Genomic DNA, 48,731 nt, shown 5'->3' on the forward strand with positions numbered 1-48,731 from the left:
CGACACAGGCGCCGCACTCCCCCCGTGAGAGCCCGGCGCCTGTGTCGTATCCGCTCCGCATCCGTGTCCGCGGCGCGGCTACCGGCCCGCGATGACCTCCGCCGCCGCCCGGCCGCACACGCGGGCCGCGCCGTGGGTGGCGATGTGCAGGGCGCCGCGGGGCGTGGCCTGCGGGACGCCCATCTCGACCACGACGGTGTCGGGCCGGGCCGCCAGCACGATGTCGAGGGCCGTCGCCATCCACGGGTGCCGGTGCTCGTCGCGGACGACGGCCACGATCCGCCGCTCCCCCGCCGACACCAGCGCCGCCCGCCCCGCGTCCTCGCCCGCGAAGCTGCCCGTCTCCGTGCCCGGCAGCAGACGGGCCAGCTCGGCCGCGACGCCCCAGGGGGTCTCGTCGCCGACGGCGATGTTCGCGACCGGGGTGAGGACGGCGACGTAGGGGGGTTCGGCGGGCGGCTCGTACGGGAGCGCGGTCGTCACCGTGAGTGCGCGCCGGGCGGCGACGAGCCCCACGTCGATACCGGCCGCAGGCGTCTCCCGCGTCTGCGTGGGAGCGGCCGTCGCCGTCCAGCGGGCCAGCGCGCGCACCCGTTCCGCCGCGTCGGCCAGCCGCTCCTCGGGCAGCTCGCCCGAGCGCACGGCCGTGACGAGGGCGTCGCGCAGGCGCCGTACGGTCTCGTCGTCGGCCAGACCGCCGCCCACGCAGATCGCGTCGGCGCCGGCCGCGACGGCGAGGACGCTGCCGCGTTCGATGCCGTAGGTGGCGGCGATGGCCCGCATCTCCATGCCGTCGGTGACGATCAGGCCGTCGTAGCCGAGTTCACCGCGCAGCAGGCCGGTGAGGATGCGCCGGGACAGCGTCGCGGGGTGGTCCGGGTCGAGGGCGGGGACCAGGATGTGCGCGCTCATGACCGCCCTGGTGCCGGCGGCGATCGCCGCGCGGAAGGGGGCCAGTTCGCGTTGCGCGAGCACCTCGGCGTCGACGTCGATGCGGGGCAGCGCGTGGTGGGAGTCCACGGCCGTGTCGCCGTGGCCCGGGAAGTGCTTGGTGCAGGCGGCGACGCCTGCCGACTGGAGCCCGGTGACGTAGGCGGCTGTGTGCCGGGCGGCCAGCGCGGTGTCGGCGCCGAAGGAGCGGACACCGATGACCGGGTTGGCGGCGTTGGAGTTGACGTCCGCTGAGGGCGCCCAGTTCAGGTTGACGCCGCACCCCGCGAGCCGTCGGCCGAGCTCGAAGGCGACCGCCCGGGTCAGCTCGACGTCGTCCACCGCGCCGAGCGCGTGGTTGCCGGGGAAGCTGGAGCCGGTGCGCACCTCCAGGCGCGTGACGTCGCCGCCTTCCTCGTCGATCGCGACCAGTACGTCGTCCCGCTCGGCGCGCAGTTGCGCGGTCAGGGCGGCCAGCTGCTCGGGCGAGGCGATGTTGCGGCCGAACAGTCCGACGGAGGCGAGGCCCTCACCGAGGCGGCGCAGCAGCCAGTCGGGGGCCGTGGTGCCCGGGAAGCCGGGCTGGAGGACTGTCAGGGCGTCGCGGGTGAGCGTGTCGGTGCCGCTGGCGAATGTCGTCATCGGATGGCGTTATCCCTTCACGGCGCCGGCGGTCAGGCCGCTGACGGCCCTGCGCTGGAGGAAGACGAAGAGGATCAGGATCGGGACGGCGAAGAGCGAGGACGCCGCCATGGTCGCGCCCCAGTCGTTGCCGAAGGCGGTCTGGAAGCTGGACAGCCACAGCGGGAGCGTCTGCGACTCGGCCTCCTTGTTGAGCACCAGGACGAGCGGGAACTCGTTCCAGGCGGTGATGAAGCCGAACAGCGAGGTGGACATCAGGCCCGGCGCGAGCAGCGGCAGGATGACCCGGCGGAAGGCCTGGGCGCGTGTGCAGCCGTCGACCAGCGCGGCCTCCTCCAGCTCCCTGGGCACCGAGGCGACGAAGCCGCGCAGCGTCAGGATGGTGAAGGGCAGGATCATCATCATGTAGAAGACGGTCAGCGGGACGAGGCTGTTGAGCAGCGAGGCGTCGCGCACGATCATGTACATCGCGATGACCATGACTTCCCAGGGCGCCATCTGGGCCAGCATGAAGCCGATGATGAAGCCGCGCCGGCCCCGGAACCGCATCCGTGCCAGCGCGAACGACCCGGCGAGCGCGATGACCAGCGCGAAGACGACCGCGAGGACCGTGACGACCAGCGAGTTGCCGACGTACGTCCAGAAGTGGTCGACGCCGGTCGCCGTCTTGAAGTGCTCGAAGGTGATGTCGGTCGGGAACCAGACCGGGTCGTCCGCGATGATGTCGCCGGTCGGCTTGAAGGCCGTGGCGAACATCCAGTACACGGGGAAGACGAAGCCGACGAACAGGACGGCGGCCGTGACGTTGGGCCATACGCGGCCAAAGAGCGAGCGCTTCACAGCCCGGCCTCCTCTTCATCGTCCTGCTTGAGCACGATCCACAGGTAGTAGGCGGTGACGCCGAGCAGGATCAGGATGGTCAGCACGGCGATCGCCGCGCCCATGCCGTAGTGCTGGTTGCCGACGCCCTCGATGTAGGCGTAGACGGGCAGCGTCTCGGTGAGGCGGTCGGGACCGCCACCGTTGATGGTGAAGACCTGCACGAACGACTTGAAGACCCAGATGATCTCCAGGAACGTGGTGGCGTAGAGGAAGGGCCGCAGGAACGGCAGCGTGACCGTGGTGAAGCTCTTCCAGACGCCGGCGCCGTCGAGGGCCGCCGCCTCGTACAGCTCGCCGGGGATGGTGGTGGTCGCCGCGTACAGATTGATCGCGACGAACGGGATCGACATCCAGACGATCAGCAGGGTGACGACGAAGAACGTCGACATCTGGCTGCTGGTCCAGCTGTAGTCGGCCATGGAGTGCCAGCCGAGCTTGTCCAGCACCCAGTTGACGACACCGAAGCGCTGGGCGAACAGCCACTGGTAGACGGTGGTGGCCGCGACCACGGGCATCGCCCAGGCCAGCACCAGACCGATCATCAGCGTCACCCGCATCCGCCGGCCGAGGCGGGCGAGCAGCAGGCCGACCAGGGTGCCGAGAACCATGATCAGGACGACGTTGACGGCCGTGAACAGCAGCGACCGCAGGGTGACGCGCCAGAAGTCCTCTCCGGTGAGGGCCTGTTCGTAGTTGTCGAAGCCGTTCCACTCGGTGACATGCTGGATCAGCTGTCCCATGTTGAGGTTCTGGAACGACAGCAGCAGGTCCTTCAGCAGCGGCCAGCCGAGCAGCAGCACGGTTGCCGCGCCGGCCGGCAGCAGCAGGAGGTACGGGGCGAGCGCGCCGGCGCGCGACGCGGCTCGCGGTTTGGGCCTGCCGGGTCCTCCGTCGTCCGACTTGCGGACGTCCGCCGGGCCGGAGGGCGGCCGTTCGGTCTGCACGGTCATGCTCGCCATCTCTTCTCTCGACCGGTTCGACGCCGTGGGGCCCCCCGCGGCCCGGGAGGGCGGCCTTGCGGACTGCACGTTCTCGCTCCCCAACCCTTCGCCCGACGGGTGCGCCGCGGGGGGGGGGGGCCGCCGGGCGGGCGGCCCCCGCCTCCTGCGGGCGCTACTGCTGCTGCGACAGGCGCTTGTTGAACTCGTCCTCGACCTGCTTGGCGGCCTCGGCCGGGGACTTGCCGTTCAGCACGGCGGTCATGTACGTCTTGATCGGGTTGGGCGCGTTCTCGACGGCGGCCCACTCCGGGATCAGCGGCGTGGTGCCACCGCCCGCGGCGGCCGGCGCGGCGGCCTCGGCGGCGGCGTTGCCCGTCAGGTTGGTCTGGAGCGACTCCTTGTTCGGGATGACGCCGTTGAGCTTGGCCAGCTCGCCCTCGTACTGGTCGGACAGGGCGATCTTCAGGAACTCGTCGGCGAGCGCCTGCTTCTTGCTGCCCGCGGCGACGGCGAGGTTGGAGCCGCCGAGGAAGACGCCCTCGGGCTTGTCGGCCGCGGCACCGGGAATGGTGAAGTAGCCGATCTCCTTCTCGATGGCCGGGTTGGCCTTGATGGCGATGCCCGCTTCCCAGCCCATGCCGATGATGGCGCCGACGTTGCCCTTGCCGAAGACCTCGCCCTGCTGCGGAGTGGCCTCGTCCTTGTCCTTCGGCGCCTTGGACAGCGCATGGAACTTCTTGTAGGTCTCCATGGCGGCGGCGACCTTCGGGTCGGCCAGGTTGGAGACGTACTTGTCGCCGTCCTTCTTGACCAGTTCGGCGCCCTCACCGACCGTCAGGCCGACGAAGTGGTACCAGTTCTGGCCCGGCAGGTAGATCGGCTCGTTCTTGGTCTTGGTGCCGATCTGCTTGAGGTCGGCGTAGAACTCGTCGCGCGTCTTGGGCAGGTCCTTGATGCCGGCGTCGGCCCAGACCTTCTTGTTGTAGATGACGACGCGGTTGGCGAAGTACCACGGCGCCGCGTACTGCTTGCCGTCGAAGACGGAGGAGTTGTTGAGGGACTCGGTCCAGTCGGCGCCGAGGGAGCCCTTCAGGGCGGCGAGGTCGGCCAGGCCACCGGTCTTGGCGTAGGCCGGGGTCTGGGTGTTGCCGATCTCGAAGACGTCCGGCGGGTTCTCCTCGGAGAGCGCGGTGGTCAGCTTCTGCTGGATGCCGTTCCACTGCTGGACCTCGAACTTGACCTTCGCCTGGGTCTTCTTCTCGAAGGCGGCGGTCACGTCCTTCTGCCACTGGTCCGGCGAAGAGCCGTCCATGACCCACACGGTGAGCGTCTGGCCCTTGTAGCCGTCCGCCCCGGCCTTGCTGTCGCCGCCGTCGTCGCCGCTGCCCCCGCACGCCGCGATGGAGACCATCATGCCCGCGATACCGATCGCGACTGTCAGCTTGCGCTTCACGCCACCCTCCTCAGGGATGCCACAAACCCCCCTGCCTCCCCGCGGTGACCGTCAAGCGCCATACCGCCCATGGGGCCGGGACTGGACCAATGGTGTAGACCAGTAGGGGGGAGCTTGGCCCAGACCAATAGGGCTGTCAAGGGTGTTCGAAGGGGGCCGAGTCGTCCGTTACGGGACCGCGATATGCAGGGACTTTTCATTTCCAAGCGACCAGAACGGGCGCCCCGGTTCACCTGTACCGCACTCACCGGTCCGGCGCGCTGGACTAGACCAAAGCGAGGGCCAACGGTATACAGAAGGGATCACGGAGCGTGTGAGGTCATCCGCGGGGGACACCCGCGCACGAAGCCGTGCCACGATGTGAGCCGCGGCCGACGGTACGTCGGTCGCTTCGGCACCCGGAGCCGGGAAGGCAGAGCATGAGCACCGACGTCAGCAGTGCGGAGAACGAGGGTGGGGCGACCGTCCGTACCGCGCGCGTGCCCAAGTACTACCGCCTGAAGAAGCACCTGCTGGAGATGACGGAGACGCAGGCGCCCGGCACTCCGGTCCCGCCCGAGCGGACGCTGGCCGCCGAGTTCGACACCTCGCGCACCACGGTCCGTCAGGCGCTCCAGGAGCTCGTCGTCGAGGGCCGCCTCGAACGTATCCAGGGCAAGGGCACGTTCGTCGCCAAGCCGAAGGTCTCCCAGGCGCTCCAACTCACCTCGTACACCGAGGACATGCGCGCCCAGGGACTCGAACCCACCTCGCAGCTCCTGGACATCGGCTACATCACGGCCGACGACACCCTCGCCGGCCTGCTCGACATCAGCTCCGGCGGGCGCGTGCTGCGCATCGAGCGGCTGCGCATGGCCAACGCCGAGCCGATGGCCATCGAGACCACCCACCTGTCGGCGAAGCGCTTCCCGGCGCTGCGCAGGTCGCTGGTGAAGTACACGTCCCTCTACACCGCCCTCGCCGAGGTCTACGACGTCCACCTCGCGGAGGCCGAGGAGACCATCGAGACCTCGCTGGCCACCCCGCGCGAGGCGGGCCTGCTCGGCACCGACGTCGGCCTGCCGATGCTGATGCTGTCCCGGCACTCGCTGGACAAGGACGGCCAGCCGGTGGAGTGGGTGCGGTCGGTGTACCGCGGCGACCGGTACAAGTTCGTGGCCAGGCTCAAGCGTCCCCAGGACTGAGCCCGCCTTCCGCGCACGCGGTAAGCCCGTCATGCGGACGAGGGGTTCCGTTCCTGCGACACCGTGACCTAGATTGCCTGCGCGTCAACGGTGATCAGCGAGGGGACGGAGCCGCCAGATGTCAAATGCCCCAGAAGTGAACAGAGGGCCGGTGGTGACGCCGGTGCGCGTCGTCATCGGCCTCTGTCTCGTCGCGCCCTTCGTGGCGATGCTGTGGGTCGGGTCGTACGCGAAGACGGATCCGGCGTTCATCGGCATCCCGTTCTTCTACTGGTACCAGATGCTGTGGGTGCTCGTCTCGACCGCGCTCACCGTGATCGCCTACCAGCTGTGGCGGCGTGACCAGCGCGCCCGCACCACCACGAAGGGCGGTGCCGACGCATGAACGACGGCGTGAACGGCGTGGCACTCGCCGTCTTCATCTTCTTCTTCGTGGCCGTCACGGTCATGGGCTTTCTCGCCGCGCGCTGGCGCAGGCCGGACAACGAGCACAGCCTGGACGAATGGGGCCTGGGCGGGCGCTCGTTCGGCACCTGGGTCACCTGGTTCCTGCTCGGCGGCGACCTCTACACGGCGTACACCTTCGTCGCCGTACCGGCGGCGATCTACGCGGCGGGCGCGGCCGGCTTCTTCGCCGTGCCGTACACGATCCTGGTCTACCCGCTGATCTTCACGTTCCTGCCCCGCCTGTGGTCGGTCTCCCACAAGCACGGATACGTGACGACGTCGGACTTCGTGCGCGGCCGCTTCGGCTCCAAGGGCCTGTCCCTCGCCGTGGCCGTCACCGGCATCCTCGCGACCATGCCGTACATCGCGCTCCAGCTGGTCGGCATCCAGGCCGTCCTGGACGTGATGGGCGTGGGCGGCGGCGAGAACACCAACTGGTTCGTCAAGGACCTCCCGCTGCTCATCGCCTTCGGCGTGCTGGCCGCGTACACCTACTCCTCGGGGCTGCGCGCTCCCGCCCTGATCGCGTTCGTGAAGGACACCCTGATCTACATCGTGATCGCGGTGGCCATCATCTACATCCCGATCAAGCTCGGCGGGTTCGACGAGATCTTCAAGGCGGCGGGCGACAAGTTCACCGCGGCCGGCGCGGGCGGGGTCGTCCCCGCCGAGGCGGGCCAGTGGACGTACGCCACCCTGGCCCTCGGCTCGGCGCTGGCCCTGTTCATGTACCCGCACTCGATCACGGCGACGCTGTCCAGCCGCAGCCGTGAGGTGATCCGGCGCAACACCACGATCCTGCCGCTGTACTCCCTGATGCTGGGCCTGCTCGCGCTGCTCGGCTTCATGGCGATCGCGGCCGGCGTCAAGGTCACCAACGGGCAGCTGGCCATCCCGCAGCTGTTCGAGAACATGTTCCCGGACTGGTTCGCGGGCGTGGCGTTCGCGGCGATCGGCATCGGGGCGCTCGTCCCGGCGGCGATCATGTCGATCGCGGCCGCGAATCTTTTCACCCGCAACATCTACAAGGACTTCATCAAGCCCGACGCGACACCGCAGCAGGAGACGAAGGTCTCCAAGCTGGTCTCGCTGCTGGTGAAGGTGGGGGCCCTGGTCTTCGTCCTCACGATGGACAAGACGGTCGCCATCAACTTCCAGCTCCTGGGCGGCATCTGGATCCTCCAGACCTTCCCGTCCCTGGTCGGCGGCCTGTTCACCCGCTGGTTCCACCGCTGGGCGCTGCTCGCGGGCTGGGCGGTCGGCATGCTCTACGGCACGCTCGCCGCGTACGGGGTCGCCTCGCCCACGCAGAAGCACTTCGGCGGCTCGGCGAAGGAGATCCCGGGGATCGGCGAGATCGGCTACATCGGCCTCACGGCGTTCGTGCTGAACGTGGTGGTGACCGTGTTCCTCACCTTCGTGCTGCGCGCCTTCAACGCCCCGGACGGCGTCGACGAGACCAGTCCGCAGGACTACACGGCGGACGCGGGCGATCCCGGCGTGCAGGTGGAGCTGCCGCCGGCGACGGCGGGTTCGGCGCACTAGGCGTCGCCCCGGCGGAAGAACACCGGAGGCGTCCGGGCAGAAATCCGGCTCCTCCGGTGTTGCGGACGTGAGGTCAAGCGGCTGGGCCGATCGGCCCGGCCGCCCTTCGCCGCGCCTGTCACCGGTCCGTGAGTTGACGCTCTGACACGCTCCGAAGCCGACACGACACAACATCTGGTGGTGCCACCGCAGCCCGGCACAAGATGTATGCTCATGCTCGCTGTCGCCGCAGGGGAATCCGGTGCGAATCCGGAACTGTCCCGCAACGGTGTACTTGTGTATGTCCGTCCCAGAACGGACACGCACTCGAGTCAGTCCGAGGACCTGCCGACAGCGCGCCCGGCCGTCCGGTCCGGGTGCCCTGACGTCCGGGCCTCGTGGAATGGGTCGGTGGACGCGACGCCCCCGTGCGCTCGTGTACTGCCCGCTGCCCTCCGCGAGGTCCCCGTGCCGAGCGAGGGAGAGCCCCCACGTGACCATCGCGCCAGCCGATCCGGCTTCAGCCACCCCGGCGAGGGAGATCGACGGTCCTGGTACCGCGCTGCTGCGGACCCTGACCGAGCTGACCGCCGACCTCCCCGACGCCGACCCCGGCCGGGTCGCCGCCGCCGCGCTGCGCGGCCGGTCCGCGCGCGCGGACGAGACGGAGTTGCGCGAGCTGGCCACGGAGGCGGCCGCGGGGCTCATCTCCGAGGACCCCGCCTACTCGCGGCTGGCAGCCCGGCTGTTGACCGTCGGCATCGCCGCCGAGGCCGCCTCGCAGGGTGTGACGACGTTCACCGAGTCCGTCACCGTCGGGCACCGGGAAGGGCTCATCGCCGACCGTACGGCGGAGTTCGCGCGCGTCCACGCCACCCGTCTCGACGCGCTCGTCGACCCGGACGGCGACGACCGGTTCGGCTACTTCGGCCTGCGCACCCTGCACAGCCGCTATCTGCTGCGGCACCCGATCACCCGCAGCGTGATCGAGACGCCCCAGCACTTCATGCTGCGCGTGGCGTGCGGCCTGGCCGAGGACGACACCGTCCACGCGCTGGACCAGGTGGCGGCGCTCTACCGGCTCATGAGCCGCCTCGACTACCTCCCGTCCTCGCCCACGCTCTTCAACTCCGGTACGCGCCACCCCCAGATGTCGTCCTGCTACCTCCTCGACTCGCCGCTGGACGAGCTGGACTCCATCTACGACCGCTACCACCAGGTCGCCCGGCTCTCGAAGCACGCCGGCGGCATCGGTCTGTCGTACTCCCGGATCCGCTCGCGGGGTTCGCTGATCCGCGGCACGAACGGGCACTCCAACGGCATCGTCCCGTTCCTGAAGACCCTCGACGCCTCGGTCGCCGCGGTGAACCAGGGCGGGCGGCGCAAGGGCGCGGCCGCGGTGTACCTGGAGACCTGGCACTCCGACATCGAGGAGTTCCTGGAGCTGCGCGACAACACGGGTGAGGACGCCCGCCGTACGCACAACCTCAACCTCGCGCACTGGATCCCGGACGAGTTCATGCGCCGGGTGAACGCCGACGCGCAGTGGTCCCTCTTCTCCCCCGCCGACGTACCCGGGCTGGTCGACCTGTGGGGCGAGGAGTTCGACGCGGTCTACCGCGAGGCGGAGGCGGCGGGCCTGGCGAAGAAGACGATCCCCGCCCGCGATCTGTACGGCCGGATGATGCGCACCCTCGCGCAGACCGGCAACGGCTGGATGACCTTCAAGGACGCCGCCAACCGCACCGCCAACCAGACGGCCGAGCCGGGCCACGTGGTCCACTCCTCCAACCTCTGCACGGAGATCCTGGAGGTGACGGACGACGGGGAGACGGCGGTCTGCAACCTGGGCTCGGTCAACGTGGGCGCGTTCGTCGTCGCCGGTGACATCGACTGGGAGCGGCTCGACGAGACCGTCCGCACCGCGGTCACCTTCCTCGACCGGGTGGTCGACATCAACTTCTACCCGACCGAGCAGGCGGGCCGCTCGAACGCGAAGTGGCGTCCCGTGGGCCTCGGCGCGATGGGGCTGCAGGACGTCTTCTTCAAGCTGCGGATGCCGTTCGACTCCCCGGAGGCCAAGCGCCTCTCCACCCGGATCGCCGAGCGCATCATGCTCGCCGCCTACGAGGCCTCCGCGGAGCTGGCCGAGCGCAACGGCCCGCTGCCGGCCTGGGAGAAGACCCGGACCGCCCGGGGCGTGCTGCACCCCGACCACTACGACGTCGAGCTCACCTGGCCGGAGCGCTGGGCGGCCCTGCGGGAACGTATCGCCGTCACGGGCATGCGCAACTCCCTGCTCCTGGCGATCGCGCCGACCGCCACCATCGCGTCCATCGCGGGCGTGTACGAGTGCATCGAGCCGCAGGTCTCCAACCTGTTCAAGCGCGAGACGCTGTCCGGCGAGTTCCTCCAGGTCAACTCGTACCTGGTCAAGGACCTGAAGACACTCGGCGTGTGGGACGCCCGCACCCGTGAGGCGCTGCGCGACTCCAACGGCTCGGTTCAGGACTTCGCGTGGATCCCGGACGAGGTACGGGCGCTGTACCGCACGGCGTGGGAGATCCCGCAGCGTGGTCTGATCGACATGGCCGCGGCCCGGACCCCGTTCCTGGACCAGGCCCAGTCCCTGAACCTGTTCCTGGAGACGCCGACCATCGGCAAGCTCTCCTCGATGTACGCGTACGCCTGGAAGTCGGGCCTGAAGACGACGTACTACCTGCGCTCGCGCCCGGCGACCCGCATCGCGCGGGCGGCACAGGCGCAGGCCACCATCCCCGTCCAGCAGGCGGTCGACCCCGACGCCGTCGCCTGCTCCCTTGAGAACCCCGAGTCCTGCGAGGCCTGCCAGTAATGAGCTCCACCCGTAACCAGAACCTCCTCGACCCGGGCTTCGAGCTGACGCTGCGCCCGATGCGCTACCCCGACTTCTACGAGCGCTACCGGGACGCCATCAAGAACACCTGGACCGTGGAGGAGGTCGACCTCCACTCGGACGTGGCCGACCTCGCGAAGATGACCCCGGCGGAACAGCACCTGATCGGCCGTCTGGTCGCGTTCTTCGCGACGGGTGACTCGATCGTGGCGAACAACCTGGTGCTGACCCTCTACAAGCACATCAACTCCCCGGAGGCGCGGCTGTACCTGTCGCGCCAGCTGTTCGAGGAGGCCGTCCACGTCCAGTTCTATCTGACGCTGCTGGACACCTACCTCCCCGACCCGGAGGACCGGACGGCCGCCTTCGACGCCGTGGAGAGCATCCCCTCCATCCGCGAGAAGGCCGAGTTCTGCTTCAGGTGGATCAACGAGGTCGAGAAGCTGGACCGCCTGGAGACCAAGGCCGACCGCCGCCGTTTCCTGCTCAACCTCATCTGCTTCGCCGCGTGTATCGAGGGCCTGTTCTTCTACGGCGCCTTCGCGTACGTCTACTGGTTCCGCAGCCGGGGCCTGCTGCACGGGCTGGCCACCGGCACCAACTGGGTCTTCCGCGACGAGACGATGCACATGAGCTTCGCGTTCGACGTGGTCGACACCGTCCGCAAGGAGGAGCCGGAGCTCTTCGACGACGAACTCCAGCAGCAGGTCACCGACATGCTCCGGGAGGCCGTCGAGGCCGAGCTCCAGTTCGCGCGCGACCTGTGCGGTGACGGCCTGCCGGGCATGAACACCGACTCGATGCGCCAGTACCTCGAGTGCGTCGCCGACCAGCGGCTGAGCCGCCTCGGCTTCGCCCCGGTCTACGGCTCCGAGAACCCCTTCTCCTTCATGGAGCTCCAGGGGGTTCAGGAACTGACCAACTTCTTCGAGCGGCGTCCGTCGGCGTACCAGGTCGCGGTGGAGGGCTCCGTCGACCTGGACGAGGACTTCTGAGTCCGTCCGCTCTCCCGGAGCTCCTGGGCCTCCCTGAGCTGTCGGTCGATGCGCAGCTCGCGCACGATGCCGACCAGTGAGGGGAGGACCAGGAGCGCCAGGATCCCGAGGACGGCGGCCATTGCGGTCAGGGCTTCTGTCTGCGTTGTCGTCATGACACCACTGTCATGCCGGACACTCCTTACAAACAGTGGCAGTACTGCCGCGCACCCTCGAATTACTGCCACTTCCGAGGCACACTTGGCGGCATGCTGAAGAACGTGGCGGCCGTCCTCCTCGACGGCGTACATCCCTTCGAACTCGGCGTCGTCTGCGAGGTGTTCGGCGTCGACCGCAGCGACGAGGGACTGCCGGTGTACGACTTCGCCGTGGTCTCCGCCGAGGGCCCGCGGCTCGACACCCATGTCGGCGGGCTCAGTGTCTCGACGCCGTACCGACTGGACCGGCTGGAAGAAGCCGACCTGATCGCGGTGCCGGCCGGCAGCGACTACGTCACCCGTACGTATCCCCCCGAGCTGCTCGACTCCCTGGTACGGGCCGTGGCCCGCGGCGCCCGGGTGCTGAGCGTGTGCTCGGGGGTGTTCGTGCTCGGTGCGGCCGGGCTGCTCGACGGACGGCGGTGCAGCGTCCACTGGCGACAGGCCGAGGACCTGGCCCGGCGCAATCCACGGGCGATCATCGAGCCGGACGTGCTCTACGTCGACGAGGACCCGGTGATCACCTCCGCCGGCACCGCGGCCGGGATCGACGCCTGTCTGCACATCGTGCGCAAGGAACAAGGTCCCGAGGTCGCCAACAGGATCGCCCGGCGGATGGTGGTGCCGCCGCACCGGGACGGCGGGCAGGCGCAGTACATCGAGCGGCCGTTGCCCAGGGCCGCGTGCGACACGGTCGGTGAGGTGCTGGTGTGGATGGAGAACCACCTCGACGAGGAGGTCACCGTCGAGCAGCTCGCCGACCGCGCGCACATGTCCCCGCGCACCTTCGCCCGCCGCTTCCAGCAGGAGACGGGGACGACTCCCTACCGCTGGATCCTGCGTCAACGCGTGCTGCTGGCCCAGCGGTTGCTGGAGGCGACGGACGAGACGGTGGACGCGATCGCCTGGCGTACCGGGTTCGGTACGGCGGCCGCGCTGCGCCATCAGTTCGTCCGGGCGCTGGGGACCACCCCGCAGGCCTACCGGCGGACGTTCAGGGGCCCGGAGGCCGCCTGAACGCCCGCGGCCGTCACCTCGCCACTGGCCTCAGCAGCAGCCTGTGCGGGCGCAGCGTGATGCCCACCCGGGTCGTGTCGTTCGAACCGGCCACCTGCTCGAAGCGGTACTTCGTCGCCACCGCCGCCGTGATCAGCGTCAGTTGAGCCATCGAGAAGTGGTCGCTTGGGCACTTGCGGTTGCCCACGCTGAACGGGCTCATGGCGTACTTCGGTACGTCCTTGACCCGCTCGGGCAGCCAGCGGTCGGGGTCGAACTCCAGGTTGTCCGCGTAGGAACGCGCGTCACGCTGGATGGCGTACGGGCTGTACACGATGTCCGCACCGGCTGGAATGCGGTACCCGCCGAGTTCGGTTTCGGTCACCGACCGCCGCGTCAATATCCATACGGCGGGGCGCAAACGCATGGCCTCGACGACGACATTGTTGGTGTGCGTGAGCTTGCGGACGTCCTCGAATCCGACGGGCCGGCCACCGGTCACGGATTCGACCTCCGCCCGTACCCTGTCGGCGTGTTCGGGATGTTCGGCGAGGACCTGGAGCAGCCACATGATCGTGGAAGCGACGGTTTCGCTGCCGGGCGTGAGTATCGCGACGACCTGGTCGTGGATCTCCTGTTCCCCGATGGGGTCGCCATTCTCGTCCTTCGCTTCCAGCAATGCCGTCAGCAAATCGTCCGGCTTTTGACCGGATGCCCGGCGCTCGGCCACGATCTCGTCGACCAGGAGATGCAAATCGGCCAGCGCGCGGTTGAATTCGCGGTTGGCCGGAAGCGGCAGCCGGTAGAGCGGTCCGAGCGGAACCACCATCCTGCGGTACATACCGCGGAAGACGGTGGCGAGCGCGACGCACAGCCGCTCGGCCCGCTCGTCCATGAAGTCGCCGCGCAGCAGACAGCGGGCGGCGATCCGCACGGCGACCCGGAAGGACTCGGAGGTGCAGTCGACGGTGTCGCCGGGCTGCCAGCGCTCGGTCAGCGCGTGCGCCTCCTCCTCCATGATCGACCCGTACGCGGGGATCGCGTCGAGCCGGAAGGCCGGCTGGATGGTGCGCCGCTGGCGCCGGTGTGTCGGGCCGTTCGCGGTGGCCACGCCCTCCTTGCCGAGCAGACCTTCCAGTGACTCCCACAGGGGGCCGTCGATCTTGTAGTCGGGGCTGAGCGCCAGCGCGCCGGTGAGCGCGGGGGCGGTGACGGCGTAGACCGTCTTGGGGCCCAGTTTGAGGCGTACGACGTCGCCGTGGTCGCGTAGTCGCGACATGAACGCCAGCGGGTCGCGGGCCAGCTTCCAGCCGTGGCCGAGGAGCGGGAGTCCGCCTCCGGCCAGGGGCGGCTCGGTCCGCTCCGGCACCTGGAGTCCCGCGGGTTTCACAGACTCGACGGTCATTTCTCACCTGCCGCTTCGTTGTTGACGTACGGGGGCGTGGACCGGTCGTCCCAGCTGTCGACCATGTACCGGCCGGACTCGTGGTGGAACCAGTAGACGGAACTGAACCAGTTCCGCATGTTTCCGAGGCAGGCGCGTACGGCGGCACTCAGTTCTTTTCCCCGCACCGTGCCGTCGGCGAGTCCGTCGGCGAACCGTAAGGCTTCCCGCTCGACGGTGAGGAATTCAGATATGCATTCCTCGACGCGCCCCCGCAGATCCTCGATCGCCTCTTCAAGGGTCATCCCCTCATGAGCGACCAGACTGATCCCGAGATTGTGCACCTCTTCTCCCGCGATTTCCTTCGGGAGGGAACAGAGGTCGTTGTACCAGGCGGCGAATTCCTGACTGAGCAGCGCCGCCCGCCGATATGCGGGGTTTTTCCGCACGAAGTCCGGAAGTTCGCATCCCGCGCTCGGCTCCAGCAGGTCCGTCCATATCCAGTGGGCGAAGGTCAGGCGCCGCAGAGCGAGATATTCCTCGACCGTCGGGATGATTCCCTGGGTGCGGTTGCGGAATTCACGGTCGTACGCCTCGATCACCTCGTGGAAGTGCCGGGCGAACCGCGCGTTCCAAGTGCCGGGCAGGAACGAGTACAACCGCCGCACACTGTCCGCGAAACCCGCGATCAGGGGGTCCCCGTGATGCAGATGGTGCTCGGGGGAGTCCAGGGCCGCATGCAACCGGAACCTCAGCCGCCGCCAGGCCGCCGTCCGGCTGTGGACGATGTCACGGTCGTGGCGGTCGTCCCAGACGAAGAACCACGCGCTGTAGTCGGCTATGGCCTGTAGTACCTCGTCGGGGGCGCCAATGTAGTACCCCGCCATGAGGTCCGTGTAGCACAGTCCGTCGGCATATTCCGCCACCTTGTCCGCGGGCATGAGCCGTTTTTCCAGCAACCAGGTGCGCGTCTCCTCCTGAAGCTTTGGCCAATACTTATGGAGTTGCCGGGGAAACGCGACCTCGATCACCGCGAGAGACAGCGAGGGCGGGACTGCGAACGCTGTCGATGTGGTGCCGTACGTGGTGCTGTATGGGAAAGCAGGCACGAACTACCCCTCTCAGCCGCCGTTGAGCGCGACACCCCTCCCGTCGTGCCGGGCGTGCGCCGTTGCGTATCCCCGCACTTCCTATTCAGCACCACGACTGACCGTTCTGGGAATGGATTTGCTTCATTCACTACCCCAACGTGCCGAGAATCCCCCCTAGCGTGACTGGTTACGGATCACTGCAGGTGTGTACGGGATCGGACGTACGAGGGACAGACGAACGACGCCTGGTCAGGAAGAACCTGACCAGGCGTCGCGGCGGTCGTCGTGTGGGCTCAGTCGTTGGCCACCACGGGGTAGCGGGGTTCGCTCTCGGCCATCTGCCGCAGCGCGTCCTTGCGGTCCCGCTTGGAGAGCCGGTCGATGTAGAGGTAGCCGTAGAGGTGGTCGGTCTCGTGCTGCAAACACCGGGCGAAGTAGCCCGTACCACGCACCCTGACGGGGTTGCCCTGCTCGTCCTGCCCGGTCACCTCGGCGTAGTCGGGGCGGGCGAGCGGCATGTACGCGGTCGGCACCGACAGGCAGCCTTCGTTGCTGTCGTCCAGCCGGCGCTGGTCCGCGGGCAGTTCGACGACCTTCGGGTTGCAGACGACGCCGACGTGGCGGACGCCCTCGTCGTCGGGACAGTCGTAGACGAAGACCTTCAGGTCGACGCCGATCTGGTTCGCGGCGAGGCCCACGCCCTCGGCGGTGCGCTGGCTGGCGAACATGTCGGCGACCAGCTGCTGGAGCTCCTCGCCGAAGTCGGTGACGTCCTTGCACTCCTTGTGCAGCACCGGGTTGCCGACGACCGTGATCGGCCGCGAGGTGCCGCGCTCGTGCCAGGCGGCCTCGCGCTGCTCCGCCTCCCCGGTGTCGATGACGAAGCCCTCGTCGTCCACGGGGAGCACGCCCGCGTGCTGCTGATCGGTGTCCTGCTGCGCCATGACCGACGTACGCCTTCCTGCAAGCCTGAGATTTCTGCGGGTACAGCCTAAGGGCTGTCCCGTAATCCCCGGCGGGCGCACGACGACAGCTACGGCACCTCGCCGTGTTGTCGGATCGCCCGCATACGCCCAGTATGCGGACGACCCTCCGCCTTGCGATGCACCGCATCTGACGCCGCGCGCTGATCCACCAGGGATTACGGGACAGCCCTTAGGGCCTGTCGTCGGGGGCGCCCGGCGCGAGCACGGCTCAGCAGACCTCTTCGAGGTCCCGCCAGTCCCGCGAGTCCGGGCTGTCCGCGACCCAGCCGTCCAGCAGCCCCCGCACCAGCGAGGCCGGCGCCGCCACCCCGCACTCCCGCTCGGGCATCCAGAGCTGCCCGTCGGTGCGGTGGCCGAGCGGGCCGGGGTGACCCGGCTCGCTGTGGTCGTGCGGATCGAGGTGCACGCCGTCGCCCTCGTCCGACGGCATGCGCGACTCCGAGCACATCCGGCACAGCAGCCGAACGGATGAGGACCAGTCCTCGGCGGCGAAACCCGCGTCGGCGGCGAGCCGCTCCAGCGCGTCCCGGTCGGCCTCGGTGGCGGCCTCCAGCAGGACCACCCAGGTGGGCACGGGCGACGGCGCCCACAGCTCGATCTCGTCGAACACCGGATAGGAGTGCCCGGCCGACGTGGTCCGCTCCCCGTGGGGCACGCCGTCGTGCAGGACGACCTCGCCCCAGCGTCGCCCCGAGGACGGCAGCGGGATGGACAGCACCTCGATCCGGGCCGGGTCCAGCCGGCGTCCCCACACGACCTCGGCCTCGCCCTCGGGCGACAGCCGCACGGCCGCGCTGCCCAGGTCCATGCCGACCGGTTCCCCGGCCGTCGTGGCCCCGCCGGGCACGTGCAGCCCGTAGGCCTGCCAGGCCCGGCGGGCCAGCGGCCAGTCCTGGAGGGCGGTGGCGGCGATGCCGACGTTCCACCAGTCGGGGGCCCCGTTCTCCCGGTCGAGCAGGGCGACGGCCCTGAGTCCGGCCGTGCGGGCCTGCTCCCAGTCGTGCCGGAACTTGTGCAGCAGCGCGAGGTTGAACCAGGACTCGGCCAGCCAGGGTTCCAGATCGGCGGCCCTCGTCAGCAGCGCGCCCGCGTCCTCGTACCGGCCGTCGCCGATCAGCGTGAACGCCCGATCGGTGGCCTGCCGCCAGGAGGCGGAGGGCCGGTGCCGTCCCTTTCCGAAGATCCTCACGATTCCCGCCTGCCAGTTCCAGTTCCGTGGAGTGGGCTGGCTTGTGCCCCCGGACACCCTCTCCCTCGCATCCAACCACGTAGGGCTGGAGAGGCGCTCATTACCCATGGGTTACCCCACCGAGGGCAAGGTCAGACAGCCGCGGGACAGGACCCGTGCCAGCGCCTCCACCACCTCGGGGGCGTACTCCCCGGCCGTCCCGAGCCGCAGTTCCTCCAGTGCGGTGAGGGGGCCGCCGGGCCCGGCGTCGCGCGCCTTCTCCTCGAACGCGTTCACGGCCCGCACGATCCGGGCGGCCATCGGCTGCTCCCGGTAGGGATCGGCCTGCCGCTCCACCACCACCGCGACGGCCCCGTCCACCCCCGTCTGCCGTACGACGGCCCCGCCGAGCAGCGCGATCCGCCGCTGCTGCGCGGCGGGCAGCACGGCGGTGGCCCCGGCCGGCACGGGGTCCACGAGGCTCAGCTGCCCGATGTCGTGCATGAGGGCCGCGTACTCCAGTACGTTCAGTTCGGCCTCCGACAGTCCCAGGTCGCGCCCGACGGCCCGGCTGAGCCCGGCGACGCGCCGCGCGTGCCCGGCGGGCGTGCAGCCCGCTATCTCGGTGGCCCGGGCGAGCGAGGCGATGGTCTGCCGGTAGGTGGCCCGCACGGCCGTGTACCGGCGCAGCGACACCTGGGCGAGCAGCAGGGGCAGACAGAACACGGGCAGTGCCCACAGTCCCGCCACGGCGACCGCGAGCGCCATCACCGCCCCTGTCGCGCACACGGCCGACCCGATCCCGAGCAGGGACCGCAACTCGTCGCGCAGCAGCGGACCGAACGGCCATCCGGTCCGGGAGTGGGCCGCCGCGGCGGCCAGCACGGCGTCGCACAGCGCGGTGAGCGCGAGCAGCGCGACCAGCAGCAGCGCGTAGGCGTGCCCGCCCCAGCCACCGAACATCCCCCTGTTGTAGGGGGGTTGGAAGCACACGGCGGCGAATCCGACGGTGAGCACCCGGCGCGCCAACGGGTCGAGCACCGGCCCGTGCCCGCGCGCGATGTGCGGCACGCTGCCCAGCAGGGAGGCGGCGAGCACCACGGCGACGATCTGTGCGACGCCGTGGTGGGTGGGGTGGCCCCCGTTCTCGCCGAGCAGCGCGTACGAGAGCGCTCCGGCCGCGGCGAGGGGCGCGGCCTGCCGGTCCTCCGGCCCGTTCCACCGGGTCAGCTCACCGACGGCGACGAGGAGCCCGAAGGCGAGGGCGGCTCCGCGGTCGTCGATGCCGGTCCATAGGACGACCGCGAGGGAGCCGACGGCCAGACAGGCGGCGGAGGCCCGGATCAGGATGAGGCCGAGCCCCGCGCGCCGTTGACGGACCGGGGTCACCGGGGGGCTCCGGGTCCGCTGGGTACGGAGGGGGGCCGGGAAGCGGGGGGATGCGGGGAGAGGGAGGGGGACGGAGAGGGGGAGGGAGACGGGGAAGCAGCGGGGGCGGCCGGGGAAGTAGAGGGAGCCCCGGAAGCGGGCGGTGCGGGAGAGGCGGGAGCCTCGGAAGCGGGAGAGGCGGGAGAGGCGGGAGCCTCGGAAGCGGGAGAGGCGGGAGAGACGAGAGCACCGGAAGCGGGAGAGGCGGGAGAGACGAGAGCACCGGAAGCGGGAGAGGCGGGAGAGACGAGAGCACCGGAAGCGGGAGAGGCGGGAGCCGCGGAAGCGGGCGGGTTCGGCGCGAGGGGCCGGGTCTCCTCCGCGGTGACCGCCGGATGCCAGCCGCACCGGCCCAGCGCCCGCGCCAACGCCGTGACCATCAGCGGGTCGAACTGTGCACCCGCGCACCGCTCCAGCTCCTCCAGCGCCGTCGGCACCGGCCGGGCCTTGCGGTAGGACCGGGTGGACGTCATCGCGTCGAACGCGTCGGCGACCGCGACGACCCGCGCGAACTCCGGAATCTGGCTCCCGACCAGCCCGTACGGATATCCGCTCCCGTCCAGCCGCTCGTGATGGTGCAGGATCGCCGACCGGGCCTCCCCGAGAAAGCCGATGCCCCGCACGATCTCGTGCCCGTACTCGGGATGCAGCTCGATCACCCGCCGCTCCTCGGGGGTCAGCGGCCCGTCCTTGCGCAGCAGCCGGGTGGGAACGCCCAGCTTCCCCACGTCGTGCAGGATCCCGGCGAACCGGAGCACCTCCACCCGCTCGTCGTCCATGCCCAGCTCCCGCGCGATCATCATGGACGCCTGCCCGACCCGCTCGCTGTGCCCGCGGGTGTACCCGTCCTTGATGTCGACGGCCTGCACCAGCGCGCGGATCGTCGCCTGATGGGCGGCCCGTTCCCGGTGGTACTGCGCGAACACCCACCACGACACGCACATCGGCAGCAGCACGAGCAGCGCGGCGCCCGGCCCGTAAGGACTGCGCCACAGCACGGCCATCATCAGGCCGGCGAGCCCGTGCACGGCGGCCGGCGCCAGGGAGCGCGGGAACAGCCCGCGCCAGGCCCGCCGCACCGAGACGCGCTCGGCCAGCACGAGGATCCCGCCGTCGAGCGTGGTGAGCACCAGGCAGAAGACCAGGACGGCCGCGCCCGCGGGCACCAGCACGGAAGGGAAGTCGGCCCCGGCCACGGCCGCGCGCCCGCCGAGCGCCCCGTGCACCCGGGCCGCGGCCCACACGGCGAGCGTCAGCTGCGCGGCCCGCCAGACGCGTCGCAGCAGCACCGGGCGGTCGGCCCGGGAGAGCAGCGCCCCCGGCAGCGCGACCAGCGCCGCGGCCGGCGGGGGCAGCAGGAAGGCCGCGGTGAGCAGCACGGGGTGGAACGTCCCGGTGAAGCGCCGACGCAGGACGCGCTCGCCCCCCGCGTACAGGACCGCGAGCAGGACGAGGGCCCACCAGGGCGCGCGCACGGACGGCAGCGGGCGCAGACAGAACACGGCGCCGAGGGCGACACAGACGACATACGCACGTGCCCGCCCCGGTACCGCCGCCTCCATACGTCCGCCCCTCCCCCGGCCGTGACCGTGCCTGTCCAGGCTCCGGAGCCTAGGGCGGTCAGAGGAGGGCCCGCGGGCGGATGAGCCGCGGATTAGCACGTTCGGGTGACGGTGGGCCCGTTTCCGGGCGGGCCTCGCGCTGGATCAGGTCCGGTTCGGGTCCGGGCGAACCTCGCGCTGGATCAGGTCCGGTTCGGTCCGGGCGGACTTCGCGCGGGTTCCGGTCTCGCGAGGGTTGCGACCCTCGCGCCGGTTCAGGACTCCTGCGGGGTGACCGGGGAGGCGGTCACGTCGTGATCGGGCACGACCTGTCCGGAACGGATCAGATCCAGCCTGCCCATGACCTTGGCGCGCAGGTCGCTGGGCACGTCGTCATGCCCGCAGCACCGCTTGACCAGCTTCTTCACGGCCTGCTCAAGACCGTACTTCTCCAGGCACGGCGAGCATTCCTCGAAGTGGGTCTGGAACTTGTCGCGGTCGAGATCCGGCATCTCGCTGTCGAGGAACTCGTAGAGGTGGTCGAGTACCTCACTGCAGTCCGTCTCGTGCGGCTCTCCGCAGCTCATGAGCCCGAACCTTTCGCTTCGTTCGACTCTCCGGCACCGGCCGGGACCAGTCCGCGCTCACGGGCGTAGTCCTCGAGCATGCCGCGCAGTTGACGACGGCCCCGGTGCAGCCGGGACATCACCGTACCGATGGGTGTCCCCATGATGTCCGCGATCTCCTTGTACGCAAAGCCCTCTACGTCCGCGAGATAGACGGCGATGCGGAACTCCTCGGGGATCGCCTGCAGCGCCGCCTTCACGTCCGAGTCGGGCAGGTGGTCGAGCGCCTGCGACTCGGCGGAGCGCAGACCCGTCGACATGTGCGACTCGGCACGCGCGAGCTGCCAGTCCTCAATCTCCTCGGCCGCGCTGCGCTGAGGTTCGCGCTGCTTCTTGCGGTAGGAGTTGATGAACGTGTTGGTGAGGATGCGATACAGCCACGCCTTGAGGTTGGTGCCCTCACGGAACTGGTGGAAGGACGCGTACGCCTTGGCGTACGTCTCCTGCACCAGGTCCTCGGCGTCGGCCGGGTTGCGCGTCATGCGCAGGGCGGCCGAGTACATCTGGTCGAGGAATTCGAGCGCGTCACGCTCGAAGCGCGCGGTGCGCTCCGTGGCGGACTCCGCACTCATGCCCTGGCCCTCGGGCTGCTCCGCCTGGCCGTTGTCGGTCCCTGCGTCGGTCCCAGTGACCGGACCCACCTCCTCAAGTTCCTGGGCAGGACCGAAACCGATCCCACTCGTCTCGGAGGATAGACGACGACCCGTCTCCGCCGCCCCTCGAATGGGCGCGGTCTTGGCCACGTGCAGCACCGTCCAGTCCAGGTCAGCGCGGCTGCTGCGGCTCGGATCGGACTCTGCCGAACGCAGCCCGTCCACCCCGGGGTGGCGGGTGACCGGCGGGCAGATGGTCGAACCCATGCGGCGGACTTCCTCTCCTTCGACGTCGGCGCTGGTGCCCCAGCACTTGTGTCCGCCTCAACAGTGATCGGGCACACAACATTCCCGTTCTTTACCCGAGCGTCCCCGCCCAGGTCACGACGGCGTCGGTGACGATCCCCAGGACCTGTTCCGGCGTGATCTGCGCGCGTTTGGGGACGGCGAGGCCGTGGTCGCCTGACGGGACCTCGACCAGTTCGTAGGCGCCTTCGGGGAACTCCGCCGGCTTCCCGAACGGGTCGTTACCGCCCTGGACGACGAGGGTGGGCACCCTGGCGCCGAGCAGTTCGCCGGCGCGGGACTTCTCGGGGCGGCCCGGCGGGTGCAGCGGGAAGCTGAGCGCGAGCACGGCGGCGGCGCCCAGTTCCACGGCCGTTCGGCAGGCCACCCGGGCGCCCGCGCTGCGGCCGCCGGAGATCACCGGCAGCCCCGGCCCGGCCACCGAGGGCCAGATCCCGCGCCAGCCGACGTCCAGCGTCTTCGGCGCGGGGGCGACCTTCTTGCCGGCCACCCGCCAGGGCTGCTCGACGAGCACGACGGTCACCCCGTGCCCGGGGAGCACCGCCGCCAGCGCCTGGAGGTCGCGCGCCTCGATGCCGCCACCGGCGCCGTGGCTGACGGCGAGCAGCAGCCGGGGCTCGTCGGCGTGGTGCCAGGTGAGGCGGGCGTCCCCGGCGTCCGTCTCGACCAGTCGGCCGGTTCCGCCTGTGTTGTTCGTCACATTCATCATGTTCGTCAAGTCCGCCACGTTCGCCACGTTCGCCACGTCAGAAGAGTGTGCCCTCCACGGGCCCCTCCAGCTCCTTCAGCAACTCAGCGCCGTTGTTGCGGACGTTGCTGACGGCCGTGGACACCGGGTAGGCGCGCATCAGCCCGGCGGGCGGGGGTGACAGCAGCGTGCGCAGGTCCTCGACGTCGGTGCGGGCCGGGTCGAGCCAGGCGTCCCAGCGGTCCGGCGTCAGCATCAGCGGCATCCGGGGGTGGATGTCGGCCAGGGTGTACGGGCCTTCGGCGGGGGTCACGGCCAGCGGGGTGGTCTCGGCCTCGGTGGTGATCACCGAGCAGGTGACCCACCAGGCAAGGGGGTGCTCGTCGGGCAGCGTCCGGTCCCGCCAGAACTCGTACAGCCCGGCCATCGCGAAGACCGAGCCGTCGGCCGGGAGCACGAAGTACGGCTGCTTGCGCGGCCGCTTCTTCTTCCCCTCGACCTCCAGGTCCCGCTCCTGCGTGCCGGTGACCCACTCGTAGTAGCCGTCGGCGGGCAGGATGCAGCGCCGGGCGGCGAAGGCACGGCGGTACGACGGCTTCTGGTGGACGGTCTCCGCGCGCGCGTTGATCATCCGGGCGCCGCCCTCGGGCGACTTGGCCCAGGACGGCACGAGGCCCCACTTGAGCCGGCGCAGCTGGCGAACCGGACGCGGGTCGTCGGCGTCTCTCACGGGACGGTCCAGAACCGCGTAGACCTCTTTGGTCGGGGCCACGTTGTAGTCGGGCGCCAGAGCCTCCTCCGGCTCCCACTTCTCGACCTCGAAGACTCCTGCGAGATCCTCGGGCCTACGACTCGATGCATACCGTCCGCACATACGTGCCACACTGCCAGACTCGGTACGACCAGAGGGAGTCTCCACCTACATGGACAGCATCGCCGCGATCGCGCTGCCCGACCTCTGGGACCGGGTCTTCGGCACCCAGCCCTACCCCGATCTGTGGGTGGTGCTCGCCACCATGGTCGCGGCGCTCGCCATAGTCCTGCCGCACACTCTGTGGCGCGTCTCGCGCAACGCGATCACCATCGCGCACGAGGGCGGCCACGGCCTGGTGGCACTGGTGACCGGCCGCACCCTCACCGGTATCCGGCTGCACTCCGACACCAGCGGTCTCACCGTGAGCCGGGGCAAGCCGTACGGCCTGGGCATGATCCTCACCGCGGCCGCGGGCTACACCGCTCCCCCACTGCTCGGCCTGGGCGGCGCCGCGCTGCTCGGCGCCGGTCGCATCACCCTGCTGCTGTGGCTGGCCACAGCCCTGCTGCTCGTGATGCTGGTGATGATCCGCAACGCCTATGGCGCGCTGACCGTGGTGCTCACCGGCGGTACGTTCCTGCTGGTGTCCTGGCTGGCCGGGCCGCAGGTGCAGGCGGCGTTCGCGTACGCGGTGGTGTGGTTCCTGCTGCTGGGCGGGGTGCGCCCGGCCTTCGAACTCCAGGCCAAGCGCTCGCGCGGGGGTGCCGGGGACTCGGACGCGGACCAGTTGTCGCGGCTGACGCACGTACCGGCGGGGCTGTGGCTTTTCCTGTTCCACGCGGTGTCCCTGTGCTCGCTGATCGGCGGGGGCAGGTGGCTGCTGGAGGTGTGAGCGTGGCCGGGTGCGGCAGGCGCGCAGACCTGGCCGCGCATATATGCACGGCAATTCCCCTGCCACGTTTTCGCTCCGCTTTCGCCGCTTTTGATCAAGATCTCCGGTCACCGACAGCCACTAAAGTGGGGCGCATGACCGTGAACCCCGCACACACCGCCCTCTGGCCCGCCCCGCACGCGAGCGGAGCCGTCGACGCGACGGTCCACGTGCCCGGGTCCAAGTCGGTCACCAACCGGGCCCTGGTGCTCGCCGCCCTCGCCTCGGAACCGGGCTGGCTGCGCCGCCCGCTGCGCTCCCGCGACACCCTGCTGATGGCCGGGGCCCTGCGCGCGATGGGCGTCGGCATCGAGGAGACGGTGTCCTCCAGTTCCACGGTGGCGGGCGGCACGGGCGAGGCCTGGCGGGTGATCCCCGCGGGCCTGCACGGCCCGGCCACGGTCGACGTCGGCAACGCGGGCACGGTGATGCGCTTCCTGCCGCCGGTCGCCGCGCTCGCCGACGGCCCCATCCGCTTCGACGGCGACCCCAGGTCGTACGAGCGTCCCCTGCACGGCGTGATCGACGCCCTGCGCGCCCTCGGCGCCCGGATCGACGACGACGGCCGGGGCGCGCTGCCGCTGACGGTGCACGGCGGCGGAGCGCTGGACGGCGGCCCGGTCGCCATCGACGCCTCGTCCTCGTCCCAGTTCGTCAGCGCCCTGCTGCTGTCCGGGCCGCGCTTCAACCAGGGCGTGGAGGTCCGTCACACCGGTGCCACGCTGCCGTCGATGCCTCACATCCGGATGACGGTGGACATGCTGCGCGCGGTCGGCGCCCAGGTCGACACCCCGGAGTCGGGCGGCGAGCCGAACGTCTGGCGGGTCACCCCGGGCGCACTGCTCGGCCGCGATCTGACCATCGAGCCGGACCTCTCCAACGCGCAGCCGTTCCTGGCGGCGGCGCTGGTGACCGGCGGCCGGGTCGTCGTCCCGGACTGGCCGGCCCGCACCACCCAGCCCGGTGACCGGCTGCGCGAGATCTTCACCGAGATGGGCGGCAGCTGCGAACTGACCGAGTACGGGCTCGTCTTCACCGGATCCGGCGCCGTCCACGGCATCGACGTGGACCTGGGCGAGGTCGGTGAGCTCACCCCGGGCGTCGCGGCCGTCGCCGCCCTCGCGGACTCCCCCTCGCACCTGCGGGGCGTGGCCCATCTGCGGCTGCACGAGACGGACCGGCTGGCCGCGCTCACCAAGGAGATCAACGAGCTCGGCGGCGATGTCACCGAGACGGCCGACGGACTGCACATCCGGCCCCGCCGCCTGCACGGCGGGATCTTCCACACCTACGAGGACCACCGCATGGCGACGGCCGGCGCGATCGTCGGCCTGGCGGTGGAGGGCGTGCAGATCGAGAACGTGGCGACGACGGCGAAGACGCTTCCGGACTTCCCGGAACTGTGGACCAGGATGCTCGGGGCCTAGAGGCGCGAGGATCAGGTCATGCGCCGCTACGGCAAGCACACCGACGAGGACGACATCCGCTCCCGCCCCAACCGCAAGGGCAACCGACCTCGCACGCACATCCGTCCCAAGCACGAGGACGCCGCCGAGGGCATGATCCTCACCGTCGACCGGGGGCGGCTGACCGTCCTCGTCGAGGACCGGGTCGTGATGGCGATGAAGGCCCGCGAACTGGGCCGCAAGGCGGCCGTGGTCGGCGACCGGGTGGCCCTGGTCGGCGATCTCTCGGGCAAGAAGGACACCCTCGCGCGCATCGTCCGCATCGAGGGACGGACCTCGGTCCTGCGCCGCACCGCGGACGACGACGACCCCTACGAGCGCGTGGTCGTCGCCAACGCCGACCAGCTGGCCATCGTCACGGCCCTGGCCGACCCCGAGCCCCGCCCGCGGCTGATCGACCGCTGCCTGGTCGCGGCGTTCGACGGCGGTCTGACCCCTCTCCTGGTGCTGACCAAGTCCGACCTGGCCCCGCCGGACAAGCTCCTGGAGCTGTACGGCGACCTCGACATCCCGTACGTCGTCACCAGCCGCGAGGAGCTGGAGAACGGCACGGCTCTCGCACGGGTGCGCGAGCAGCTCGACGGGAAGATCACGGCGTTCGTCGGACACTCCGGCGTCGGCAAGACGACGCTGGTGAACGCGCTGGTGCCGGTGGAGCAGCGGCGTTCGACCGGGCACGTGAACGCGGTGACGGGCCGCGGCCGGCACACCACGACCTCCGCGCTGGCGCTGCCGCTGGCGGACAGCGACGACGGCTGGGTGGTCGACACCCCGGGCGTGCGTTCGTTCGGCCTGCACCACGTGGATCCGTCCCGCGTGATCAACGCCTTCCCCGACCTGCAGCCGGGCACGGAGGGCTGCCCGCGCGCGTGCAGTCACGACGAGCCGGACTGCGCGCTGGACGCCTGGGTGGCCGAGGGTCACGCCGACCCGGCGCGCCTGTACTCCCTGCGCCGACTGCTGGCGACCCGTGAGCGCACGGAGGGCGACTGAGGGAACGCGCGCGGAGCGACCGCGGGAACGCGCGCGGAGCGACCGAAAGAACGCACGCAGAGCGACCGAGGAAGCGGGCGACCCGCGCCAGGGAAAGGCGACTGACCTCCGCGTTGTTTGTCGGGGCCCGAGTCCGGTAAGTGCATAATCGCACCGAGCCGGATCCGAGCCTGACGAAGCGGTCACGAAACGCTGACAAGCGCTGACACACGGGAGGACAGCACATGGCGTGGCTGCTGGTCATCGTCGCGGGATTGCTCGAGACCGGCTTCGCCGTGTGTCTGAAACTGTCGCACGGCTTCACCAGACTCTGGCCGACCGTCGCCTTCTCCTGCTTCGCGCTCGGCAGCTTCGGTCTGCTGACGCTGGCCCTGAAGAAGCTCGACGTGGGTCCCGCCTACGCGGTGTGGACCGGCATCGGCGCGGCGGGCACCGCGATCTACGGCATGATCTTCCTCGGCGACCTGGTCTCGACACTGAAGATCATCTCGATCAGCCTGGTGATCACCGGTGTGATCGGCCTCCAGCTGTCCGGCTCGGCGCACTGACGCGTCACACGCCCGGCAGGGTGCCATCGCGCGACCGCGACCAGCCCGTCGTGCTGTCCGGCAGGGGTAAGGCGCCGCGTACCAGTTCCCCGACCCCGCCCTCCCCCGGCGGTGCGGACACGCAGGACAGGGCGATACGGACGGCGAGTTCACAGGAGCGGGCCAGTTCCACGGTCTCCGGCTTGCCGGCGCCGGGACCGGAGAGGGCGGCCACCGCCCGGTCACGGACGATCGCCACGAAGTCGCCGGGCGAGGGCAGCGGACCGTCCGCGCGCCGCTGCGCCGGTACCGCGGAGGAGGACGGCACCGCTGTCAGCGTCGGGGCGGGCAGCCGTTCGCTCCAGCAGCCGGTGAGCATGGCCCGTACGAGCACGTTCTCGCGGGCGGCCGACGCGGTCCACTCGGCGGTGGCGGTGAGCCGTTCGCGGGCGTCGGCATGCGCGGCGAGCGCCCGTTCGATGCCCGCGAGATATCCGTCGGCCTCTCTCCTGACGAGCGCCCGGGCCAGCCCTTCCTTGCTGCCGAACTCGTTGTACAGCGTCTGCCGGGACACCCCGGCCACCGCCGCGACGTCCACCATCCGCACCGCGGACCACGGCCGGCGGGCCAGCGCCGTATAGGCGGCGTCCAGCAGGGATTCCCGCGCTGCAGGCATCATCGCCTCCCTGGGCGAGCGGCTCTGCGCCCAGATTTGACGCGCGGGAAGGCACTGTCAAGGGTTCGCGAGGGCTTCGGAGGGCGCCCGTCGCTCCCCGTACGCGGGCGACGCCGGGACGCGTGTCGCGACCCCGCGCCCGCCGACCCCCTGTAGCCCCGCACCCACCTCGGCAGATACGGTTCGTTACATGCCGGACTACCTGGACGACCTCCGCCTCGCCCACGTCCTCGCCGACGCGGCCGACGCCGGGACGATGGCCCGCTTCAAGGCTCTCGACCTCAAGGTGGAGACGAAGCCGGACATGACCCCGGTGAGCGAGGCGGACAAAGCCGCCGAGGAACTCATCCGTGGTCAGCTCCAGCGCGCCCGCCCCCGGGACGCGATCCTCGGCGAGGAGTACGGCATCGAGGGCACCGGCCCCCGCCGCTGGGTGATCGACCCGATCGACGGCACCAAGAACTACGTACGCGGCGTCCCCGTCTGGGCCACGCTCATCTCCCTGATGGAGGCGGCGGAGGGCGGCTACCAGCCCGTCGTCGGCGTCGTCTCCGCCCCCGCCCTCGGCCGCCGCTGGTGGGCCGCGAAGGGCCACGGCGCGTTCACGGGCCGCAGCCTGTCCTCGGCGTCCCGGCTGCGCGTCTCACAGGTCTCGAAGCTGAGCGACGCCTCCTTCGCGTACTCCTCGCTGGGTGGCTGGGAGGAGCAGGGGCGGCTGAACGGCTTCCTGGACCTCACCCGCGAGGTGTGGCGCACGCGCGCGTACGGCGACTTCTGGCCCTACATGATGGTCGCCGAGGGCTCGGTCGACCTGTGCGCGGAACCCGAGCTCTCCCTCTGGGACATGGCCGCGCCCGCGATCGTCGTGACCGAGGCCGGCGGCACCTTCACCGGTCTCGACGGCCGTCCGGGCCCGCACAGCGGAAACGCGGCCGCGTCGAACGGCCTGCTGCACGACGAGCTGCTGGGGTATCTCAATCAGCGCTACTGATCGGCACAAATGAGCGCGTGCGCCCTCAATTGGCCGCGCACGCCCTCTTGTTGACCTCCGCTTTACCTGTCACGCTGTGAGCACCCCCACTTGTGAACTTGTGCAGCACCTCATAGGCGCCTTCGGCGCCGGGCCCGAACCATCGGGGGGATTCTTAGGAGGTGGCTCCGTCCCATGCTCGTCCGTGACGCCATGAGCACGGTGGTCCTCACCATCGGCCCCGACCACACCCTCCGCCAGGCGGCCGCCCTGATGTCCGCGCGCCGCGTCGGCGCCGCCCTGGTCCTCGACCCGGACGCCGGCGGCATCGGCATCCTCACCGAGCGCGACATCCTCAACTCGGTGGGCCTCGGCCAGGATCCGGACACCGAACGCACCCACGCCCACACCACCAACAACGTCGTCTTCGCCACCACGACATGGACCCTGGAGCAGGCGGCGCAGGCCATGGCCCACGGCGGCTTCCGCCACCTGGTCGTCCTCGACCGCGGAGAGCCCGCGGGCATCGTCTCGGTGCGCGACATCATCCGCTGCTGGGCACCGGCCCGGCAGCACGTTTCCGCCTGACCGCACGCAACGGGCCGGGCCCCCGCCTCGGGGATCCCGGCCCGCCGTCGCGACAGGCGCCGTCACGACATGCGGCCTGCCGTCAGGACACTCCGGCCGCCGTCAGGACACCCGGTCCGATGGCGACGTCACCCGGTCCGAAGGCGACGTCACGCGGTCCGGCCCCGACGTCAGCCGCGCCGTTCCTGGACAGCGGCCGCCAGCCGCTTGCCGAAGTCGCCGTCCGCCCGGCGGAAGTTGTCGACGGCCCGCTCGGCGATGTCGTCGCGGGAGACCTTGGCGATGAAGCCGGCGAGGTTCTCGATCAGCCGGGTCCGTTCCTCCTCCGACATCAGCCGGTAGAGGTCGCCGGCCTGCACGAAGTCGTCGTCCTCGGCGTGCACCGGGGTCTCGTGGTTGCCGGTGCCGGCCGTGAAGCCGCCGAAGGGCTGCCACAGCGGACGGTCCGTCTGGAACGGGCCGCCGAAACTGTTCGGCTCGTAGTTCTTCGCACCCTTGTGACGGCCGTCGTAGAGGAAACCGTCACGGGAGTGGGTGCGCGCCTCGGTGGCGTGCGGACGGTTCACCGGCAGGTGGTCCGCGTTGATGCCGACGCGGTAGCGGTGGGCGTCGCCGTACGCGAAGAGGCGACCCTGGAGCATCTTGTCGGGCGACGGGCCGATGCCCGGCACGAAGTGCGCGGGGCTGAAGATCGACTGCTCGACCTCGGCGAAGACGTTCTCCGGGTTGCGGTTGAGCTCCAGCCTGCCGATCTCCACCGGCGGGTAGTCCTCGTGCGGCCACACCTTGGTGAGGTCGAAGGGGTTGAAGCGGTACGTCGCCGCGTCGGCCGCCGGCATGATCTGGACCTGCACCGTCCAGGTCGGGAAGTCACCGCGTTCGATGGACTCACGCAGGTCTCGCTGGTGCGAGTCCGGGTCCTCACCGGCGAGCAGGTTGGCCTCGGCCTGGGTGAGGTTCTTGATGCCCTGGTCGGTCTTGAAGTGGTACTTGACCCAGAAGACCTCGCCGGCCTCGTTGTTCCACTGGTAGGTGTGCGAGCCGTAGCCGTTCATGTGGCGGTACGAGGCCGGGATGCCCCGGTCGCCGAACAGCCAGGTCACCTGGTGGGTGCTCTCCGGGCTGAGCCCCCAGAAGTCCCAGACGTTGTCCGCCTCCTGGCTGCCCGTGTACGGGTCGCGCTTCTGGGTGTGGATGAAGTCGGGGAACTTGATGGCGTCCCTGATGAAGAACACCGGGGTGTTGTTGCCGACGAGGTCGTAGTTGCCCTCCTCGGTGTAGAACTTCAGCGCCCAGCCGCGAGGGTCGCGGACGGCGTCGGCCGCACCGAGGTTGCCGGCCACCGTCGAGAAGCGCAGGAACGTCTCGGTCTGCTTGCCGACCTCGGAGAGGAACGCGGCGCGCGTGTAGCCGGTGACATCGGCGGTGACCGTGAAGGTGCCGTAGGCGCCGGCGCCACGCGCGTGCACGACCCGCTCCGGGATGCGCTCACGGTTGAAGTGGGCGAGCTTCTCCAGCAGCAGCTGGTCCTGGACGAGGACCGGGCCGCCGGCGCCCGCGGTCTCGCTGTTCTGGTTGTCAGCGACCGGAGCACCGGCCTCCGTCGTGAGCGGCCCCTGCGCTCCCTGCGTCCCCTGCGTCATGTGCGCCTCCTGCGTCATTCCCGGCCGGCCCTGCCTGCCCTTTGATCAATACCGAATCCGATCCTACAATGGACACAGTCCAAATCGAGGAGAGCTCCAAAGTCACACTCATTCGGGACCTGGTCCCCTTGCTGTTAGGCTGATTCGTATGAGTGACCTTCTGGAACGGCTGCGCGGACGCGGATGGCGTATGACCGCGCAGCGACGCGTCGTGGCCGAGGTCCTCGACGGCGATCACGTCCATCTGACGGCCGACGAGGTGCACGCCAGGGCCGTCGTCAAGCTGCCCGAGATCTCCCGGGCGACCGTGTACAACACGCTGGGCGAGCTGGTCTCCCTCGGCGAGGTCCTCGAGGTCGCGACCGACAAGCGAGCCAAGAGGTACGACCCCAACGCCCACCGCCCGCACCACCACCTGGTCTGCGCCCGGTGCGGCGCGATCCGGGACGTCCACCCTGACGGCAACCCGCTGGCCGACCTCCCCGACACGGAGCGCTTCGGCTTCACGGTGTCGGACGTCGAAGTGACGTACCGAGGCGTCTGCCCCAACTGTGCGGCGGCGTAACAGTCACATCCCCCGCCCGGCGCCTGGCGGCACCTCCCGCGAACTGACGGAACTCCCCGCTCCGGCGCGCCCGGGCGAATTCCACCGTTCCGGCGCGCCCTGGCGGAACTCCTCCGCCCCAGCAGCACTCCCGCGCCCTGGAGGCCCTCCCGGCCCCTGACGGCGCGGACGAAAAAACCGAGGGCCGGAACCCTTTCGGATTCCGGCCCTCGGCCTTCAGTAGCGGGGACAGGATTTGAACCTGCGACCTCTGGGTTATGAGCCCAGCGAGCTACCGAGCTGCTCCACCCCGCGTCGATGAATGCAACGTTACGTCAAGCACGCGGACAGAAGCAAATCGCTTATCGCGCACACGACGGCGGGCACGCGTACCGCTGCGGACGGCACGCGTGAGCGCGCGCGTACCGCCGGCACGGCAGGGTGTGCGCAGTCACGCCGCCGGCCACCGCACGGGGGTGCGCAGTCACGCCGCCGGTCACCGCGCACGGGGGAGAGGCAGCGGAGGCCCGCAAGCGCGGACCGGCGCCCCGCCCTCCGGCCCATCCCCGATCACCGCTCAGGCCGACAGTTCTTCCCGGAGCGCGTCCCGCAGCCGAGCCGCCCGCTCGGACACCTCCGCCGGTCCCAGCGACACCGCCCGGTCGGCCCACCGCTGCCCCTCCGCGAGCTCCCCACGACGCGCGTAGACCAGGGCCAGCCGCAGAGCCGCCCGGCCGTGCCCCGCGTCGGCGGCTCGCGTCCACCACACGGCCGCCTCGGGCTCGCTCCCCTCCCGGGCCAGCAGCAGCCCCAGGTTGAACGCCCCGTTCCGCGACCCGGCCTCGGCCGCCGCCCGGTACCACCGGGCCGCCTCCACCACATCGCCGCGGTCGGCCGCGAGCATCCCGACCCGCACCTGCGCCCGCCGGTGCCCCTGGGAAGCCGCCCGCTCGTACCACTCCTCGCACTCGGTCTTCTCGTGCACGTGTTCACCGAGCTCGTGCGCGGACGTCGCGGGGCGCCGGGCGTCCAGCACCGCGGCGAGCCGGTACGCGGCCTCGGCGCTGCCGCCGCCCGCCGCGCACCGCAGATGCCGCTCCGCCTCCCGCTCGTCGCCGTCCCGCAGCCGGGCGATGCCGACCTGGAGCGCGGCTTCCGTGTGGCCGGCCGCCGCCGCCCGCTCGTACCACCGCAGCGCGGCCGTGTCGTCCCGCTCCGTGCCCCGCCCCGCGTACAGGATCCCCAGGTTGAACGCGGCGTCCACGCTCCCGGCCTCCGCCGCCTTGGAGAACCACGGCTCGGCCCCGGTCTTGTCCCCGCCCTGGAGCAGCAGGATCGCCAGCGCGTTCGCGGCCTCCCGGTGCCCGGCGTAGGCGGCGCGCCGGTACCACTGCTCGGCCTGCGCGGTCCGCCCCTGCTCGGCGCAGAGCAGTCCGAGGTTGTACGCGCCGTTGTCGTCACCGGCGTCCATCGCGGCCCGGTACCAGCGTTCGGCGGTCTGCGTCTCGCCGCGCTCGGCGTGCAGCGCGCCCAGCGCGTTCGCCGCGTTGCCGTCCCCGTCCTGGGCGGCCCGCAGCCACCACACGGCGGCGCTCTCGGTGTCCCCGGCGTCCCGCAGCAGGAAGCCGAGGGCGCAGGCGGCCCGCGCCTCCCCGTCCTTGGCGGACGTCAGATACCAGCGGCCCGCCTCCCTCAGCTCGCCGCGCCGTTCGAGGATCGCCCCGAGGTGCAGTGCCGCCCTGCGATGGCCGCGCGCGGCGGCCTGCCGGTACCACTGCTCGGCCTCGGCGTCCGCCGGCCCCTCGACACCGTTGTCACCGTCGGCCTCCCCTGCGGTCCGCCGGTCCAGCGACCTGGCCAGCCGGTACGCCGCCTCCCGGTGTCCCCGCTCGGCGGCCGCCCGCATCCACTGCGCGGCCCCGCCGTCCGCGCGGTGCTCCAGCAGGTCGGCGAGGGCGTACGCGCCCAGGGCGTGCCCCTGCTCGGCTGACTGGCGCAGCCAGTACTCTGCGGCGGGCTCGTCCCCGCGCTCACGGTGGTGCCGGCCGAGCGCGTGCGCGGCCGCCGCGGAACCGGCGACGGCGGCGATCCGCCACCAGCCCGCGGCGTCGTCGGCGTACCCGCGCTGATGCAGAAGGACACCCAGGTTGTTGGCGGCGGCGCGGTCGCCGGCGGCAGTGGCGCCCCGCAGATGGGGCTCGGCCGCGTCGAGATCGCCGCGGCGCAACAGCATGGCCCCGAGGACGCTCATCGCCTCGGCGTCACCCGCTTCCACGGCGAGCCGCAGGCGCGCCTCCTCGGCGGCCTCACCGGTCTCGTCCCGGTCGGAAGACTGCACAAGATCCGTCGGCTGCACAAGGCCGGCCCGCTGCCGCACAAGGTCAGCAGACCGTGCAAAATCAGCAGACTGCACAAACCGCCCTGTCTCCAACAGAGTTGCCTTGTCCCCCATAACGTCCATCGTCGCACCACCTGCAACCTGGGTACACCTGGTATACCGCAGTGAGTGAGGTCACTTCAGCGTTTTGTCGACATGCCCACAGAGAGACAAGTCAAACACGGTTCTCCCCAACTCCCCCCGTCGGCGCGGCCGTCCAGAGGGTCGGCACATGCGTTCGCACACCACGAAGGCCCGGATCCTTGGAGGATCCGGGCCTTCGCGATCAGTAGCGGGGACAGGATTTGAACCTGCGACCTCTGGGTTATGAGCCCAGCGAGCTACCGAGCTGCTCCACCCCGCGCCGTTGTGTGCCAACCGTACCACGGCGCGAGGGGAGCTCTTCACTCAGATGCTGCTCAGCGGCTGCTCAGCGGCACCTAGCCACTGCTCGGGCTACCGCTCGGGCTACTGCTCGGGCTGCCGCTGGGTTTGGCACCGGGACTACCGCTGGGGCTGCCGCCCGGGCTCGGGCTGCCGCCGCTCCCGCCGGCTTTGCTCTGTGCGTCCTCGGCCCGCTGCAGCGCGTCCTCGAGATCCTTCTGCGCCTCGCCGTACGCCTGCCAGTCACCCTTCTTCAGGGCCTCCTGGCCGGCGTCGAAGGCCTTCTGGGCATCGTCCAGCGCCTCCTGGACCGTCGGGTTGGAGGACGTCGGCGGGTTCTTGGGGCCCTCGTCCGGTGGCGTGACGGTCGAACCCTCCGCCCCGAAGACCTTGTTGAGAGCCTCGTCGAGCGTGTCCTCGAAGGCCGTGTTGCCTCCGTAGGTCACCAACACCTTGCGCAGCAACGGGTACTTGAGTCCGCCACCGCGCACGTATACGGGTTCCACGTAGAGCAGTCCCCCGTCGAGCGGCACCGTCAGCAGGTTGCCGTACTCGACATCGGAGTCGCCGCCCTTCAGCAACTTGATCGACTCTGCGATGTCCTGTTCGGAGTTGAACTGGCTCTGGACCTGTTTGGGCCCGTTGACCGTGGTGTTGGTCGGCAGTTTCAGGATTCTGATCTTGCCGTAGTCGGCGGTGCCCGGTTCGGAGTCGACCGCCATGAACGCGCTCAGGTTGTCACGGCCGTTGGGCGTGAACGTCGTCGTCAGGGAGAACGCCTGTGCCGCCTGGTCGGGCATCTTCATGCTCAGGTAGTACGGCGGCACCGCGTCGCCCGACTTGTTGGTCGGCTCGTCCGGTACCTGCCACACCTCGCTGCCGCTGAGGAACGTCTGCGCGTCCTTCACGTGGTAGCGGGTGAGCAGCTCACGCTGGACCTTGAACAGGTCCTGCGGGTACCGCAGATGATCCATCAGGGTGTCCGGGATGTCCGCCCTGGCCTTCACCGTCCCCGGGAACGCCTTCATCCAGGTCTTCAGGACCGGGTCCTCGGTGTCCCACTGGTAGAGCTTCACGTCACCGGTGTACGCGTCGACGGTCGCCTTCACCGAGTTGCGGATGTAGTTGACCTGGTTCTGCTGGGCCACCACCGCGCGCGAGTTGTTGGTCGCGGTCAGCGAGTCCGCCGTCGTGTCACCGAGGGTCGTACGGGAGGCGTACGGATACCCGTTGGTGGTCGTGTACGCGTCGACGATCCACTGGATCTTGCCGTCCACGACCGCCGGGTAGGCGTCGCCGTCGATGGTCAGCCACGGGGCGACCGCCTCGACGCGCTCCTTTGGCGTGCGGTTGTACAGGATCCGCGAACCCTCGCCGATGGCACCGGAGTACAGGATCTGCGGCTCGCCGAACGCCACCGCGTACGCGGCCCGGTTGATCGGGTTGGCGAGGTTGACCCCGCTCTTGCCCCGGTAACTGGTGGTCTTCTCGCCGTTGTCGTCGGAGTAGTCGATCTCCTTCTGGGGACCGCCGACGATCGAGTACGTGGTGGTCTTCTCGCCGTAGTAGACCCGCTGCTGGTACGTCCCGAGGTCACCGGTGGACGGCAGGTCGGACTCGGTGAAGACCGGGCGGCCCTCCGCGTCGGCCTCCGTGCCCTTGGCGGCGACCACGCCGTAGCCGTGGGTGTAGCGGAAGTGGTCGTTGATCCAGTTGTTCTTCGGAATGCCGTCGAGGTTCAGCTCACGCAGACCGAGGACGGTGTCCTGGTCCTTGCCGTCCTTGGAGTAGCGGTCCACATCCAGGTTGGTCGGGAACGCGTAGTAGTTCCTGATCTGCTGAAGCTGCTGGAACGTGGGCGAGACGATGTTCGGGTCCATGATGCGGATGCTCGCCGTGCCGTCGACGTCGTTCCGCAGCTTGGTCTTGTCCGTGGTGCTGCTCTTGCCCGAGTACTCGGTGACCTGGGTGCCGTCGATGCCGTAGGCCTCGCGCGTCGCCTTGAGGTTCTTCTCGACGTACGGCGCTTCCTTGGCCTGCTCGTTCGGCTGGACCTGGAACTTCTGGACGATCGCCGGGTACAGGCCGCCGATGAGGATCGCGGAGAGCACCATCAGGCCGAAGCCGATCACGGGCAGCTGCCAGGTGCGCCGCCACAGCGTGGCGAAGAACAACAGGGCGCAGATGACCGCGATGCAGAACAGGATCGTCTTCGCCGGCAGATAGGCGTTCGCGTCGACGTACCTGAGGCCCGTCCAGTTGTCGGTCGCCTTGAAGTCGCTGGACTTGACCGCGAGGCCGTACCGGTCGAGCCAGTACGCGACCGCCTTCAGGGCGACGAAGATGCCGAGGAGCACCGACAGGTGCCCGGTGGCCGCGGCCGTGGCGCGCGCGCCCGGGCTGGTGATGCGCAGTCCGCCGTACAGGTAGTGGGTGAGCGCGGCGGCGATCAGGGACAGGATCGCGGCGGCGAAGCCGAAGCCGAGCAGGAACCGGTACCAGGGCAGGTCGAAGGCGTAGAAGGAGACGTCGAGGTGGAACTGCGAGTCCTTCTGGTGGAAGGGCACGCCGTTGACCCACATCAGCCAGGTCCGCCACTGGCTCGACGCCGACGCGCCCGCGATGAGGCCGACCAGGGCGGTGATGCCGAACAGCAGCCACTTCTTGTAGGGCGCGATGCCCATCCGGTAGCGGTCGAGGCTCTGCTGTTCCATCGACATGGCGCTCAGCGGCGGGCGCAGCCGGTGGGCGAGCCAGATGTTGAAGCCGACCGCCAGGGCCATCAGCAGGCCGAAGACGGAGAAGAGCCCGATCTTGGTCCACAGCGTCGTCGTGAACACGGACGAGTAGTTCACCGACCGGTACCAGAGCCAGTCCGTCCAGAAGCCCGCGAACATGGTGAACGCCATGCCGAGAACGGCAAGGACGCCCAGCGTCATGAGCAGGGTCCGGACGCGCCGGGACGGGCGGCCCACTCTGATCCGCGGCCCTGTCGGGCCTCCGCCGCGGTCCGGCATCTGGAAAGCCAAGGTGCGCACCTCGAAGTTCGCTGTCGATACGTCAGGTCCGCATTGTTGCGGGCCCTCCCCGGGGCCTGGTGATCGCAGACCCACACCTATGCAACTTACTCACGCTTTACTCGGTTCCCGATTCCGGCCGGGAACGAGGCAGGATTGTGACCATGTCCAACACTCCCATGGCAGCGAGCCCGCTCACCCGGGCCGTACTCGAGATCGACGAGTACGCCTCCGGCCTCGGCTGGGACCAGCCTGCCCGCCTCTTCGCCCTTGTCGACACCGCACGACTGCGGACCCAGGAACCCTCACTCGCGGCCCAGCTCGGCCTGGGTGAGGAACAGGAGACCACCGGTCTCACCCCGATCGAGCAGGACGAAATTCCAACGGACAAGGCGCTCGACGAGTTCCTCGCCACGATCGCCTGGCCCGACGCGGTGGTCGGCTGCGCGCTCACCGTGGAGCGCCTGATGCTCCCGCCGTCCGCCGAGGCGCAGGTCCCGCAGGGCCTGAGCGAGGCGAAGCTGGCGAAGTGGGTGGCCGAGCACCCGGAGCGCCAGGAGGTCCGTATGACGGTCGCGGTCCTGCGCGACGGCGCCCGCGATTCGGCCCTGCGGCTGCGCGAGAAGGACTCGCCGACGGAGGTCCTCACGGGCGCGGACCTGGTCCCGGGTCTGGCGGAGGCGCTGACGGCGACGTTCGAGGACTGAGGCTGCGGCGTACGGCACTGGGGGCGCCCTCCGCTCGGAGGGCGCCCCCAGCCGTGCACGGAATGCGGTGCGTCAGCCCTTGGTGGTGCACTTCGGCAGGTCGGCGGTGTCGCCGGAGCGAATGTCCTTGAGCGCGTCGAGGGCGTCGGCGATGGTCTTCACCTTGACCAGGCGCAGTCCCGAGGGGGTGTCCTCGGCGGCGGCCGCGCAGTTGTCCGCGGGCGTCAGGAAGTACTGGGCACCCTTGTCGCGGGCGCCGACGGTCTTCATCTCGATGCCGCCGATGGGCCCGACCGTGCCCTCGTCGTCGATGGTCCCGGTGCCGGCGACGAACGTGCCGCCGGTGAGGCTGCCCGGGGTGAGCTTGTCGTAGATGCCGAGCGCGAACATCAGACCGGCGCTCGGTCCGCCGACGTCGGCGAGCTTGATGTCGATGCTGAACGGGAACGTGTGATCGGTCCCGGCGGAGATCCCGACGATGGCCCGCTTCTCGCCCTTGTCCTCGGACGCCTTGGTGGTGATCGTGACCTTCTCGGTCGTGGTCGCCGTCCGTTTCGCCTTCTCGGCGGCGGCCTGCTCCTTGGCGGGCACGATCGTGAAGACGACGTCGTCGCCGGGCTTGTGCTTGGTCACCAGCTTCGCGACGTCGGAGGGTTCCTTGACCGTCGTGCCGTCGACGTCCTTGATCACGTCACCGGCGTGCAGTCGGCCCTCGGCCGGGGAGTCCTTGACGACCGTCGAGACGATCACCCACGCCTTCACCGGGACGCCGAGCTCCTTCAGGGCGGCGACCTTGGCGCTCTCCTGGGACTGGCTGAACTCCTCGGCGTTCTCCTGGGTGGACTGCTGCTCGGTCTTGCCGTCCGGGTAGAGCGTGTCGTGCGGCACGATCTTGTTGTCGTGCGCCAGCCACCCGTAGACGGCCTCGACGAGGTTCATCCGGTAGCCGGCGCTGGTGACCCGCACGGTGGTCATGTTCAGGTTGCCGCTGGTGGGATACGTCTTGTGCCCGGAGATCTGTAGCACCGGCTCGCCGCCGTGCTCGCCGAGGGTGTTCACCGTCGGCCCCGGGGACATCTCCGAGTACGGCACGGGGATGAACACTCCCGCGCACAGGAGCGCGATCAGCATCAGGGTGGAGGCGAGCATCGTCGCAGTCCTGCGTGGCATGAGTCGACAGTACGGGACGCCTCTGTCAGCGCACCGTCAGGGCCACCCCGTCAGGTGCTGGTGTGTGACTTCTCCATCGCGGCACAAAAGCGGGCATACCCGTCCAGCTCAGGACCGTCGCCACGCGTCTTCCTCGTCCGATTGGCCCAACTGCCCCACAGACCGGCGCCGACGGCAGCCACAAGCGGAATCAGCAGCCAGACGAGAACCCCCATGCCGACCTCCCAACCCCATTCGAGCAACCGCAACTGACTGATCAGCAGATTAACCATCCGCACTGACAACGCTCACGCCCGGGGTGGGGTTACGCAACCGGAAGAGGGACGTGGGGTTCAGCAGGCGCCGACCCACTCCTCGGTGCCGTCGGAGAACCTCTGGTGCTTCCAGATGGGCACCTCGTGCTTGAGGTCGTCGATCAGCTTGCGGCAGGCGCTGAAGGCCTCACCGCGGTGCGGGCAGGACACGGCCACGACGACGGCGAGGTCCCCGATCCCGAGATCCCCGACGCGGTGCACCGCGGCCAGCGCCCGCACCGGGTACTCGGCGACGACCTTCTCCGCGATCCGTCGCATCTCGGCCTCGGCACTGGGATGGCACGAGTACCCGAGCCCCTCGACGTCGGTGCCGCCGTCATGGTCGCGCACGGTGCCCACGAACAGCGCGGTCCCCCCGGCGGCGTGGTCCCCCACGGCCCGGAACACCTCGTCCACGGAGAGCGCGGTGTCGCGGACGGCGATCAGCTTGATGGGGTCCTGCGCCGCCTGCTCACCCGGGTGACCGTTCGTGGATGCCATGCCCCCATCGTGCCGTACGCCCGGGACCACGCGGAATACCGCTTTCACCCGGCACGCGCGTGCGTGCGTTTGGACGCTCCTACAGGACGCGGCCCGCGCACACCGGTCGTGGAGCCGGCTCCGACGTGAGTCGGCGGGCGCCTTCGGGCGTGCGCCGTCGGGCGGCACCCTCGCGCGGGCGCGCCTCTCGGGTCCTCAGGTCCTCGGGTCCTCGGGTCCTCGGGTCGTCAGATCCGGCGCCGGGCCTTGCGCGCCCGCCGCACGACGGCCGCCGCACCGAGCAGCGCCACCGTCGCGCCCGCCGCGCCCGCGGCCGTCGCGTCCTTGCGCCCCAGCCGCCGCCCGGCGACCGTGTGTCTGCCGGAGACCTCTTCCAGGAGCTCCGCGAGCACCTCCTCGTTGGTCCACCGCGGCCGCCAGCCCGCGTCATGGAGCCTGCTCCCGCTCACCACCCAGGGGTACATCGTGTACGCCAGGTCCCCCGCGGGGGACGGCGTGAGCCCGATCCGGTGCAGCCGGGCCGCCGCGCCGAGCGCGACCGCCGACGGCAGCTCCATGCGCCGGATCCCGCTCAGCTCCTCGACCTCCTCCTGCTCCAGCCATCCGTCGCAGCCGACGGTGAGTTCTCCGTCGACCTTCTCCAGGACGGCGTACTCCAGCGCGCTGCACAGATCCTCGACGTGGCAGAACTGCCACGCGGGCCGCGACCCGGCGACGACCAGCAGCCGAGGCGACTCGAAGTACCTGGTCAGCGCGGTGTCCGTCTCGCCGACGAGTACGGCGGGCCGCACCACGGTGACGTTGAGCCCCGGATGCGCCCGCGGAGCGCGCCGCGCGAGCCGTTCGATCTCCAGCAGGTCCCCGACGCCGGTGGCCTCGGCGGTCGCGCGCAGTTCGGCGTCCTCCGACAGGGGCAGCTCGTTGTCCGGCAGCGCCCCGTAGACCATCGCGGACGTGCACAGCACCACACGGTGCACTCCGGCGGCCGCGGCCGCGGTCAGCACGGTCTGTGTCCCCCGGACGTTGTAAGCCGTACGTGCGGCCGTGTCGCTGCCCAGGTCCAGGTCGAGCGCCAGGTGCACCACCGCGTCCGCGCCCCGCAGCTTGTCCGCGATGGCCGGATCCCGGACGTCGAGAATGTGCCACTGGGCCTGCGCGCACTCCCCCCGCCGCTCGTCGATGGCGATGACCTGCCTGACCTCGTCCGATGCGGCGAGCCGCTCGGTGAGCAGCGCGCCCACGCCGGACGCGGCGCCGGTGACCGCGACGACGGGGCCGCGGGCACGGGCCGGGGTTGAGTGGTTTCGCGCTGCGCGAACCTGCGGATCTGGGGAACTCACCAGGTGTCTCCAGCGGTTGTCTTCGTACGAGCGCAAGTGACGCGTACGTACCAGGTGGCATCCATCCTGCCGCAGGCCCCCGGTCGGCGAAGCACCGAGGCCCGATCGGCCCGCGGTGTCTAGGCTGGGTGGTGTTGTCGGGCAGTCGTGCCGCCGGAAAGAACCGGTGGCCTTACCAGCCGAGGAATCCCGTGAGTGACACCCCATTCGGATTCGGCCTTCCGCCGGAGGAGCCGGAGAACGGCGACGAGGGCAAGAAGAAGGACCAGGAGAGCGGTGGTGGTCAGGGACCGGCCAACCCGTTCGGTTTCGGCCCCGGAGGCGTCGGCGGTCCCGGCGCGGACAATCCGCTCGCTGCCATGTTCGGTTCCCTGAACCCCAACGATCTGGGCGCCGCGTTCCAGCAGCTGGGCCAGATGCTCTCGTACGAGGGCGGCCCGGTGAACTGGGACATGGCCAAGCAGATCGCCCGCCAGACGGTCGCCCAGGGCACCTCTGACGGCACGAAGGACGCGAGTGTCGGTCCGGCGGAGCGGACCGCGGTCGAGGAAGCCGTCCGTCTGGCCGACCTGTGGCTGGACGACGCGACGTCCCTGCCGTCCGGCGCCGGCTCCGCGATCGCGTGGTCGCGCGCGGAGTGGGTCGAGGCGACCCTGCCCGCGTGGAAGGAGCTCGTCGACCCGGTGGCCGAGCGGGTCGGCACCGCCATGGGCGACGTCCTGCCGGAGGAGATGCAGGCCATGGCCGGCCCGCTGATCGGCATGATGCGCTCGATGGGCGGTGCCATGTTCGGCACGCAGATCGGGCAGGCCGTCGGCGTGCTCGCGGGCGAGGTCGTCGGTTCGACCGACATCGGCCTGCCGCTCGGCCCGGCCGGCAAGGCCGCGCTGCTGCCGATGAACATCGAGTCGTTCGGCAAGGACCTGGGCGTCCCGAAGGACGAGGTCCGGCTGTACCTGGCCCTGCGCGAGGCCGCCCACCAGCGCCTGTTCGCGCACGTGCCGTGGCTGCGCTCGCACCTGTTCGGCGCGGTCGACGGGTACGCCCGCGGGATCAAGGTCGACACCGCCAAGCTGGAGGACGTGGTCGGCCAGTTCGACCCGCAGAACCCGGAGCAGCTTCAGGACGCCCTTCAGCAGGGCATGTTCCAGCCGGAGGACACGCCGCAGCAGAAGGTGGCCCTGGCCCGGCTGGAGACGGCGTTGGCACTCGTCGAGGGCTGGGTGGACGCGGTGGTCCACGCCGCCGCGAAGCCTCGTCTGTCGTCCGCCGACGCGCTGCGCGAGACCCTGCGCCGACGTCGCGCCACGGGCGGCCCGGCCGAGCAGACGTTCGCCACCCTGATCGGCCTCGAGCTGCGCCCGCGCCGCCTGCGCGACGCGTCCCGGCTGTGGGCGTCCCTCACGGACGCACGGGGCGTCGACGGCCGGGACGCTCTGTGGGCCCACCCGGACATGCTGCCGACGGCGACCGACCTGGACGACCCGGACGGTTTCGTGCACCGCGAACAGCTGGACTTCTCCGAACTGGACAAGATGCTGGGCGAGGCGGCGAGCGGTGGCTCGGGCACGAAGCCGGACCTGAAGAAGGACGACGAGACCAAGGACGACGACACCGAGTGAGCCTGTACGACGACGCGGTCCTCGTGCTGAAGGGTCACGAGGGCCAGGAAGACCTGCGCCAGGACTACCTGGACCATCTGACGGCCCACCCGGACGGCCTGTGGAAGTCCTGCCACGCCGGCCACCTCACCGCGAGCGCCCTGGTGATCGACCCCGAGCGCGGCCGGGTGCTGCTGACCTTGCACAGGAAGCTGCGCATGTGGCTCCAGACGGGCGGTCACTGCGAGCCCGGCGACCTCACTCTGGAGGCGGCGGCGTTGCGCGAGGCGACCGAGGAGTCGGGCATCGCGGGTCTGACCGTGCTGGCGGGTGGCCCCGTGCGGCTGGACCGGCACCCGATCCCGCCGCCGTGCCACTGCCACTTCGACGTCCAGTACGCGGTCGTGGCCCCGCCGAGCGCACGGCACACGATCAGCGACGAGTCGCTCGACGTGCGCTGGTTCGCCTACGACGAGGTGGCGGACGTGGCCGACGACTCCGTCGTACGCCTGATGGAGGCGACCCGGGCCCGGTTGTGAACGCACGGAGGGGTGACCGTCCGCACGATCACCCCTCGTTCGCCAGTCCGGTCAGCTCCAGACGTTGCCCTGGTTCTGGCCCCGCGCCCCGTGCTGGCCCATGCCGAACTGCGCGGCGACGCCCTGCCCGATCTGGGCGTTCTGCGGCGGCAGCAGCTCACTCGGCTGGACGAGCGCGAAGCCGCTTCCCATGAAGCTGAGCTCCCAGCCCTCGCCGGTGCTGCCCCGGCGCCGCCACACCCCGGAGGAGTGCGTCTGGGCCTGCATCTGCACGCGCAGACCGGTGGACCAGGCGACGATCGCGTCGGCGTCGCAGTTGACGTACTTGTCGGGCGTGACCTGCATCATCAGCGGCGCACCCGAGGTCATCAGCGCGACCTTGCCGCGGCCGGTGATGTTGAGCTGGTACTTCCCCGAGCCGGAGATGCCGTACAAGCTGTCGACGGCGATGACCTCGTGGTGCAGCGACGAGTCCATGGCGAGCACGTAGCTGCTGTCGACGGTCAGACCGTCCTGTTCCACCTCCACGAGGTGGATGTGCTGGGCGAGGTTGGCGAAGAACACCGTGCCCTGCCCGTGGCAGCGCATCAGGTCCAGGCCCTCACCGGTGTACGCACGCGCACGTGACTGGTTGTTGCTCCGGTACTCCGCGTCGAACTCGACGAGGCCCTGGTAGGCGACCATGGTGCCCTTGCGGGCCAGGATGTCGTCGTGACCCTCCATGGCGACGCGCAGCATCTGCTTGTTCTGCAGGCTCCAGCGTTCCTGGGTCTGCTGGTCGTTGTGGGCGAAAAGCGGGCTCTGCATGATGACTCTGGCTCCCCCTCAGCCCCGGAACCGCAGGCGGTCGGTGCTGTCCTCGCTGGGCTGGACGACGACGATGCCCTGGCCCGAGAAGGCCATCTGGTACGCCTCGCCGCTGCCCCGGCCGATCAGTGACTGCGCCTTGAAGCTGCGCTTGCCCTTCACCTTGAGGTTCGGGGACCAGGCGACGAGCGCGTCCGGGTCGACGTACGTCTCGTCCTCGCCGCCGCCGCAGTCGACGACGATCGGCTTGCCCCGGGAGGTCAGCGCGACCCAGCCCTGCCCGGAGATCTTGGTGTTCCACAGGCCCTGCCCGGCGAACTTCGCCAGCCCCTTGACCCGCTCGACGCCCCACGTCAGATGGGCGTCGAAGGCCAGCAGGTTGGTGGCGTTGACGGAGATGCCGTCGCCGTTGAGATTGATCACGACGACGTCCGCGCCGTAGTCGGCGAGGTAGAGCAGTCCGTCGCCGGAGGCCTTCATCAGCGCCGCGCCCTCGCCGGTGACCCAGTCACGGGCGATCTGGCGCACGGCCGGCGGGTTGGGCTCGTACTGGACGAAGCCTTCGTAGGCGACCATCGACCCCACGCGCGCGAGGAGGTCGTTCCCGGTCTGCATGGCCACCTTCAGCATGTGGTTGCCGTGGTTCTCCATGCGGGCGGTGACGGGTGCGGGGGCGTAGCCCGCGAGCGGCTGGTTCATGACGGGCTCCCTCAGACCTCGTACGGCTGGACGACGATGAAGTTCCCGGGAGCACCCCGGAACTGGAGGTTGACGCTCTCCCCGGTGTCGCCCGGGTAGGCGTTGCGCCGCATCCGGACCTGGCTGGAGACGATCACCTGGGAGGCCGCCGACCAGGCGACCACCGCGTTGCAGTCGGCGAACGTGGTCGGGGTGACCGGCAGCACGACGGGCGTGCCGTGGGTCTTCACGACGATGGTGCCGGTGCCCTGGAACTGCATCGTGAACAGGGCGCCTCCGGGAATGCCGTGTCCTTCGACGCGGCGGACCTCGTACTGGAGGCTCTCGTCGAAGGCGAGGACGTTCTCGGCGGAGACGCAGATCGCGTCGCCCTGGAGTTCGATCGGGTGGAGATGGGTCGAGCTCTCGGCGAGGAACACCTGCCCCTGACCGGTGCAGCGCATCAGCTGCATCTCCTGGCCGGTGGCGTTGCCGACGATCCGGCCGGCGAACCCGGCGCCCTTGTAGCTGAAGTCGACCTTGCCCTGGTAGAGCACCATGCTGCCCTGGCGCGCCAGCACGGGCTGGCCGCCGATGCCGAGGTCGACGCGGATGAGCTTCTTGTTCTGCTGCGTCCAGCGCTGTCCGGTGGGCGTCTCCTTGAACTGCTGGAGCGCCGCGGTCACACCGGCACCGCCCTGAGGCGCGCCCTGCGGAACTCCGTAGGACGCCGTCTGCTGGCCGGGCACCTGTCCGAACGGCGGTTGCTGGCCGTAGCCCGGAGGCGCGGTCGGCTGCCCGTAGCCGGGAGGCGCGGTCGGCTGCCCGTAGCCCGGGGGCGGGGTCGGGGCCTGGGGCTGCGGGTAGCCGGGGGGCGCGGGAGCGCTCGGGGCCTGCTGGCCGTACGGCTGCTGCGGCGGCCGGCCGTAGGGGGCGGGCGCGGGCGCCGGGGGCGGTACGGTGCCGCCGGGCGGGGTCAGGGGCGCGATGATGGTCGGCGCGGCATGCACCGAGGGCGCGGGCGCCGGAGGCTGCGGGGTGGCACCGGAAGGGGGTGCGAAACTCTGCGCGGCGGGCTGCGGGGCGGGCGCCGGAGCGGCGGGGGCGCCGAACGCGGGAGGGGCGAAGCCCGGAGCGGCACCGGCCTGCGGCTGCTGCGGAGCGGCGGGCGCCTCCTCCTCGGCGACCTCACCACCGAAGTTCTTCAGCAGCGCGTCGAGCCCGCCGTCGAAGCCCTGTCCGACGGCCGCGAACCGCCACACGTCCTTCAGGTAGAAGTCGCCCAGCATCACGGCTCGTTCGGTGGAGAACTCGGAGCCGTCGAAGGAGTACCGGGCCACCTCCTCGCCACCCGCGACGATACGGAGGTATCCGGGGCCGACCTGCGACATCTGCCCGGCGCCGTCGAGCGTCGCCGTGAAGGACAGCTTCTGGATCCGCGGCGGGATCCGGTCGAGCGTGACCCGGAAGGACTCCGTGTCGCCCGCCTGGGCGCCCAGGAGCTGAACGGCCTCCTCGGGCGACTTCGGCTGGTTGAAGAAGATGAAGTACCGGTCGTCCGAGAGCTGCTCGTCGGCGTCGAGGCCGAAGCAGCTGATGTCGAAACCGAGTCCGGGGCCGGCGATCTGCACGCCTACGTACAGATCGGTGCCCGCGGTGAGGTCACTGATCTTGGCCTTGTGGCCGCGTTGGAATTCCCTGGCCATGCGTAACGACCGTCCCCCATCCCGAAGCGAGTGCGTCGCGCCAGGCTAACGGCAAATCCGGACACCGGAGGAAGTCGGTACAGTCCCGGTACACAACGCGCGCTCGGCACCGCGGGGATTCCGGCGGCTGGGAACGCTGTCACTCACCGCGCCCACCGGGCGAATGGGGCAGCCGGTCGGCGGCGACCACGCCCTCCAGGTAGCCCCGGGCCCGCTCGGTGCGCGGGTAGCCCTCCAACAGCCGCCAGAACCGGGGCCCGTGTCCGGGCACCAGCAGGTGGGCCAGCTCGTGCAGGAGCACGTAGTCGACGACGTACTCGGGCATGCCCTGCAGGCGGTGCGACAGCCGGATACTGCCCTCGGCCGGCGTGCAGGAGCCCCAGCGCGTGTTCTGGTTGGTGACCCAGCGCACCGAGGCGGGCCGGGCGCGGCCGTCGAAGTACTGGGCCGACAGCCGTTCGGCGCGCTCGGCCAGCTCGGTGTCGCCGAGCACCCGCTTGCTCTCCTGGGCCGCCAGCTTGTCGAGCATCACCGTCACCCAGCGCTGCTCCTCCGCCTCGGACATCCGGGCGGGGATGAGCACCACGGTGCGATCTCCCTCGCGGTACGCCGAGACCGTCCTGCGTCGTCGGGCACTCCTGCGCACCTCGATCGCGCTCGCCACCGAGCCGCTCGGCGGCTGGCTCATCGTGCTGCGCTGTGGAGTTCCGGCGCGGTGCAGTGGGTCGGCGGGCACGCCCCGACGTTACCCGCTGCACACGGGGGAAGTCCCGAGTCCGGGACGGTTCGGTTGTGATCCCCCACCATGCGTTTGATTCGTACGACGAATATCCCCTGCCTGTGGACAACTTTCCGCGCCTCGGAGCCGGCCCGGGCATGCTGGCACTCGTCGGCGGGGCATGGACCGATCTCCACCGGCAAAGGGGGGGCGTTCTGTCACGTTCTGTGCTTCCCTCACGCCCCCAGGACACTGCTCTTTCGGCTACGGGGGCCTGTCATGCATCCGATCGTGAAGCCCGCGCTGCGGCGCGGCTGGCGTGACCTCAACACCGTGCAGTTCGGGATGACCCCGGCGCACGCGATGACGCTCGGCCCGCTGGACACGGCGACGGGCGGCTTCCTCGATCTGCTCAACGGCACACGCGGCCTGGCGCTCCTGCGTGAGGAGGGCCACCGCATGGACCTGCCCGACGGGCATGTCGACACGCTGGTGGAGCGGCTGGCCCGCGCCGGACTCGTCGACGACGCCAGAGGGGGCGGCCCGCCCGCCGACACCCTGCGGGGCAGGAAGGAGGTCCTCGACCGGCTGCGCCCGGATCTGGCCTCCCTCTCCCTGACGACCTCCGAACCGGGCGAGGCCATCGGCCGACTGGCCGCCCGCCGCTCCCTGCGGGTCCAGGTCAGAGGTGCCGGCCGGGTCGGCGCCGTCCTGGCCGGACTGCTCTCCGGCGCGGGCGTCGGCGAGGTCGACGTGCGCGACGGTGGCCGCGTCGAGCCCTGGGACGTAGCGCCGGGCGGACTGCCCGCCGAGGCCGTCGGGGAGCGCAGGGACGAGGCTGCCCGCCGCGCCGCGCGCCCGGGGGCCCCCGGCCCCCCCGCCGCCCCCCCCCCCCGGACCCCCCCCGGCGCCCGCGCCCCCCGC

42 protein-coding genes, 2 tRNA genes, 1 pseudogene and 1 riboswitch are annotated in these 48,731 nt (G+C 70.4%); of the genes and pseudogenes, 17 read left to right on the plus strand and 28 right to left on the minus strand.

The window, feature by feature from the left end:
* Positions 1 to 78: 78 nt before the first annotated feature.
* From ACFV0T_RS30470 to ACFV0T_RS30485, 4 genes are all read right to left on the minus strand, one after another.
* Complete coding sequence (locus ACFV0T_RS30470; RefSeq protein ID WP_385785990.1) at positions 79 to 1,572, minus strand: glycoside hydrolase family 3 protein; 1,494 nt, start codon at positions 1,570 to 1,572, stop codon at positions 79 to 81.
* A gap of 9 nt (positions 1,573 to 1,581) precedes the next feature.
* Positions 1,582 to 2,412, minus strand: coding sequence for a carbohydrate ABC transporter permease (locus ACFV0T_RS30475; RefSeq protein WP_385785993.1), 831 nt, complete (start codon positions 2,410 to 2,412; stop codon positions 1,582 to 1,584).
* On the minus strand, positions 2,409 to 3,404 hold the full coding sequence (locus ACFV0T_RS30480; RefSeq protein ID WP_385785996.1) for a carbohydrate ABC transporter permease: 996 nt from the start codon (positions 3,402 to 3,404) through the stop codon (positions 2,409 to 2,411). Before ACFV0T_RS30480 ends, ACFV0T_RS30475 begins: the two co-directional genes overlap by 4 nt.
* 163 nt (positions 3,405 to 3,567) lie before the next feature.
* Positions 3,568 to 4,848: an extracellular solute-binding protein gene (locus ACFV0T_RS30485; protein WP_385785998.1), complete on the minus strand. Its 1,281-nt coding sequence runs from the start codon at positions 4,846 to 4,848 to the stop codon at positions 3,568 to 3,570.
* 419 nt (positions 4,849 to 5,267) lie between these two features.
* Here ACFV0T_RS30485 and ACFV0T_RS30490 point away from each other — a divergent pair, with 419 nt between their 5' ends.
* The 6 genes from ACFV0T_RS30490 (at position 5,268) to ACFV0T_RS30515 (ending at position 13,087) form a co-directional block, all read left to right on the plus strand.
* A complete protein-coding gene (locus ACFV0T_RS30490) occupies positions 5,268 to 6,032 on the plus strand; it encodes a GntR family transcriptional regulator (protein WP_385786001.1) in 765 nt (254 codons plus the stop codon).
* Positions 6,033 to 6,150: 118 nt separating this feature from the next.
* On the plus strand, positions 6,151 to 6,417 hold the full coding sequence (locus ACFV0T_RS30495; RefSeq protein ID WP_385786004.1) for a DUF3311 domain-containing protein: 267 nt from the start codon (positions 6,151 to 6,153) through the stop codon (positions 6,415 to 6,417).
* Positions 6,414 to 8,024 carry a monocarboxylate uptake permease MctP gene (gene mctP, locus ACFV0T_RS30500; protein WP_385786007.1) on the plus strand — a complete coding sequence of 537 codons (1,611 nt, stop codon included), beginning with the start codon at positions 6,414 to 6,416 and terminating at the stop codon, positions 8,022 to 8,024. The genes ACFV0T_RS30495 and mctP overlap by 4 nt, the downstream gene beginning before the upstream one ends.
* Positions 8,025 to 8,185: 161 nt before the next feature.
* A riboswitch (cobalamin riboswitch) is annotated at positions 8,186 to 8,371 on the plus strand.
* Positions 8,372 to 8,496: 125 nt separating this feature from the next.
* Positions 8,497 to 10,857 (plus strand): ribonucleoside-diphosphate reductase subunit alpha, encoded by a 2,361-nt coding sequence (locus tag ACFV0T_RS30505; protein WP_385786010.1) that lies wholly within the window; start codon positions 8,497 to 8,499, stop codon positions 10,855 to 10,857.
* Complete coding sequence (locus tag ACFV0T_RS30510; RefSeq protein ID WP_385786013.1) at positions 10,857 to 11,873, plus strand: ribonucleotide-diphosphate reductase subunit beta; 1,017 nt, start codon at positions 10,857 to 10,859, stop codon at positions 11,871 to 11,873. Before ACFV0T_RS30505 ends, ACFV0T_RS30510 begins: the two co-directional genes overlap by 1 nt.
* A 248-nt stretch (positions 11,874 to 12,121) precedes the next feature.
* Complete coding sequence (locus ACFV0T_RS30515) at positions 12,122 to 13,087, plus strand: GlxA family transcriptional regulator (RefSeq protein WP_385786016.1); 966 nt, start codon at positions 12,122 to 12,124, stop codon at positions 13,085 to 13,087.
* 13 nt (positions 13,088 to 13,100) lie between these two features.
* On the opposite strand, the gene ACFV0T_RS30520 is transcribed toward ACFV0T_RS30515, so the two are convergent.
* From ACFV0T_RS30520 to ACFV0T_RS30565, 10 genes and pseudogenes are all read right to left on the minus strand, one after another.
* On the minus strand, positions 13,101 to 14,471 hold the full coding sequence (locus ACFV0T_RS30520) for a cytochrome P450 (protein WP_385786019.1): 1,371 nt from the start codon (positions 14,469 to 14,471) through the stop codon (positions 13,101 to 13,103).
* Positions 14,468 to 15,559 (minus strand): epi-isozizaene synthase, encoded by a 1,092-nt coding sequence (gene cyc1, locus ACFV0T_RS30525; RefSeq protein ID WP_385786022.1) that lies wholly within the window; start codon positions 15,557 to 15,559, stop codon positions 14,468 to 14,470. The genes ACFV0T_RS30520 and cyc1 overlap by 4 nt, the downstream gene beginning before the upstream one ends.
* Positions 15,560 to 15,834: 275 nt before the next feature.
* Positions 15,835 to 16,485: a peptide deformylase gene (def, locus tag ACFV0T_RS30530; RefSeq protein WP_385786025.1), complete on the minus strand. Its 651-nt coding sequence runs from the start codon at positions 16,483 to 16,485 to the stop codon at positions 15,835 to 15,837.
* A gap of 250 nt (positions 16,486 to 16,735) precedes the next feature.
* Positions 16,736 to 17,716, minus strand: a complete 981-nt coding sequence (locus tag ACFV0T_RS30535; RefSeq protein WP_385786028.1) for a tetratricopeptide repeat protein — start codon at positions 17,714 to 17,716, stop codon at positions 16,736 to 16,738.
* 111 nt (positions 17,717 to 17,827) lie between these two features.
* A complete protein-coding gene (locus ACFV0T_RS30540; protein ID WP_385786031.1) occupies positions 17,828 to 19,084 on the minus strand; it encodes an HD-GYP domain-containing protein in 1,257 nt (418 codons plus the stop codon).
* A gap of 323 nt (positions 19,085 to 19,407) precedes the next feature.
* A pseudogene (locus ACFV0T_RS30545) lies at positions 19,408 to 20,685 on the minus strand (HD-GYP domain-containing protein); the annotation flags it as partial.
* A 254-nt stretch (positions 20,686 to 20,939) separates the two neighbouring features.
* Positions 20,940 to 21,251 (minus strand): mycothiol system anti-sigma-R factor, encoded by a 312-nt coding sequence (gene rsrA, locus ACFV0T_RS30550; RefSeq protein WP_385786034.1) that lies wholly within the window; start codon positions 21,249 to 21,251, stop codon positions 20,940 to 20,942.
* Entirely contained in the window at positions 21,248 to 21,931 is a 684-nt protein-coding gene (gene sigR, locus ACFV0T_RS30555) for an RNA polymerase sigma factor SigR (RefSeq protein ID WP_385786037.1), read from the minus strand. The genes rsrA and sigR overlap by 4 nt, the downstream gene beginning before the upstream one ends.
* A 310-nt stretch (positions 21,932 to 22,241) precedes the next feature.
* Positions 22,242 to 22,895 carry an alpha/beta family hydrolase gene (locus ACFV0T_RS30560; protein WP_385786177.1) on the minus strand — a complete coding sequence of 218 codons (654 nt, stop codon included), beginning with the start codon at positions 22,893 to 22,895 and terminating at the stop codon, positions 22,242 to 22,244.
* Between the two features lie 40 nt (positions 22,896 to 22,935).
* Entirely contained in the window at positions 22,936 to 23,751 is an 816-nt protein-coding gene (locus ACFV0T_RS30565) for an SOS response-associated peptidase (RefSeq protein ID WP_385786039.1), read from the minus strand.
* Positions 23,752 to 23,800: 49 nt separating this feature from the next.
* Between ACFV0T_RS30565 and ACFV0T_RS30570 the strand changes: the two genes are divergently transcribed.
* The 4 genes from ACFV0T_RS30570 (at position 23,801) to ACFV0T_RS30585 (ending at position 27,569) form a co-directional block, all read left to right on the plus strand.
* Positions 23,801 to 24,523: a M50 family metallopeptidase gene (locus ACFV0T_RS30570; protein ID WP_385786041.1), complete on the plus strand. Its 723-nt coding sequence runs from the start codon at positions 23,801 to 23,803 to the stop codon at positions 24,521 to 24,523.
* A 134-nt stretch (positions 24,524 to 24,657) separates the two neighbouring features.
* Positions 24,658 to 25,989, plus strand: coding sequence for a 3-phosphoshikimate 1-carboxyvinyltransferase (aroA, locus tag ACFV0T_RS30575; protein ID WP_385786044.1), 1,332 nt, complete (start codon positions 24,658 to 24,660; stop codon positions 25,987 to 25,989).
* An 18-nt stretch (positions 25,990 to 26,007) separates the two neighbouring features.
* On the plus strand, positions 26,008 to 27,021 hold the full coding sequence (rsgA, locus tag ACFV0T_RS30580) for a ribosome small subunit-dependent GTPase A (protein ID WP_385786047.1): 1,014 nt from the start codon (positions 26,008 to 26,010) through the stop codon (positions 27,019 to 27,021).
* A gap of 224 nt (positions 27,022 to 27,245) precedes the next feature.
* Positions 27,246 to 27,569: a DMT family transporter gene (locus ACFV0T_RS30585; RefSeq protein ID WP_385786050.1), complete on the plus strand. Its 324-nt coding sequence runs from the start codon at positions 27,246 to 27,248 to the stop codon at positions 27,567 to 27,569.
* 4 nt (positions 27,570 to 27,573) lie between these two features.
* On the opposite strand, the gene ACFV0T_RS30590 is transcribed toward ACFV0T_RS30585, so the two are convergent.
* Positions 27,574 to 28,227, minus strand: coding sequence for a TetR/AcrR family transcriptional regulator (locus ACFV0T_RS30590; RefSeq protein ID WP_385786052.1), 654 nt, complete (start codon positions 28,225 to 28,227; stop codon positions 27,574 to 27,576).
* A 187-nt stretch (positions 28,228 to 28,414) separates the two neighbouring features.
* On the opposite strand from ACFV0T_RS30590, the gene hisN reads away from it, so the two are divergent.
* Together hisN and ACFV0T_RS30600 are read left to right on the plus strand one after the other, a co-directional pair.
* The gene (hisN, locus tag ACFV0T_RS30595) at positions 28,415 to 29,215 is read left to right on the plus strand and encodes a histidinol-phosphatase (protein ID WP_385786055.1); all 801 of its coding nucleotides are present in this window, start codon (positions 28,415 to 28,417) and stop codon (positions 29,213 to 29,215) included.
* Between the two features lie 174 nt (positions 29,216 to 29,389).
* The gene (locus ACFV0T_RS30600) at positions 29,390 to 29,782 is read left to right on the plus strand and encodes a cyclic nucleotide-binding/CBS domain-containing protein (RefSeq protein WP_385786058.1); all 393 of its coding nucleotides are present in this window, start codon (positions 29,390 to 29,392) and stop codon (positions 29,780 to 29,782) included.
* Positions 29,783 to 29,952: 170 nt separating this feature from the next.
* Here the strand turns inward: ACFV0T_RS30600 and ACFV0T_RS30605 are convergent, their stop codons facing one another.
* Positions 29,953 to 31,443 carry a catalase gene (locus ACFV0T_RS30605; RefSeq protein ID WP_385786061.1) on the minus strand — a complete coding sequence of 497 codons (1,491 nt, stop codon included), beginning with the start codon at positions 31,441 to 31,443 and terminating at the stop codon, positions 29,953 to 29,955.
* 130 nt (positions 31,444 to 31,573) lie between these two features.
* On the opposite strand from ACFV0T_RS30605, the gene ACFV0T_RS30610 reads away from it, so the two are divergent.
* A complete protein-coding gene (locus ACFV0T_RS30610) occupies positions 31,574 to 31,990 on the plus strand; it encodes a Fur family transcriptional regulator (protein WP_385786063.1) in 417 nt (138 codons plus the stop codon).
* Between the two features lie 220 nt (positions 31,991 to 32,210).
* Here the strand turns inward: ACFV0T_RS30610 and ACFV0T_RS30615 are convergent.
* From ACFV0T_RS30615 to ACFV0T_RS30630, 4 genes are all read right to left on the minus strand, one after another.
* A tRNA-Met gene (locus tag ACFV0T_RS30615) sits at positions 32,211 to 32,284 on the minus strand.
* Between the two features lie 262 nt (positions 32,285 to 32,546).
* Entirely contained in the window at positions 32,547 to 34,430 is a 1,884-nt protein-coding gene (locus ACFV0T_RS30620; RefSeq protein WP_385786066.1) for a sel1 repeat family protein, read from the minus strand.
* Between the two features lie 206 nt (positions 34,431 to 34,636).
* Positions 34,637 to 34,710 (minus strand) — tRNA-Met (locus ACFV0T_RS30625).
* Positions 34,711 to 34,786: 76 nt separating this feature from the next.
* A complete protein-coding gene (locus tag ACFV0T_RS30630; protein ID WP_385786180.1) occupies positions 34,787 to 37,747 on the minus strand; it encodes a UPF0182 family protein in 2,961 nt (986 codons plus the stop codon).
* Between the two features lie 164 nt (positions 37,748 to 37,911).
* On the opposite strand from ACFV0T_RS30630, the gene ACFV0T_RS30635 reads away from it, so the two are divergent.
* Positions 37,912 to 38,454: a PPA1309 family protein gene (locus tag ACFV0T_RS30635; RefSeq protein ID WP_385786069.1), complete on the plus strand. Its 543-nt coding sequence runs from the start codon at positions 37,912 to 37,914 to the stop codon at positions 38,452 to 38,454.
* 72 nt (positions 38,455 to 38,526) lie between these two features.
* On the opposite strand, the gene ACFV0T_RS30640 is transcribed toward ACFV0T_RS30635, so the two are convergent.
* The 4 genes from ACFV0T_RS30640 to ACFV0T_RS30655 all read right to left on the minus strand — a co-directional run bounded on the left by ACFV0T_RS30640 (position 38,527) and on the right by ACFV0T_RS30655 (position 41,758).
* Positions 38,527 to 39,624: a PDZ domain-containing protein gene (locus ACFV0T_RS30640; protein ID WP_385786072.1), complete on the minus strand. Its 1,098-nt coding sequence runs from the start codon at positions 39,622 to 39,624 to the stop codon at positions 38,527 to 38,529.
* Between the two features lie 50 nt (positions 39,625 to 39,674).
* Positions 39,675 to 39,896, minus strand: coding sequence for a hypothetical protein (locus ACFV0T_RS30645; protein WP_385786183.1), 222 nt, complete (start codon positions 39,894 to 39,896; stop codon positions 39,675 to 39,677).
* A 60-nt stretch (positions 39,897 to 39,956) separates the two neighbouring features.
* Positions 39,957 to 40,418, minus strand: a complete 462-nt coding sequence (locus tag ACFV0T_RS30650; protein WP_385786074.1) for a molybdenum cofactor biosynthesis protein MoaE — start codon at positions 40,416 to 40,418, stop codon at positions 39,957 to 39,959.
* Positions 40,419 to 40,645: 227 nt separating this feature from the next.
* Positions 40,646 to 41,758, minus strand: a complete 1,113-nt coding sequence (locus ACFV0T_RS30655; RefSeq protein ID WP_385786076.1) for an SDR family oxidoreductase — start codon at positions 41,756 to 41,758, stop codon at positions 40,646 to 40,648.
* A gap of 191 nt (positions 41,759 to 41,949) precedes the next feature.
* Between ACFV0T_RS30655 and ACFV0T_RS30660 the strand changes: the two genes are divergently transcribed.
* Together ACFV0T_RS30660 and ACFV0T_RS30665 are read left to right on the plus strand one after the other, a co-directional pair.
* Positions 41,950 to 43,380 (plus strand): zinc-dependent metalloprotease, encoded by a 1,431-nt coding sequence (locus ACFV0T_RS30660; protein ID WP_385786078.1) that lies wholly within the window; start codon positions 41,950 to 41,952, stop codon positions 43,378 to 43,380.
* On the plus strand, positions 43,377 to 43,898 hold the full coding sequence (locus ACFV0T_RS30665) for an NUDIX hydrolase (protein WP_385786081.1): 522 nt from the start codon (positions 43,377 to 43,379) through the stop codon (positions 43,896 to 43,898). The genes ACFV0T_RS30660 and ACFV0T_RS30665 overlap by 4 nt, the downstream gene beginning before the upstream one ends.
* A gap of 51 nt (positions 43,899 to 43,949) precedes the next feature.
* On the opposite strand, the gene ACFV0T_RS30670 is transcribed toward ACFV0T_RS30665, so the two are convergent.
* The 4 genes from ACFV0T_RS30670 to ACFV0T_RS30685 all read right to left on the minus strand — a co-directional run bounded on the left by ACFV0T_RS30670 (position 43,950) and on the right by ACFV0T_RS30685 (position 47,825).
* A complete protein-coding gene (locus tag ACFV0T_RS30670) occupies positions 43,950 to 44,705 on the minus strand; it encodes an AIM24 family protein (protein WP_385786084.1) in 756 nt (251 codons plus the stop codon).
* 18 nt (positions 44,706 to 44,723) lie between these two features.
* Positions 44,724 to 45,404 (minus strand): AIM24 family protein, encoded by a 681-nt coding sequence (locus ACFV0T_RS30675; RefSeq protein WP_385786087.1) that lies wholly within the window; start codon positions 45,402 to 45,404, stop codon positions 44,724 to 44,726.
* A gap of 11 nt (positions 45,405 to 45,415) precedes the next feature.
* On the minus strand, positions 45,416 to 47,089 hold the full coding sequence (locus tag ACFV0T_RS30680) for a TerD family protein (protein WP_385786089.1): 1,674 nt from the start codon (positions 47,087 to 47,089) through the stop codon (positions 45,416 to 45,418).
* Between the two features lie 139 nt (positions 47,090 to 47,228).
* Positions 47,229 to 47,825 (minus strand): M48 family metallopeptidase, encoded by a 597-nt coding sequence (locus tag ACFV0T_RS30685; protein WP_385786091.1) that lies wholly within the window; start codon positions 47,823 to 47,825, stop codon positions 47,229 to 47,231.
* A gap of 261 nt (positions 47,826 to 48,086) precedes the next feature.
* Between ACFV0T_RS30685 and ACFV0T_RS30690 the strand changes: the two genes are divergently transcribed.
* Positions 48,087 to 48,731, plus strand: a 645-nt coding sequence (locus ACFV0T_RS30690) for a ThiF family adenylyltransferase (RefSeq protein WP_385786094.1), incomplete at its 3' end; no start/stop codon positions are given.

The organism is Streptomyces sp. NPDC059582, from assembly GCF_042735715.1.
In the GTDB taxonomy this organism is placed as follows: domain Bacteria; phylum Actinomycetota; class Actinomycetes; order Streptomycetales; family Streptomycetaceae; genus Streptomyces.

Bases quoted from the DNA above. Each gene is read 5' to 3' on its own strand.
- ACFV0T_RS30470 (WP_385785990.1), bottom strand. From the start codon at position 1,572: ATGACGACATTCGCCAGCGGCACCGACACGCTCACCCGCGACGCCCTG.
- ACFV0T_RS30480 (WP_385785996.1), bottom strand. From the start codon at position 3,404: ATGACCGTGCAGACCGAACGGCCGCCCTCCGGCCCGGCGGACGTCCGC.
- ACFV0T_RS30490 (WP_385786001.1), top strand. From the start codon at position 5,268: ATGAGCACCGACGTCAGCAGTGCGGAGAACGAGGGTGGGGCGACCGTC.
- ACFV0T_RS30495 (WP_385786004.1), top strand. From the start codon at position 6,151: ATGTCAAATGCCCCAGAAGTGAACAGAGGGCCGGTGGTGACGCCGGTG.
- mctP (WP_385786007.1), top strand. From the start codon at position 6,414: ATGAACGACGGCGTGAACGGCGTGGCACTCGCCGTCTTCATCTTCTTC.
- ACFV0T_RS30510 (WP_385786013.1), top strand. From the start codon at position 10,857: ATGAGCTCCACCCGTAACCAGAACCTCCTCGACCCGGGCTTCGAGCTG.
- ACFV0T_RS30515 (WP_385786016.1), top strand. From the start codon at position 12,122: ATGCTGAAGAACGTGGCGGCCGTCCTCCTCGACGGCGTACATCCCTTC.
- ACFV0T_RS30520 (WP_385786019.1), bottom strand. From the start codon at position 14,471: ATGACCGTCGAGTCTGTGAAACCCGCGGGACTCCAGGTGCCGGAGCGG.
- def (WP_385786025.1), bottom strand. From the start codon at position 16,485: ATGGCGCAGCAGGACACCGATCAGCAGCACGCGGGCGTGCTCCCCGTG.
- rsrA (WP_385786034.1), bottom strand. From the start codon at position 21,251: ATGAGCTGCGGAGAGCCGCACGAGACGGACTGCAGTGAGGTACTCGAC.
- ACFV0T_RS30560 (WP_385786177.1), bottom strand. From the start codon at position 22,895: ATGAATGTGACGAACAACACAGGCGGAACCGGCCGACTGGTCGAGACG.
- ACFV0T_RS30565 (WP_385786039.1), bottom strand. From the start codon at position 23,751: ATGTGCGGACGGTATGCATCGAGTCGTAGGCCCGAGGATCTCGCAGGA.
- ACFV0T_RS30570 (WP_385786041.1), top strand. From the start codon at position 23,801: ATGGACAGCATCGCCGCGATCGCGCTGCCCGACCTCTGGGACCGGGTC.
- aroA (WP_385786044.1), top strand. From the start codon at position 24,658: ATGACCGTGAACCCCGCACACACCGCCCTCTGGCCCGCCCCGCACGCG.
- rsgA (WP_385786047.1), top strand. From the start codon at position 26,008: ATGCGCCGCTACGGCAAGCACACCGACGAGGACGACATCCGCTCCCGC.
- ACFV0T_RS30585 (WP_385786050.1), top strand. From the start codon at position 27,246: ATGGCGTGGCTGCTGGTCATCGTCGCGGGATTGCTCGAGACCGGCTTC.
- ACFV0T_RS30590 (WP_385786052.1), bottom strand. From the start codon at position 28,227: ATGATGCCTGCAGCGCGGGAATCCCTGCTGGACGCCGCCTATACGGCG.
- hisN (WP_385786055.1), top strand. From the start codon at position 28,415: ATGCCGGACTACCTGGACGACCTCCGCCTCGCCCACGTCCTCGCCGAC.
- ACFV0T_RS30600 (WP_385786058.1), top strand. From the start codon at position 29,390: ATGCTCGTCCGTGACGCCATGAGCACGGTGGTCCTCACCATCGGCCCC.
- ACFV0T_RS30605 (WP_385786061.1), bottom strand. From the start codon at position 31,443: ATGACGCAGGAGGCGCACATGACGCAGGGGACGCAGGGAGCGCAGGGG.
- ACFV0T_RS30610 (WP_385786063.1), top strand. From the start codon at position 31,574: ATGAGTGACCTTCTGGAACGGCTGCGCGGACGCGGATGGCGTATGACC.
- ACFV0T_RS30620 (WP_385786066.1), bottom strand. From the start codon at position 34,430: ATGGACGTTATGGGGGACAAGGCAACTCTGTTGGAGACAGGGCGGTTT.
- ACFV0T_RS30630 (WP_385786180.1), bottom strand. From the start codon at position 37,747: ATGCCGGACCGCGGCGGAGGCCCGACAGGGCCGCGGATCAGAGTGGGC.
- ACFV0T_RS30635 (WP_385786069.1), top strand. From the start codon at position 37,912: ATGTCCAACACTCCCATGGCAGCGAGCCCGCTCACCCGGGCCGTACTC.
- ACFV0T_RS30640 (WP_385786072.1), bottom strand. From the start codon at position 39,624: ATGCCACGCAGGACTGCGACGATGCTCGCCTCCACCCTGATGCTGATC.
- ACFV0T_RS30645 (WP_385786183.1), bottom strand. From the start codon at position 39,896: ATGGTTAATCTGCTGATCAGTCAGTTGCGGTTGCTCGAATGGGGTTGG.
- ACFV0T_RS30650 (WP_385786074.1), bottom strand. From the start codon at position 40,418: ATGGCATCCACGAACGGTCACCCGGGTGAGCAGGCGGCGCAGGACCCC.
- ACFV0T_RS30670 (WP_385786084.1), bottom strand. From the start codon at position 44,705: ATGCAGAGCCCGCTTTTCGCCCACAACGACCAGCAGACCCAGGAACGC.
- ACFV0T_RS30675 (WP_385786087.1), bottom strand. From the start codon at position 45,404: ATGAACCAGCCGCTCGCGGGCTACGCCCCCGCACCCGTCACCGCCCGC.
- ACFV0T_RS30680 (WP_385786089.1), bottom strand. From the start codon at position 47,089: ATGGCCAGGGAATTCCAACGCGGCCACAAGGCCAAGATCAGTGACCTC.